This is a genomic window from Nostoc sp. S13 (assembly GCF_029379315.1).
Taxonomy (GTDB): Bacteria; Cyanobacteriota; Cyanobacteriia; order Cyanobacteriales; family Nostocaceae; genus Nostoc.
Genome location: NZ_JAQYWQ010000038.1, coordinates 1 through 51,631 on the forward strand (window position 1 = coordinate 1; position 51,631 = coordinate 51,631).

Annotated in this window: 38 protein-coding genes, 2 pseudogenes, 1 CRISPR repeat array and 1 riboswitch; of the genes and pseudogenes, 15 read left to right on the top strand and 25 right to left on the bottom strand. The window is 41.2% G+C overall.

Annotated features, from left to right (window positions below):
- Nucleotides 1-318: 318 nt before the first annotated feature.
- Entirely contained in the window at nucleotides 319-1,299 is a 981-nt protein-coding gene (hemB, locus tag PUQ00_RS14115) for a porphobilinogen synthase (protein ID WP_300417389.1), read from the bottom strand.
- A gap of 348 nt (nucleotides 1,300-1,647) precedes the next feature.
- A complete protein-coding gene (locus PUQ00_RS14120) occupies nucleotides 1,648-2,007 on the bottom strand; it encodes a DUF4870 domain-containing protein (protein WP_300417391.1) in 360 nt (119 codons plus the stop codon).
- A 124-nt stretch (nucleotides 2,008-2,131) separates the two neighbouring features.
- On the opposite strand from PUQ00_RS14120, the gene prfC reads away from it, so the two are divergent.
- The 7 genes from prfC to PUQ00_RS14155 all read left to right on the top strand — a co-directional run bounded on the left by prfC (nucleotide 2,132) and on the right by PUQ00_RS14155 (nucleotide 12,133).
- Nucleotides 2,132-3,760, top strand: a complete 1,629-nt coding sequence (gene prfC / locus PUQ00_RS14125; protein WP_300417393.1) for a peptide chain release factor 3 — start codon at nucleotides 2,132-2,134, stop codon at nucleotides 3,758-3,760.
- 204 nt (nucleotides 3,761-3,964) lie between these two features.
- Entirely contained in the window at nucleotides 3,965-6,244 is a 2,280-nt protein-coding gene (locus PUQ00_RS14130) for a M48 family metalloprotease (RefSeq protein ID WP_300417396.1), read from the top strand.
- 764 nt (nucleotides 6,245-7,008) lie between these two features.
- Nucleotides 7,009-7,515: an RNA-binding protein gene (locus PUQ00_RS14135; RefSeq protein ID WP_300417399.1), complete on the top strand. Its 507-nt coding sequence runs from the start codon at nucleotides 7,009-7,011 to the stop codon at nucleotides 7,513-7,515.
- Between the two features lie 569 nt (nucleotides 7,516-8,084).
- Nucleotides 8,085-8,525 (top strand): SufE family protein, encoded by a 441-nt coding sequence (locus PUQ00_RS14140; RefSeq protein ID WP_300417403.1) that lies wholly within the window; start codon nucleotides 8,085-8,087, stop codon nucleotides 8,523-8,525.
- A 100-nt stretch (nucleotides 8,526-8,625) separates the two neighbouring features.
- Nucleotides 8,626-9,540 carry an alpha/beta hydrolase gene (locus PUQ00_RS14145; RefSeq protein WP_300417406.1) on the top strand — a complete coding sequence of 305 codons (915 nt, stop codon included), beginning with the start codon at nucleotides 8,626-8,628 and terminating at the stop codon, nucleotides 9,538-9,540.
- Nucleotides 9,541-10,013: 473 nt separating this feature from the next.
- Nucleotides 10,014-10,985 (top strand): GTP-binding protein, encoded by a 972-nt coding sequence (locus tag PUQ00_RS14150; RefSeq protein WP_300417409.1) that lies wholly within the window; start codon nucleotides 10,014-10,016, stop codon nucleotides 10,983-10,985.
- Nucleotides 10,986-11,068: 83 nt separating this feature from the next.
- The gene (locus PUQ00_RS14155; protein ID WP_300417412.1) at nucleotides 11,069-12,133 is read left to right on the top strand and encodes a WD40 repeat domain-containing protein; all 1,065 of its coding nucleotides are present in this window, start codon (nucleotides 11,069-11,071) and stop codon (nucleotides 12,131-12,133) included.
- Nucleotides 12,134-12,270: 137 nt separating this feature from the next.
- Here the strand turns inward: PUQ00_RS14155 and PUQ00_RS14160 are convergent, their stop codons facing one another.
- Nucleotides 12,271-12,480 carry a hypothetical protein gene (locus tag PUQ00_RS14160; protein ID WP_300417415.1) on the bottom strand — a complete coding sequence of 70 codons (210 nt, stop codon included), beginning with the start codon at nucleotides 12,478-12,480 and terminating at the stop codon, nucleotides 12,271-12,273.
- A gap of 111 nt (nucleotides 12,481-12,591) precedes the next feature.
- Here PUQ00_RS14160 and PUQ00_RS14165 point away from each other — a divergent pair, with 111 nt between their 5' ends.
- Complete coding sequence (locus tag PUQ00_RS14165) at nucleotides 12,592-14,196, top strand: NAD(P)H-quinone oxidoreductase subunit N (protein ID WP_300417418.1); 1,605 nt, start codon at nucleotides 12,592-12,594, stop codon at nucleotides 14,194-14,196.
- 234 nt (nucleotides 14,197-14,430) lie between these two features.
- Here PUQ00_RS14165 and PUQ00_RS14170 read toward each other — a convergent pair whose 3' ends face one another.
- The 5 genes from PUQ00_RS14170 to PUQ00_RS14190 all read right to left on the bottom strand — a co-directional run bounded on the left by PUQ00_RS14170 (nucleotide 14,431) and on the right by PUQ00_RS14190 (nucleotide 20,589).
- Nucleotides 14,431-15,789 carry an ATP-binding protein gene (locus PUQ00_RS14170; RefSeq protein ID WP_300417420.1) on the bottom strand — a complete coding sequence of 453 codons (1,359 nt, stop codon included), beginning with the start codon at nucleotides 15,787-15,789 and terminating at the stop codon, nucleotides 14,431-14,433.
- Between the two features lie 83 nt (nucleotides 15,790-15,872).
- Nucleotides 15,873-16,415: a methanogen output domain 1-containing protein gene (locus PUQ00_RS14175; protein WP_300417423.1), complete on the bottom strand. Its 543-nt coding sequence runs from the start codon at nucleotides 16,413-16,415 to the stop codon at nucleotides 15,873-15,875.
- 606 nt (nucleotides 16,416-17,021) lie between these two features.
- Complete coding sequence (locus tag PUQ00_RS14180) at nucleotides 17,022-18,065, bottom strand: ATP-binding protein (RefSeq protein WP_300417426.1); 1,044 nt, start codon at nucleotides 18,063-18,065, stop codon at nucleotides 17,022-17,024.
- A gap of 6 nt (nucleotides 18,066-18,071) precedes the next feature.
- Nucleotides 18,072-19,223 (bottom strand): FIST N-terminal domain-containing protein, encoded by a 1,152-nt coding sequence (locus PUQ00_RS14185; protein WP_300417429.1) that lies wholly within the window; start codon nucleotides 19,221-19,223, stop codon nucleotides 18,072-18,074.
- A gap of 46 nt (nucleotides 19,224-19,269) precedes the next feature.
- The gene (locus PUQ00_RS14190; RefSeq protein WP_300417432.1) at nucleotides 19,270-20,589 is read right to left on the bottom strand and encodes a response regulator; all 1,320 of its coding nucleotides are present in this window, start codon (nucleotides 20,587-20,589) and stop codon (nucleotides 19,270-19,272) included.
- 856 nt (nucleotides 20,590-21,445) lie between these two features.
- On the opposite strand from PUQ00_RS14190, the pseudogene PUQ00_RS14195 reads away from it, so the two are divergent.
- A pseudogene (locus PUQ00_RS14195) lies at nucleotides 21,446-22,033 on the top strand (Uma2 family endonuclease).
- A 214-nt stretch (nucleotides 22,034-22,247) separates the two neighbouring features.
- Entirely contained in the window at nucleotides 22,248-22,730 is a 483-nt protein-coding gene (locus PUQ00_RS14200; RefSeq protein ID WP_300417435.1) for a cupin domain-containing protein, read from the top strand.
- Nucleotides 22,731-22,986: 256 nt separating this feature from the next.
- On the opposite strand, the gene PUQ00_RS14205 is transcribed toward PUQ00_RS14200, so the two are convergent.
- The 3 genes from PUQ00_RS14205 to PUQ00_RS14215 all read right to left on the bottom strand — a co-directional run bounded on the left by PUQ00_RS14205 (nucleotide 22,987) and on the right by PUQ00_RS14215 (nucleotide 27,715).
- Nucleotides 22,987-24,315 carry an ATP-binding protein gene (locus PUQ00_RS14205; protein WP_300417438.1) on the bottom strand — a complete coding sequence of 443 codons (1,329 nt, stop codon included), beginning with the start codon at nucleotides 24,313-24,315 and terminating at the stop codon, nucleotides 22,987-22,989.
- Nucleotides 24,316-24,720: 405 nt separating this feature from the next.
- Nucleotides 24,721-26,010: a tellurite resistance TerB C-terminal domain-containing protein gene (locus PUQ00_RS14210; protein ID WP_300417440.1), complete on the bottom strand. Its 1,290-nt coding sequence runs from the start codon at nucleotides 26,008-26,010 to the stop codon at nucleotides 24,721-24,723.
- 370 nt (nucleotides 26,011-26,380) lie between these two features.
- The gene (locus tag PUQ00_RS14215) at nucleotides 26,381-27,715 is read right to left on the bottom strand and encodes an ATP-binding protein (protein ID WP_300417442.1); all 1,335 of its coding nucleotides are present in this window, start codon (nucleotides 27,713-27,715) and stop codon (nucleotides 26,381-26,383) included.
- A gap of 101 nt (nucleotides 27,716-27,816) precedes the next feature.
- Between PUQ00_RS14215 and PUQ00_RS14220 the strand changes: the two genes are divergently transcribed.
- Nucleotides 27,817-28,134 (top strand): TMEM14 family protein, encoded by a 318-nt coding sequence (locus tag PUQ00_RS14220; RefSeq protein ID WP_300417445.1) that lies wholly within the window; start codon nucleotides 27,817-27,819, stop codon nucleotides 28,132-28,134.
- Between the two features lie 84 nt (nucleotides 28,135-28,218).
- Here PUQ00_RS14220 and PUQ00_RS14225 read toward each other — a convergent pair whose 3' ends face one another.
- On the bottom strand, nucleotides 28,219-29,079 hold the full coding sequence (locus tag PUQ00_RS14225; RefSeq protein WP_300417447.1) for a fructosamine kinase family protein: 861 nt from the start codon (nucleotides 29,077-29,079) through the stop codon (nucleotides 28,219-28,221).
- 21 nt (nucleotides 29,080-29,100) lie between these two features.
- Here PUQ00_RS14225 and PUQ00_RS14230 point away from each other — a divergent pair, with 21 nt between their 5' ends.
- The gene (locus PUQ00_RS14230; RefSeq protein ID WP_300417450.1) at nucleotides 29,101-29,238 is read left to right on the top strand and encodes a hypothetical protein; all 138 of its coding nucleotides are present in this window, start codon (nucleotides 29,101-29,103) and stop codon (nucleotides 29,236-29,238) included.
- On the opposite strand, the gene PUQ00_RS14235 is transcribed toward PUQ00_RS14230, so the two are convergent.
- From PUQ00_RS14235 to PUQ00_RS14250, 4 genes are all read right to left on the bottom strand, one after another.
- Nucleotides 29,211-30,509 carry a pitrilysin family protein gene (locus PUQ00_RS14235; protein WP_300417453.1) on the bottom strand — a complete coding sequence of 433 codons (1,299 nt, stop codon included), beginning with the start codon at nucleotides 30,507-30,509 and terminating at the stop codon, nucleotides 29,211-29,213. The two genes, PUQ00_RS14230 and PUQ00_RS14235, sit on opposite strands and share 28 nt — an antisense overlap.
- Nucleotides 30,510-30,769: 260 nt before the next feature.
- Nucleotides 30,770-31,192: a hypothetical protein gene (locus PUQ00_RS14240; RefSeq protein ID WP_300417456.1), complete on the bottom strand. Its 423-nt coding sequence runs from the start codon at nucleotides 31,190-31,192 to the stop codon at nucleotides 30,770-30,772.
- A 123-nt stretch (nucleotides 31,193-31,315) separates the two neighbouring features.
- Nucleotides 31,316-32,185, bottom strand: coding sequence for a zinc metalloprotease HtpX (locus PUQ00_RS14245; protein ID WP_300417458.1), 870 nt, complete (start codon nucleotides 32,183-32,185; stop codon nucleotides 31,316-31,318).
- Between the two features lie 280 nt (nucleotides 32,186-32,465).
- Nucleotides 32,466-32,594 carry a hypothetical protein gene (locus tag PUQ00_RS14250; RefSeq protein ID WP_300417461.1) on the bottom strand — a complete coding sequence of 43 codons (129 nt, stop codon included), beginning with the start codon at nucleotides 32,592-32,594 and terminating at the stop codon, nucleotides 32,466-32,468.
- 97 nt (nucleotides 32,595-32,691) lie between these two features.
- Nucleotides 32,692-32,778: riboswitch (Fluoride riboswitch) on the top strand.
- A gap of 95 nt (nucleotides 32,779-32,873) precedes the next feature.
- Here PUQ00_RS14250 and PUQ00_RS14255 point away from each other — a divergent pair.
- Nucleotides 32,874-34,214 carry a voltage-gated chloride channel family protein gene (locus PUQ00_RS14255; RefSeq protein WP_300417464.1) on the top strand — a complete coding sequence of 447 codons (1,341 nt, stop codon included), beginning with the start codon at nucleotides 32,874-32,876 and terminating at the stop codon, nucleotides 34,212-34,214.
- A 343-nt stretch (nucleotides 34,215-34,557) separates the two neighbouring features.
- The gene (locus PUQ00_RS14260; protein WP_300417467.1) at nucleotides 34,558-34,854 is read left to right on the top strand and encodes a hypothetical protein; all 297 of its coding nucleotides are present in this window, start codon (nucleotides 34,558-34,560) and stop codon (nucleotides 34,852-34,854) included.
- A 78-nt stretch (nucleotides 34,855-34,932) separates the two neighbouring features.
- Here the strand turns inward: PUQ00_RS14260 and PUQ00_RS14265 are convergent, their stop codons facing one another.
- The 6 genes from PUQ00_RS14265 to PUQ00_RS14290 all read right to left on the bottom strand — a co-directional run bounded on the left by PUQ00_RS14265 (nucleotide 34,933) and on the right by PUQ00_RS14290 (nucleotide 44,474).
- On the bottom strand, nucleotides 34,933-36,633 hold the full coding sequence (locus tag PUQ00_RS14265; protein ID WP_300417470.1) for an AIPR family protein: 1,701 nt from the start codon (nucleotides 36,631-36,633) through the stop codon (nucleotides 34,933-34,935).
- 166 nt (nucleotides 36,634-36,799) lie between these two features.
- Complete coding sequence (locus PUQ00_RS14270) at nucleotides 36,800-37,438, bottom strand: Uma2 family endonuclease (RefSeq protein WP_300417473.1); 639 nt, start codon at nucleotides 37,436-37,438, stop codon at nucleotides 36,800-36,802.
- A 122-nt stretch (nucleotides 37,439-37,560) separates the two neighbouring features.
- Nucleotides 37,561-38,796, bottom strand: a complete 1,236-nt coding sequence (locus PUQ00_RS14275; protein WP_300417476.1) for an LL-diaminopimelate aminotransferase — start codon at nucleotides 38,794-38,796, stop codon at nucleotides 37,561-37,563.
- Between the two features lie 137 nt (nucleotides 38,797-38,933).
- Nucleotides 38,934-40,292, bottom strand: a complete 1,359-nt coding sequence (locus tag PUQ00_RS14280; protein ID WP_300417479.1) for an NAD(P)/FAD-dependent oxidoreductase — start codon at nucleotides 40,290-40,292, stop codon at nucleotides 38,934-38,936.
- Nucleotides 40,293-40,761: 469 nt separating this feature from the next.
- On the bottom strand, nucleotides 40,762-42,324 hold the full coding sequence (locus PUQ00_RS14285) for an ammonium transporter (RefSeq protein ID WP_300417482.1): 1,563 nt from the start codon (nucleotides 42,322-42,324) through the stop codon (nucleotides 40,762-40,764).
- Nucleotides 42,325-43,547: 1,223 nt separating this feature from the next.
- Nucleotides 43,548-44,474, bottom strand: a complete 927-nt coding sequence (locus PUQ00_RS14290; protein WP_300417485.1) for a DUF4349 domain-containing protein — start codon at nucleotides 44,472-44,474, stop codon at nucleotides 43,548-43,550.
- 275 nt (nucleotides 44,475-44,749) lie between these two features.
- Between PUQ00_RS14290 and ilvC the strand changes: the two genes are divergently transcribed.
- Complete coding sequence (gene ilvC, locus PUQ00_RS14295) at nucleotides 44,750-45,745, top strand: ketol-acid reductoisomerase (protein ID WP_300417488.1); 996 nt, start codon at nucleotides 44,750-44,752, stop codon at nucleotides 45,743-45,745.
- 786 nt (nucleotides 45,746-46,531) lie between these two features.
- Here the strand turns inward: ilvC and ovoA are convergent.
- The 3 genes and pseudogenes from ovoA to PUQ00_RS14310 all read right to left on the bottom strand — a co-directional run bounded on the left by ovoA (nucleotide 46,532) and on the right by PUQ00_RS14310 (nucleotide 51,549).
- Complete coding sequence (gene ovoA / locus PUQ00_RS14300; RefSeq protein WP_300417490.1) at nucleotides 46,532-47,881, bottom strand: 5-histidylcysteine sulfoxide synthase; 1,350 nt, start codon at nucleotides 47,879-47,881, stop codon at nucleotides 46,532-46,534.
- Nucleotides 47,882-48,100: 219 nt separating this feature from the next.
- Nucleotides 48,101-48,366: direct repeats of the CRISPR family, unit length 36 nt; unit sequence GTTTCCATCCCCGTTAGGGGAAGTGGTTATGGAAAG.
- Between the two features lie 379 nt (nucleotides 48,367-48,745).
- Complete coding sequence (locus PUQ00_RS14305) at nucleotides 48,746-50,902, bottom strand: polyribonucleotide nucleotidyltransferase (RefSeq protein ID WP_300417493.1); 2,157 nt, start codon at nucleotides 50,900-50,902, stop codon at nucleotides 48,746-48,748.
- A 102-nt stretch (nucleotides 50,903-51,004) separates the two neighbouring features.
- Nucleotides 51,005-51,549, bottom strand: a pseudogene (locus PUQ00_RS14310) (N-acetyltransferase).
- Nucleotides 51,550-51,631 lie beyond the last annotated feature (82 nt).

A 51,631-nucleotide genomic window follows, 5' to 3' on the forward strand; every position in this document is an offset into this window, starting at 1 on the left:
CTGGATGATTTAGCTTATTTACTACTTGCTTATTCCGGAAAGTGACAGAAGAGGGATATTATTCGTCAGTCAGGATTACCTCGTGTTTTATTTGAAGTTACTTAAACCGAAAAAGTCTTTTTAGCTTTATACTGAACTTGCGTAGGCTAGCAAAAACCGCAAGCATCGCAATAGCCAAAATACAAAGAATCTCACGCCCAAACACCAAAACACAACTTTGCGTCTTTGCACCCACCGAAGTTCTGAGCGCCGGAAGTCGGCGCTTAGACTTCTGTCTGCGTGAGATTTCCCACTAAATTATTATTTAATAAGCCTAGCCTACTTTAACCATCGCGCCGCATCTTTGGCATGGTAGGTCAAAATCAAGTCTGCACCAGCCCGTTTAAACCCAGTTAAAGTTTCCAAAACCACGCGCTCCTCATCAATCCAACCATTGAGAGCCGCAGCTTTCACCATCGCATACTCACCAGAAACATTGTAAGCTGCAACTGGTAAGTTACTAGCTTCCTTCACACGCCAGATAATGTCCATGTATGCCAAAGCTGGCTTAACCATGAGCATATCAGCACCTTCAGCAATATCCAGTTCAACTTCTTTAATTGCTTCCTTGGCGTTACCTGGATCCATTTGGTAAGTTCTTCTGTCGCCAAATTGCGGTGTCGAGTCTGCTGCATCCCGAAATGGCCCATAATAACCGGAAGCATACTTAGCAGCATAAGACAAAATCGGCGTATCTTGGAATCCTGCTTCATCCAAACCCATGCGAATTGCCTGCACAAAGCCATCCATCATTCCCGAAGGCGCGATGATATCAGCACCAGCTTTTGCTTGAGAAACTGCTGTTTTCTTCAGCAATTCCAGTGTTGGGTCATTTAAAACTCGTCCCGTCAAATCACCAACTTGTAGATAACCACAATGACCGTGACTGGTGTACTCACACAAACAAGTATCAGCAATTACAATCAAATCTGGTACTGCTGCTTTTACCGCAGTCGCAGCTTTTTGGACAATACCGCAATCATGCCAAGCGCCAGTGGCATCCACATCTTTATCCGCCGGAATCCCAAATAAAATAATCGAAGGAATTCCTAAGTCGTAAACTTCTTTTGCTTCTTCGACAATTTTATCTACCGAAAGTTGGTAGACTCCGGGCATCGATTTCACCTCATTAGCGATTCCCTCACCTGGTACGGCAAATAATGGGTAGATTAAATCGCTTGTTGTCAAAACAGTTTCACGAATCATCCGGCGCAGTTGGGGATGGGTACGCAGACGACGGGGGCGATGTATAGGAAACATAAAATTTTATGAAGAAAAACAACGCAAATAGACACAATACAAAGCGTCACAAAAGCAGGCTAAAATTTTCCTGCCGTCGGACAGACTACAAACAGTGCTTAACTGTCCTTTGCCCTACTCTTAATCAAGTTGTGGGGCAATTTTGTATTCTACAGCTTGGTTGCACCTATCCGACGGACTGGAAAAAAAACAACATAGAAAGCAATTCAAAATTCACTCATTCAAAATTCAAAATGGTAAGACCGTCTGTTGACAAAATCCTGGCAATTGATTGTGTACAAACTCAAGGCTCAACAGCTTAATAACAAATAACTGACAATGCCAATGCTCAATCCTCATAAATTTGGACTAAAAAACTCGGAAAATATAGGGATAACGGAAGGGTATATCAGGATTGTTAAAAACTCCGATCAGCGCCCAAATCGTTAATCCCCAGTGCAATAGATATCCCAGTCCAGCTAGTGGGCCCAACAATAATAGTGGTAGCACCAACCAACCGAATAGAAAAAATAGTGCTGCCAGAATTCCTCCATAAAGCCAGACATTAAAGTGGAAATTGATCGATTCTCTGGCGTTTTCTTTAACAACAGGATCATCAGATACGAGCAGGATGGCAATAGGTATACCTATAGATACCAACGTTGTGCTAAAAAAAATGGCTCCATGCGACAAGGCAGATAGAAGCTTTCGCTTGTCTGTGTCGTACATTCCTTCCTCCTATTTAGTCAGATTGTTGATTATATTACGACCCTATCACGAGCATCGTTGTCTTAAGATTAAAAGACTTGCTAGAGTCAAAAAAAATTAAGTTAGCTAACAAACAAATACACTTATGTCTACTGAACTTGAGTCTGAACTTCTTCAAGCGGTTGAACTTCGCCGCAACTTTGCGATTATATCTCACCCCGATGCGGGTAAAACGACACTAACAGAAAAACTACTCCTGTACGGAGGTGCAATTCACGAAGCTGGGGCGGTTAAGGCGCGACGGGCACAGCGTAAGGCTACCTCTGACTGGATGGCGATGGAACAACAACGGGGTATTTCTATTACCTCCACAGTGTTGCAATTTGAATACCGGAACTGTCAAATAAATTTATTAGACACCCCCGGACACCAAGATTTCAGTGAAGATACTTATCGAACTCTCGCCGCCGCCGATAATGCCGTGATGCTGATTGATGCGGCAAAAGGTTTGGAACCCCAAACCCGCAAATTGTTTGAAGTGTGTAAGTTGCGGGGTATCCCGATCTTTACATTTGTCAACAAGCTCGATCGCCCAGGAAGGGAACCTCTAGAACTATTGGATGAAATTGAGCAAGAACTGGGATTGCAAACCTATGCGGTAAACTGGCCAATTGGTATGGGCGATCGCTTTAAAGGTGTTTTTGATCGGCACAAGCAACAAATTCACTTGTTTGAACGCAGCGCCCACGGTAGCCGAGAAGCCCGTGATACCATAGTGGAATTAGGTGATCCGAAAATAGAAGAGCAGCTAGAACAAGAACTCTATTACCAACTGAAAAATGATTTAGAACTCTTAGAAGGAGTTGGGCCAGAGCTAGATTTGCAGTTGGTACACCAAGGCAAAATGACACCTGTGTTCTTTGGTAGCGCCATGACTAACTTTGGTGTAGAGTTATTCCTCAAATACTTCCTTGACTATGCCCTCAAACCCGGTTCTCACTACAGCAGTGTTGGCGAAGTTGCCCCTACATACCCGGAGTTTTCGGGGTTTGTTTTCAAACTGCAAGCGAACATGGACCCAAAACACCGCGATCGCGTCGCATTTATCCGGGTCTGCACTGGTAAGTTTGAAAAAGATATGATGGTGAATCACGCCCGCATCGGTAAACTCATTCGTCTGTCTCGCCCGCAAAAACTCTTTGCCCAAGAGCGGGAATCGATTGATGTGGCTTATCCTGGCGATGTGATCGGTTTGAACAATCCCGGTGTTTTTGCGATCGGGGATACAATTTACACGGGACAAAAGCTCGAATATGAGGGGATTCCGTATTTCTCGCCGGAACTGTTTGCGACTCTCAGGAATCCCAACCCCTCGAAGTCTAAACAATTCCAAAAAGGCGTTGCGGAATTGCGAGAAGAAGGTGCTGTGCAAATTATGTATTCAACTGATGAAGCCAAGCGCGATCCAATTTTGGCGGCGGTGGGTCAGTTGCAATTCGAAGTAGTACAGTTTCGCTTACAAAATGAGTATGGTGTAGAAACCCTACTAGAGGTATTGCCCTACAGTGTCGCCCGTTGGGTTGAGGGTGGTTGGGAAGCATTAGAACAGGTGGGACGAATATTCAATACCACTACAGTTAAAGACAGCATGGGACGACCAGTGTTGCTATTCCGCAATGAATGGAATTGTCAACAGTTATTGGGCGACCATCCAGAGTTAAAATTAAGCGCGATTGCTCCAGTATTTTCTAGTCAACAACCAGTGGAGGAATGAAGAAGAATACAGAATTCAGAATCCAGAATTCAGAATTAGTCCTACAGAAGACCCAACTGAATTCTGACGACTGACGGCTTTATTTAATCTTGATCATTCACTTGACAAGCAAAACTTGAGCACGGTTGATTTCCACGGCATCCGAGGTTCGCGCTTTTGCACAAACGTGGATCACCTAGAAGAGATTGGAGTGCCAGAATTTGTATGCCTTCACATGCCAAATCGTCTTTGGAGGCTGGTTTAGTTGCCCTCAAGCAGGGAAATTACCAAACAGCGATCGCTCAACTAGAACCGATTGCTAGCAGCCAAAGCAATGCGACTGTTAGCTTACAAGCCCAGGTTGGTTTAGTGATGGCTTATGCTCGCAGTGGCGAAGTTCCCAAAGCGATCGCTATTTCCCAGAATCTCATTGAGAGTAACAATCCGCAAGTTCAAGAGTGGGCAACACGCGCTCTCGAACACCTGACAAAACGTAAAAAACCTGATCAAGAATCAAAAAATGTCGAAACTGGATTTGTTGCCTTTGATAATTCAATCCCAGATTCAACCCCAGATTCAACCCCAGATTCAACCCCGGAAACTCCGACATTCGAGGAAAAGCCAAATGATCAAGTAATAGAAACCAAGAGCGACGACACCTCGGCGATGGTGCCACTAGTTAGACTCAAAGCGACAGTAGCGACACCACTACCACCTGCTGCTACGCCCCTAAGCGGCTTCATGGGTTCTGTTACCCGCACCCAAGCCAAATTATTCGGCGTTATTTATTGGCGGCAGGCACAACGCGCCAGAGCATGGCAACCCCTACGTAAACCGAAATTAATTCCTTTGCGGCTACTGTCAGCAGGAACATTCATCGCCCTGTTTTGGGTGATGCGGGAAATCCTGAAATTAGCAATGGGATTTATCAACCAGACTTTAGTCAAACTACCCTATTTAGAGCCGTTGCAGCTTTTATACCGCGACCCGACTAAATTATTGCTAATAGTCTTGGTGATTTTGATCGGAGTATCACCTTGGTTGCTGGATCTACTACTAGCAAAGTTGTATGGTCAGCAAGAATTTCCCAAAGATGTATTGAATACTCATAGCCGCGAAGCCGTCCGGGTGTTACAACGTTGCTGTCAACAACGGCACTGGCCGTTACCCAAACTGCGGATTTTGCCAATGGGTGCACCAATTATCCTGACCTATGGTAGTTTACCACGTAATGCCAGGATTGTTGTGAGTCGAGGGCTATTAGAACAACTAGCAGATGATGAAATCGCCATTATCTACGCTACACAGCTAGGGCATATTGCTCACTGGGATTTTGCTGTGATGTCTTTGTTGCTGCTGGTGACACTACCAATTCATCAGCTATATCAGCAAGTATCGGAGTTGGGAGACAAAATATCAGGGAAAATTTGGCGATCGCCGGTGACAATTCTGGCTAGTCTAATTTATGGAGTTTGGTGTTTGCTGACTGGGACTGGATTGTGGTTGTCGCGGTTGCGGCTTTATTATAGCGATCGCGTCGCATCCGAAATTACTGGTAATCCCAATGCGCTGATTCGTGCCTTACTTAAAATTGCTATCGGCATTGCAGCTGATATTCAAAAACAAGAACACACCAGTTGGCAACTGGAAAGCTTAAATCTCCTGACACCAGTCAGCCACGAACAAAGCCTTTCTTTGGGTACTATTGCGAGTAATTTATCTTTTGAATCCTTTTTGAAGTGGGATACTGTCAATCCCTATCGCCGATGGTTTACGATTAATAATAGCCATCCTTTAATAGGCGATCGCATCGAACGCCTCTGCCAAATAGCCCGTCACTGGCATCTAGACACCGAGCTGCATTTTGCAAGCGAACCATCAAAGGTTAAGCGTCAGTCTTTCTTATTACAAATCGCTCCCTGGCTGGGAATTCCTCTAGGGATTCTATTTGCAGCTTTGGTCTGGCTAACGTGGCAACTAGCATTCGCACTCAAGTTTTTAAATCTAAAGTGGATATATGAAGATTGGTCTTTCATTACAGGCTGCCTTCTGATTGGCTTTAGCATCGGTACAGTGATGCGGATTAATCCTTTCTTCCCCGATATAAAACCTGCCACAGTACAAACTGACGACTACCTACCCACCCTGTTATCTGATCCTTCTGCCTTACCAATTGACAGCATCAGCGTGCGTATTGTGGGTAAATTATTAGGTCGTCAAGGCACTAGCAACTCCCTAGCGCAAGATTTAATCTTACAATCGAGTGCGGGTTTGGTGAAATTACATCACATTTCTTGGCTAGGACAGTCAGTCAATCACCAGGATCTGATCGGTCGGCAAATTATCGTCACAGGTTGGTTCCGCCGAGGAGCAACACCTTGGATCGATATCCAAACCCTAGAAACTCAAAGTGGTAAAACCATTCATAGCCCTCATCCCATTTGGTCTATTTTTTTAGCAGTTGCAGCACAGGCTTGGGGCGCATACGTTTTTCTGACTGGTTAGTTATTAGGCATTGGGCATTGGGCATTAGCAAAGGACTAAGTACAACATTTCATTAATTCATAGCGAATTCTCTGTGTGCCTCTGCGCTTCCCTCTGCGCCCCTTTGCGTTAAAATTTCAACCCTCAATTTGCCACGATTTTACGCAAAGCTGTACTAAGGACAAAGGACAAATTGGAATGTAAATAAAAGTTGCAGGTTTTCTTTATAAATGTTACATTTGTTTACACAAACAACAGCAGCCGACGTAACTCAGCATCACAGCTTAGTTGTCAATTCGGATGCTTTTTCCCCATCTCCATACCTTTTCTCCTCCCAACACAGCAGCAAATTAACCAGCCACTGGCTGGTTTTTGTTTCAAAATATGCTCCCTTGCATAAAAAAATGTGTTTTATGTTACGATGCCTTCATACTAATGTCGGAAATGTATGCGCTAAACTAGCTACGTAGAAAATACCGTGGTAATGTAAAGAATGGTATTTGATTCTGCGAAAAAGGGCATGGAAGAAAGCGTGTACTTTAGCAGGCACTAGGCTATTAAATTTACAATTCTTAGAATTAAGGTGTTATTAGCTCACAATAGTGTGAGCCTTTGGATTAAACAAGCTTGATCCCGACGAAAAACTGTATTGTTGTATAGGTTGATAGTTTCGAGCAAAAAAATTGGTTAATGGCAGTCTTGGTCAATAGCATCTATTTAAAAGCCAAAGCTAAATGATTGTTTTCTCGCCTTGCCATATTCATTCAACTCTGGAGGTATAGTTCATGTCCGTTCGCCTATATATAGGTAATTTGCCTAAAGATGAAATAGATCGTCAAGATCTGCAAGCAGTTTTTGCAGCAGAAGGTGATGCTGTAACTACTAAATTAATTAAAGACCGCAAAACTGGCAAATGCCGTGGTTTTGGTTTTCTTACAGTCAACAATGACGAACAAGCTGACGAAATCATTGAAAAATATAATGGTCAGATGTTCAAAGACACTCCCATTAAGCTAGAGAAGGCATTACCTCGTACAAAGGGTGATGAGGGTGAGGAGCAAGCTCCTAAACCAGTTACTCTTGCTAGTAGTACCCCTATTCCTAGCCCTAACAGAGAAGGTAGCCGTCGTGAGAAAAGCTCTAAGAAGCCTCGTCGTGGTAGCAGTGGTGGCGGTGGTTCTCGTGAAAGCAGCCCTACGACTACCGATTCAGACGCTATTCGTCCTGATCCTCGCTGGGCTTCGGAATTAGAAAAGCTGAAGCAGATGTTAGCTACACAAACTACGAATTAATCCCTAAAGGAGAGAAATTAAAAATTAAAAATCAGAATTTTTTTTTGATTTTTAATTTTTAATTGTTGATTATTATCTAGCTGCTTAGTGAAAATTTACTTGCAGCTAATTTTTTAAGTGCGTAGGCGCAACCTGCACTTCTCTACGAGACACTGCGCGTAGCTTGCTTCGAGTTCGCGTAGCGTCCCGTAGGGAAGTGGTACGACAGGCTCAGTAACCACCGTAGTATCGCATAGTCAAATCAAACGACACATAAATTTCACTCATTCTCCATACTTACGTAATAGCAATAAGTCTATACTGATACAACAGTAACTTCTATAGAGTTGCTGTTAAAGCCTGCTTATAAAAAAATTAAGTTTTTATGATTAGGCGGATTAAAAAACCTGACCGATGTGAATGCGATGCCTACGGCGGGCTGCGCCTACACAGTAATTATCTAGATTTGATAAGATATAGTCAAGATATGGTTGTTATAGCTAGCTCCATATGCGAAGGTGAACGGTCGGCGCAATCGCTCGAAAGATAATCTACACTCAAGGTGATACCGATCATTTGCAGCTTCTGTTATGTCCTCAACTCTAGATTCTTTGCCACCTGCGCTCGCTAAAATTGTCCAGCGCTTTCAACGCGCTTCCGAACCGAAGCGACGCTACGAACAGCTAATCTGGTATGCTCAGAAGCTCAATGAGTTCCCAGAATCTGAAAAATTACCCGAAAATAAAGTTCCTGGTTGCGTGTCTCAAGTTTATATCACCGCAGCCTTGGATGATGGTAAGGTTGTGTTTCAGGGCGATTCCGATTCCCAGTTAACTAAAGGATTAGTGGGGCTTTTGGTTGAAGGATTGGATGGACTAACGCCAACTGAAATTGTCCAACTTACTCCAGATTTTATTCAAGCAACAGGTTTAAATGTTAGTCTGACACCTTCCCGTGCTAATGGATTTTATAACATTTTTAAAACCATGCAAAAAAAAGCATTGGAATGTAAGTTAGATTTGCCTAGCTAAATAGATAACTGCAAATAAATATCAAGAGTTAAGAGTTTTGAATTCCTAAGTCCTAACTCTTAACTCCTAACTCCTCACTCTTAATAATAAATTTAGTCTCATGCCAACAAATTTATTATCTACCTCGGCTGCTATTGGCTTTGGTGGAGTAGTTCAAGAATATCTCTGGAATTGGGAAAATCAGCAATTGCGCGTTGTTTATGAAACCCTTGGTAAAGGTTCACCGCTATTGCTACTACCAGCTTTCAGCACTGTTTCGACGCGTTTAGAAATGGGCGAACTTGCCAAGTTACTAGCTCCCCATTTTCAAGTTGTAGCCTTAGACTGGCCTGGATTTGGACAATCTTCTCGCCCTAGTTTGAATTATCGACCCCAAATATATCAGCAATTTCTGGAAGATTTTGTCAAAGCTATTTTTAATACTCCAATTACTGTGGTGGCGGCTGGCCATGCTGCTAGTTACGTTTTACAATTAGCTGGGAAACAACCTGCTGTTTTATCACGAATTGTGTTGTTAGCTCCTACTTGGCGTGGCCCTTTGCCGACAATGGGGGCAAGTCAGCAAATAGCTGGCATTGTGAGAGAATTGGTGCGATCGCCTATACTTGGTCAAGCTCTTTACAAACTCAACACTACCCAATCTTTCTTAAGTTTTATGTACCGCCGTCATGTCTTTACTGACGCGGCTAAAATTACACCCAGTTTCATTGAGAAGAAATGGCACATTACTCAACAACCAGGAGCGCGATTTGCATCTGCTGCCTTTGTAACTGGTAATCTTGATGCTGTACACAAACAATCTGATTTTCTGGAACTCGTGCAATCTTTAACCGTACCGCTCATGGTAGTAATTGGGGAATCTAGCCCCCCAAAATCACGAGAAGAAATGAACGCGTTAGTAGCTTTACCAGGAGTGAGAAGCGTTGTCGTTCCTGGTTCTCTGGGACTGCATGAAGAATACCCAGCAGTTGTTTTAGAAGCAGTTGAAAATTTTTTGTTATTTTCAGAAAATTAAATTCTCACCCCAAGACGCAAAGAATCATTTTCCACCTTGGTGCGAAATTAAGATGATAGAACTAGCCCTTTTAAAGTAGGTAAAAATATTGGTCAATAAATTCCTTTAAACCGAGAGGCGCAGAGGACACAGAGAGACAAGAGAGAAGGAAATGCGGTTACTCGCACTTTTTTTCTCTCTCCGCTCTCTGCTCCTCTGCGGTTCGTTAAAAAAATGACTTTGACAAATAGTGCTAGCCTTAACCCAACCGTATTGACCGCAGGCTGGGTCAGCTTATACGCAATATTCCTATCAGGCTACGCCAACTTGTAAATATTTATTACTTATTACAGATGCATAACAATAAAATGTTTGGTGATTAAATTATGTGATGATTTTGCTGAGATCCAAAATAACAGCAAGTTCGCACAAAAATATAAAAAGATTTATGATATGTGATAATGATTATCTATATGACAAGAGGAATTTAGAGTATGGTGGCTGACGTAATCAACAATTCAGTTCCCGTTACTGTTCTTACAGGCTATTTGGGAGCAGGTAAAACGACTCTACTAAATCACATCCTCACCTACGAACACGGCAAAAAAGTTGCTGTAATTGTCAATGAATTTGGGGAAGTGGGTATTGATAATCAATTGATTATCGATGCAGATGAAGAAATATTTGAAATGAACAATGGCTGTATCTGTTGTACAGTGCGCGGCGATTTAATTCGGATTATTGGCAATTTGATGAAACGGCGCGATAAATTTGACCATTTAGTAATTGAAACGACTGGATTAGCCGATCCTGCACCAGTAATTCAGACATTTTTTGTTGATGAAGATTTGCAAAGCCAACTTTCTCTAGATGCTGTGGTGACAGTCGTAGATGCCAAGCATATCTCGCAGCACTGGGATGCAGACGAAGCCCAAGAACAGATTGCCTTTGCGGATGTAATTTTACTTAATAAAACAGATTTGGTAGCGCCAGAAGAGTTGGATGAATTAGAAAAACGGATTCGGGCGATGAATGCGATCGCCAAAATCTACCGTACCGAAAATTCTGAACTAGGAATGGATGCTTTATTAGGTGTAAAAGCCTTTGATTTAGACCGTGCATTAGAAATTGATCCAAATTTCTTAGGCGAAGATGCTCATGTACACGATGAAACTGTTTTTTCTGTGGCTTTAGTAGAAGCAGGTGCAGTCGATGGAGAAAAATTAAACGCTTGGATTTCCGAATTACTGCGTACCCAAGGCCCAGATATCTTTCGGATGAAAGGCATTTTAAATATTGCTGGAGAAAATAATCGATTTGTGTTTCAAGGAGTGCATATGATATTTGATGGCAAACCCGATCGCCCCTGGAAACCAAGTGAAACTCCCAAAAACGAACTAGTCTTCATCGGTCGTAACCTTAATGCAGCCCAACTCAAGCAAGATTTTCTCGCCTGTCTAGCTTAATTTAGGGAGTGGGGAGTATTTACCAATTCCCATTCTCTATTCCCCATTCCTCATTCCCCATTCCCCATTCCCCATTCAAAGATATGAACTCCACAAGCAGCAAATCTAAGGAATTTGAACAACACTATTCGGGGACACTTTCAGATTATGTAACTGCGATCGCTTGGTCGCCACAAGGTAAAACTTTAGCAGCAACTTCCGCCGCCGGGGAAGTAGTTTTGTGGAATGATGGCGAACTCACAACTTTGCAAACTGGTAACGGTAAATCAGTAGACTGTCTGGCCTTTTCGCCAGATGGGAAATTTTTAGCCGTTGGCGGACAAGATGGACAGGTGAAAATTTGGCAGAATACTGAATTAATCGCCACGTTGGAAAATGCCCCCGCATGGGTTGACAAGCTAGCTTGGAATTACACTAGTAACCAACTGGCTTTTAGTTTAGGGCGTTACGTCCAAGTCTGGGATGCAGATACTCATGAAATTGTCGTGACGCTGAATTTCGACAACTCATCAGTATTGGGTATAGATTGGCGCATTGACGGACAGTACTTAGCCATTAGTGGTTATAAAGGAGTCAAGATTTGGCATAGTCAAAACTGGGATGAAGACCCATACATCTTAGATATGACTACTGTCAGTTTAGCTATGGCTTGGTCGCCCGATGGCAAATTCCTGGCTTCTGGCAATATGGATCGTAGTGTCACCGTTTTAGAATGGAACAACCCCGACCCTTGGGTGATGCGTGGCTTCCCTGGTAAAATTCGCCAATTGGCATGGTCAGAAGCTACCACGAAAGTGGGTGCGCCAATACTGGCATCTTCTAGCGTTGAAGGTATTGTGGTCTGGGAAAAGCTAGAGGATGATTCCTTAGGTTGGGAAGCACGAGTCTTAACTAATCATGTGGATGTGATCAATGCGATCGCCTTTGCACCCAAAAGCTTCCTTCTCGCTTCTGCTGCTGCTGACGGCTGGTTATGTTTGTGGAACCAAGCCAAGGAAGTATCCCAAATTATCACAGGTGTTTCAGGAGGTTTTTCTACCCTAGCTTGGCATCCCCAAGGCAAGTTCCTGGCCGCAGGTGGTGAGCAGGGCGAATTAGTTGTTTGGTCAAAAGTTTTGCGGGGTCAAGGATTCGGGCGCGTTACATAAAAGTTAAAAGGGCGGTTAGAAACCGCACGCCAGTGGCCTCTCCCAAAGGGAGACGCTACGCGAACAACGGGGGGAAAATACGCACAGCGCTGGCTCGTCTACACGAGGCTTTACCCACCTGCGTGGGTTTCAAACTCTCAATTTTTCCTTAGTCCGCGGAGGCGGACGAGAGTTTGTGTAGCCGCAAATTCAATTCGCCCTGGCTTCTTAGCGATCGCACTAGCTGCGGTATCATCATGATATTCGCTAAGGGTCACGCTTAAAAAACGAGGTAGGAAAGCTGTTAAGTGAATCCCTAGATACTGAGAAAGCTGCTGGTAAGCTAGTGAAGTTAATGCAATCGCCATCTATATCCAAGCTCTTAAGCTCTTGTTAAAAGAGCTAGTATCTTAATTAGAAAACTTGCTAGAGTGAACAGAGTTAGCCTTAATGTCTAATCGCCAAAACCTATACATCTCATGGATTTTGCTAATATTGCATCCCAGCTAAACGCTGGAACGATTTTACCAGAGGGGATTGTTATTCTCACCCTCTTGGGGGTTTTGATTGTTGATTTGATTTTGGGGCGTACATCCGCACGCTGGATTGGATATCTAGCGATCGCAGGTTTATTTGCTTCGATTGTCGCCCTATATTTTCAATGGGATGCTCCTAATCCCATCGGTTTTACCGGCAGCTTTAACGGTGATGACCTAAGTATCATCTTTCGCGGGATTATTGCCTTGTCTGCGGTTGTCACTATACTGATGTCAATTCGCTATGTTGAGCAGAGCGGCACCGCTTTAGCCGAATTCATCGCCATTTTGCTGAGTGCTACTTTAGGAGGGATGTTTTTATCCGGGGCTAGTGAGTTGGTGATGATTTTCATCTCCCTAGAAACCCTGAGTATCTCCTCTTATTTATTGACAGGTTATACCAAGCGTGACCCCCGCTCCAATGAAGCGGCGCTGAAATACTTGTTAATTGGAGCTTCCAGCACGGCAATATTTTTGTACGGTGTATCACTGCTGTATGGATTATCTGGAGGACAAACTGAACTAAGTGCGATCGCTAATGGCATTGCCACAGCTAAAGTCGGTCAATCTTTAGGTTTAGTGATTGCCCTGGTTTTTGCGATCGCCGGTATTGGCTTCAAAATCTCCGCTGCACCCTTCCACCAGTGGACACCAGACGTTTACGAAGGCGCTCCCACCCCAGTAATCGCCTTTTTATCAGTCGGTTCCAAAGCGGCTGGGTTTGCCCTAGCTATCCGCTTGCTGACAACAGCCTTCCCCCTTGTTGCTGACGAGTGGAGGTTTGTCTTCACTGCTCTGGCCGTTCTCAGCATGATCTTGGGTAACGTAGTCGCCCTAGCGCAAACCAGCATGAAACGGATGCTAGCTTATTCATCCATTGCCCAAGCTGGCTTTGTGATGATTGGCTTGATTGCTAGTACACAAGCAGGGTATGCCAGTATGATATTTTACCTACTGGTTTACCTATTCATGAACCTGTGCGGTTTTACCTGCATCATTCTTTTCTCACTGCGGACGGGAACCGACCAGATTTCCGAATACTCTGGCTTATATCAAAAAGACCCACTCCTAACACTGGGGTTGAGTATCTCCCTACTTTCCTTGGGTGGTATTCCACCATTCGCGGGGTTTTTCGGCAAGATTTACTTATTCTGGGCTGGTTGGCAAGCAGGACTTTATTGGTTAGTCTTGCTGGGCTTAGTTACCAGCGTCGTCTCCATCTACTACTACATTCGCGTAGTTAAGATGATGGTAGTTAAAGAACCCCATGAAATGTCCGACGCGGTGAAGAATTATCCACAAGTGCGTTGGGATTTGCCTGGGCTGAGACCTTTGCAAGTCGGATTGGTGGTAACATTAATTGCCACTTCCATCGCAGGGATTTTGTCAAATCCACTGTTTACATTGGCTAACAATTCCATCTCCCATACACCAATTTTGCAAGCAACAATCAACAATAGTGTAAAAGCACAAAATCTCCTGCTTTTGCCAAAGTTAGATTCGGTTAGTCAGTCTCAACCTTCAGTTGATTCTACTGCGAAGATTTAATAACCCGAATCTCAACCAAACTTTGTACTCAAAGACACGCCTGTTTGCTAATAAGCAAACAGGCGTTTATTATATAATTATAGATAATCGTTATCTTTATTTTTGGCAAAAGCACTCAATTAAGCTAAACCACATCTAGTTTACATATCTAAAATTTATATAACTCTTGTGGGGTGGGCATCTTGCCCGCCCTAATTATGCAAGTTAAATGTGTAACAGCTTAGTAATTAAATTTTATGAGACAGAGTTAACAGGTATCTTAATTACAAACTCTGCACCTTTTCTTGGAACAGAAAAACAGTTAAGTTGTCCTTTATGTTTTTCAACTATAATCTGATAGCTTATATATAGCCCTAGTCCAGTACCTTTGCCCACAGTTTTAGTAGTGAAAAACGGATCAAATAGCTTTGAGCGAACTTGTTCATTTATCCCCAAACCATTATCAGCAATACTAATCATTATCCATTTTTCATCGATTAGCTCAGTTTTAATTTGAATTTGGGGATTATTCTTTGTCAATTTTTGATTGTCATTGTTCGCCGAGTCCTCCAGTGCATCGATCGCATTAGCAAGAATATTCATAAACACTTGGTTGAGTTGTCCAGGGTAGCAAGTTACATTCGGTAGTTGACTATATTTTTTGATGACTTTGATTTCTGGGTACTCATGCCTAGCTTGCAGGCGATGCTCCAAAATCATTAAAGTACTATCAATTCCTTCATGGACATTAACTTGCTTAACTTCTGCTTCATCAAGTCTGGAAAAGTTACGTAGTGATTTAACAATTTCCTGAATGCGTTCTGTTCCCACTTTCATTGAATGGAAGAGTTTAGTTATATCTGGAATCAGAAAATCCAAGTCTATTTCTTCTATTTGCTCTTGGATTTCTGGAGGAGGATTTGAATAAAATTGTTGATAAATTTGTACCAAATTCAGCAAATCCTGAGTGTATTGATGGGCGTGGTGAAGGTTCCCATAAATAAAACTCACGGGGTTATTAATTTCATGGGCAATACCAGCAACCATCTGACCTAAACTAGACATTTTCTCAGCTTGGATTAGCTGAGTTTGCATAAGTTGTAGTTCCTTTAGTGTTTCTTGTAAAGCATTTGTACGTTCCTCAACCCGAATTTCTAGCTCTTGATTCGCTTTCTTGAGTGCTGACTCCGCCTGTTTACGTCTCTGAACTTCTTTTGCTAACTCATCGATTTTTTCGTTCAGGAGAATGAAATTACTGCTGGCTAAAGTTCTATTTTCCAAGCGTAAGAGAATTAAAGCTGAAGATTTAGGAGACCAAGGTTGAATAACGGCTCCTTGACTACGACATACTAATGTTTGTCCATCATTCTTTCGTAAAGTTAAGGAGCCAATAATCATTGCCCTGCTACTTGAACAAGCTTGCAGGTACTTGACAATATCGTTAGCAGACTCAGTTACAAATTCAAAGAGCATTTTTCCCCGCAGTTCCTGGCGGCGTAACCCCAACATATCTGTTACTGGTTTATTAGTAGCCAACAAATGACCCTCTCCACTCACCAAGAGTAAAGGTTCTGGTAAAACTCTGGCAAATTCAAGAAATTGTTCAGGAGTCATGGGGCTTCCAATTTCAGGGTTTGACCTAATTTACATATCTGCACTCAAGCTTGTATCCTGGGGTTGGTTTAGTGCTGAAGGGTTTAGGCAGATTCTACTCCCCTAAAGTATTCTCTACCTTCTGCATCTTCTGCATCTTCTGTAATTTTTAAGTAGACAATAACTCTACATCCAGGATTACCCTGTTCTATGGTCTGTTGTAATTCTACTTTGGCATACCCCAGGTTACTAGCTGCGATCGTCCCAAAAACGTTTGAAGTCATCATGCACATGGCAGGGCGATTAAGTACTTTGTCGCCAAATGGGCAGGCGCGGTTGCCAAAGACTATTTTTTCATTATTTTGCTCAATTACATAAAAATCGCCCTGGATTCGTCTTTTTAAATCAACCAACACATCAGCTACCTGTTTACGAGAAAGGTTTGAGACTTCCAGGGCAGATTTGTAATCTTGGTTGAGCTGCGTACCCATCCTTTCACCAACTACACTAATAAATCCAGAAGCTTCTTCTAAGCCAACTACGTCCTGCAAGGTGCCAGATAATTCTCTAATTAATGTACGTAAAAATATATCCCGTTCTAAAGAAAGCTTAAGGGTAGTTACTGAGCGGTTAAGTGCATTGGTCATAAATTTTGAGGACACAATCTTGGAACTACAGTTTTAGAGTTCCCCAAAATGTCTCTAAAGTAACTGCTTAATATATTTCTTCAGAAAATTTGATGCTGGCTTTTGTTTCTTAATCAATGGTATTGGTCATCACAAATTCTCAACCTTGTCGTTGCGATAGTTCCTGATTTTGCAAAATCTCTTCTAGCTTACGTCCCCATTATTACCCAATAGGCTTGGGTTAAGGCTTGATCCTCCCTAACCGTCCTTAAAAAGGAGGGAATTAGAGCAAGCCTTAAAAAGGGGAGCCAGTACGGTCTTCTCCTTTGGCGCTAGCCTCTCCCTTTGGGAGAAGGGGAGATGCCAAGGGTGAATGAACGACTGGCATAGGTTGGGGGGATCTTCCTGGACAAAATATCACTAACCGAAGCGTATCGTATTATCACTCTACGCATAAATCTGCTTGATCACAATCATGATAAAAGTTTTCTGTTTTCTATAAATAAATTTTGTTGCTTTGAAACCGTGATTAATTACGAATTATTCAGTCACTATGCTATGACTTGCTACCACATTGAACATTTATTTTTCTTAATATTAATTTGAATAATTGATATATTTGCTACTTTAATAAATTGGAATGCTAATTATAAACTCGGAACCTTTTCCTAATACAGAATTTACTTCTAGAGTCCCTTTATGTTTTTCGACAATTATTTGATAGGCAATTGATAATCCTAATCCTGTTCCTTTTCCCACAGGTTTAGTTGTGAATAAATGGTCAAACATTTTTTGCTGAACATCAGCCGATATTCCCACACCATTATCTTGAATCCGAATCAATGCGTGACTGGTATCTTCAATTAGGGCAGTATGAATTGTAATTTGATTGGGATTCGCCTTAATTTGATCAAAACTCAGTTTAGAGTTAGACTCCTCTAAAGCATCAATGGCATTTGCCAATAGATTCATAAATACTTGATTCAATTGTCCTGGGAAGCATTTTACTAGAGAAAATTCTCCGTAATATTGAACTAATTCAATAGCAGGACGAATCTTATTAGCTTTCAAACGATGCTTGAGAATGAGGAGAGTGCTGTTAATACCTTCATGAACATTAAACAGAACTTTTTGTTCTGTATCTGCCCTAGAGAAAATTCGCAAGCTGTTGCTAATGTTGGAAATGCGATCTGTGCCTTCTTTCATTGAGGAAATGAGTTTAGGTAGATCCTCGCGCACATATTCCAGTTCAATCGCTTTGATTGTTTCTTGAATTTCCTCAGATGCTTTAGGATAGGTTTGCTGATAAAGGTCGATGAGATGTAACAAATTCTCAATATACTCTTGAGCCGGAGTCAGATTACCTGCTATAAACCCAACTGGGTTGTTAATTTCATGAGCTACATCTGCGACAAGACTTCCCAAACTAGACATCTTATTCTGCATTATCTGAAGATTAAAAAGCATCGTTTCTAGCTCATTGCTTCTTTCTTCTAACTTGTTTTGATATTCCTTTAATTCATCAATTACTTTCTTAAGCAAATATTCTTTTTTTTTATTGATATCTTCCAGCTTTACCCGGTCTGATTCAGAACGTTCCAATTTCTTTTGGATAATTCTATTAGCTTTTTTTAGTTCCTTAATTTCTTGTTGATAATCCGCGATTTCCATCAGCTTTTACCGACTCCCCAAAATTAAAGTTACAAAAGTTTCATTGTGAAATTGGGTCTGGCTAATTCGATCTATAGGAGCAATCTCTCCATAAGAATAAAATCCACAAGCAGGAAAATAGTTAGTTAGACAAAGTTTTGTATTCTGGTACTCTTCTTGCGCCCTCATACCAAGTATTTGCCGACGAGCTACACATGAAAAAAACAAAACAGCACTTGGTTCTGCACCTGGATAATTATCTAACGCATTCATGAATGAAGCTTTGGAAGCTGCCAGAATATCTTCATAACTTGCTTCTGAAATTTGAATAATTGCTTGATGGGGAATATCTCCAAAAAAGGTTATGCTACCAGATTCTTGATTGTAAGCAATAGGTGCTCTTATATAAAAATTGTCTCCCTTCTGAGCAAACACTGCTAGTGGATATTCCATTGAAGGAGGAAGCAAACCTAGATAATGATGATAAAAATCTAAAGCTGGCTTACCATCTATTTCATAGACTATGTTCTTATCTACCTTAGTCACTTTGCTTATTTGACCGATGGGATGCCAACCACTTGCAACAGCGTGGGAAAACAATATTGTGCCGGAAAAAAGCAAAATTGGTACAGAATCACTTAATACTTCTGTTTTAAAAAATTGATATGTATTTTCATATCTTGACTGATCGGCTGCCAAACCACCGAATATCGGCACATGTTGCCCAAGAGCTAGCTTTAAGCCATTCAATATAGACACACCACTAGTTGTGAGGCTCTCTGGATGAGTTAAACATAGCCTTGGAGCTGCGGTACTTTTTACTTTGGCTTGCTCCACAGCTTGTTTAGTTGCAGTTATTGGATCGCTTGAAACTTTGCGTCCAACTCCTGCATGAATTTCAACTTCGTCTGAGCAAAACAACATCAAGGTGATTGAGTCCTGCTGAAACTCTAAGATTGAAGAAATTTCTCCATCTGTTGTTCCACCAATCAACTCAATCTTCGGAAAAGCCTGATGAATTTGCTGCAAAATAAGAGAGTGTTCAAAATCAATTGCAGCAAATAGAATCCCAGCTTTTGGTATATCTCCTGCAAGAGAACTGGTACATTGCTGAAGAACTTCTTCAACTGCTGATAGAGAATCTGGATCGTTACTGTGACCTACTACTGCCTTGAACATACATTTTTTTATCTATTATGTTTATGAACGCAACTTACTATGATTATTAAATGGGAAGCTTAATGATAAAGTCTGAACCTTGTCCTAGTGCTGAATTTACCTCCAGAGTTCCTCCATGTTTTTCGACAACAATTTGATAGGCAATTGATAATCCTAATCCTGTGCCTTGACCCACAGCCTTGGTGGTGAATAAATAGTCAAAGATTTTTTGCTGGACATCAGCCGACATTCCCACGCCATTATCTTTAATCCGAATCAAGATATGATTTTGATCTTCAGTAAGAGTAGTTTGAATCAAAAGTTGATTGGGATTTGCTTCAATTTCAGTATAGGTGCGTCCTACATTAGACTCCTCTAAAGCATCAATAGCATTAGCTAACAAATTCATAAATACCTGATTTAGTTGTCCGATAAAACATTCTAATTCTGGCAAATTATCATAATCTCTAATTACTTGAATTTCGGGTCGAGACTGAGATGCTTTTAAGCGGTGTTTAAGGATCATGATTGTGCTGTCAATGCCATCATGAATGTTGCAATAAACTTTGCGATCGCTATCTGATCGAGAAAAAGTTCTTAGACTGGTACTAATATTACGAATGCGCTGAACACCATCTTGCATTGAGGAAATTAAATTAGGTAGATCGGAAAGCACATACTTCAAATCTATCGCTACAATTTTCTCTTGAATTTCTGGAACAGGATTAGGATAATGCTGCTGATAGAGATCAATGAGTTTAATCATCTCTTTGAAATATATTGAAGCATGTCCAAGATTTCCATAAATGAAACCAACTGGATTATTAATTTCATGAGCAACTCCTGCTACTAATTGACCAAGGGCAGACATTTTTTCTGTCTGTACAAGCTGAAGTTGAGATTCTTGTAGGTCTTTTAATGCCCTTGACAACGCTGCTGTCCTTTCTGCAACTCGTTTTTCTAAAGTTTTTGTGAGATTTCGTAATTGAAGATGGGTTTTAATTCTAGCTAATAATTCTTCTTCATGAAAAGGTTTGGTGATGTAATCAACTGCACCTATACTTAGACCCTTTACCTTGCTATCCGTATCAGAATTTGCCGTCATAAAAATTACGGGAATATCACAAGTAGCTGAATTTTGCTTCAGCCTTTTACAGGTTTCAAACCCATCTATTCCTGGCATCATTACATCTAGCAAAATCAAATCAGGAAGTCTAGATTGAACCTGCGTAAGTGCCCGTTCTCCATCATTTTGTGTAGTAACTTCAAAGCCGACATTAGTTAATATCTCAAAGACAAATTCTAAATTTGTAGTAGTATCATCTACTACTAAAATTAAATTATCCTCTGGTACATAAAGCGTTTTTATATCTGGCTTGTAATTCATGTATTTAAATTAATCTTACTCCTTGTTACTTATTCACTATTGCCGATGCGATCGCAGCTAAGTCACCTCTATTTTATTGGCACACTGACTGATAAGTTTCTAGTCTGACAATCCTATAGTTCCCAAAAACTCTGACAACAGCAACATTCTCACACCTAATCGACCACGGAGGCGATCGCTATCAGATGGAAATTAACCACCAATCTTCACTTTCATGAGAGTTTACTATCCTCTTTTAATAAGGCGATCGCTCTAAAATTAGTTATTATTACGCTTGTCTTTTTATAAAAGGAATGCTATCAAAGAACAATATTGTTGATACAATAGGTTAATTTTTTAAGTTCGTCAACAGCATTTATCATGAATAGACACAGAGTTAGCTATTTTTATTAAAAAAATATAATTCCATATAATTACGGTTATTTTTTATGAAAAAATATTGCTGACTAGCTAGATACCTTTTGATACATTCATATACGTTTACATACTACTGATAGTGGTGTAAATATAATTTACGCACACTTTAGAAAACCTTGTATTATTGTGAATTTTTCAAAAAACCTTGTTAAAGACTCAGATGATTTTGTTAGCTATCTTATTGAACACTCTAAACTCTTTGGATTAGTCAAATACATGCGTAAGCGTCACCGAGAGATTGACGCTTACAAAGAGCAAATTTGGGCTTTATCTTCTGAAATTGACACCAATAAGCATTGCTGTACCCCTACCGGGTAGTGTATTTACCTAAAAATTGCTGTAAGTTATTGCGATGCCTGCGGCGGTAAACAACGCAGTCAGTTTAATTTCTGTTACTGTACAAGTAAAAGTAGAATCAGTGCCATTGGAAGGATGTCTCATGAATGCTGTGACACCTAAGCGATTTACGATCGCTGAATACCATCGATTGATTGAACTCGGATTTCTGACAGAAGCCAATCATATTGAATTAATTCGAGGTGAACTGATTCAAATGACAGCAAAGCGAACACCTCATACTGTTTGTAGTTCTATCCTGTGCCGTCAATTGGATCGGCTTTTAGGTGATTAAACAGTCATCCGTGGACAAGATCTCATCACCCTTCCTGATCAAAGTGAGCCTGAGCCGGATGTCGTGATTGCACGAGGAAGAGATGAAGACTATCTCGCTCATCATCCCTATCCTGAAGATATTTTGTTGGTTATTGAAATTTCGGATAAAACCCTAGATTACGACCAAACAACTAAACTGTCATTGTATGCCGAAGCCGGAATTTCTGATTACTGGATTGTGAATTTGCCAGCTCGTCAACTTGAGCGTCATAGCCAGCCATATCAAAATGCTCAAAATAAGTTTAACTATCTCAGCAAGCAGATTTCTCTATCTAACCAATCAGTGGCGATTCCTGGATTTGAAGATGCGTTATTGGACTTAAATAGATTGTTTCCAGATAGTCCAGGTGAATAATTTTGTTGGTGCGATCGCTTGTCTACTAAAGTTAGTTAAGCTACTTATGCTTTTGCCATCGCTCAGATAAGTATTGTTATACCTAAAAATACCTCCCTAATACTTGTTGCTGACTCAAAAAATTATTTGAATAGCACGGGTAAATTAAGTAATTAGACAAACTAAACACAAAATGATTTAATTAAAGGTATTGCCCAAACAAACAACTTTTAATATGAGAAAACTGTCTCTAATTCTCCCCTTAGCTATCCTAGCTTTTGGCAGTGTAGTTGTTAAAAGCCAAGAAATTTCCTCACCCAATACTTACACTCAATCTCTTACCCGTGAAGTTTTAGCGAGTGGTTATCCTACTCCAGATAAAAAGCAGATTCTTGAGCTTGTACGCTATACCATCGCACCAAGAAAAAAACTACCTACTCATACTCATCCTGGAATGCAGATTGGACGAGTAGAGGCGGGAACTTTAACTTTTACTGTTGTGAAAGGAGAAGCTAAAGTAACGAAAGCTAACGGCACAGAATTGATTCTTCAAAAAGGGAAAACTATACAGCTTACAGTTGGAGATTCTTTAGTTGAATCTGTCGGAATAGTTCATTATGCAGAAAACCAAACAAACAAACCGATTATTCTGTTGTCTGCTTCTCTATTTAATGCTAATCAACCAAAAGCTATTTTAATCAATCCTGAAAACAGATGAATTTGATCAGAGATTTCGACTTATATCAAAGTTTACTAATTGGTATTTTAAATTACATCACACAGATGACGATATGAGTCGCCATTATCAGCAAAGTACCATCGAGTTGCCATTTAATCGTGTTAACCCTCTCAAGTGAAATGTGGAAGAGGTTAACAACTTTGTAAAGTGTCATAGAAAACTGAAAATTTAAATAATATTCTAAAGAAGGTTTTTCAATCTACTTGTTCTTCTGGCTAAGTGTCTTCATTATTAATTACAAACTAAATTCCGCTGCGCCATCCTCATCCACATCTGCATCCTTAGCAATACCAGTAGCTTTAAATTTAGAGCCATGAATTAATTCAGTAAACGCAATTTCTGAATTTTGGTAAAGAATATTCAGCACACTCATAAAATCTCGCACAATTTCCCCTGGTGTAAGTAATGCTTCTGCACCCAAGCGATTAATAATTTCTTGGACAAACTCCTTCAACTCACGATTTGTCAAAGTCTGTTCATACCCAAAATTGAGTGCATGAATCTCAGCTAAACGTTGCAAAAGCGTCAATATTTCCGCTTCACTCAACGGATTTAGCCGAATCACTGGCCCTAAGTATTCCTGAACATTAGCTTGTGCAACAAAACGACTTTCTTTTGTGCGTCTTTGCCAAGCTTGGTCTGCAAAAAGTCCCCGTTTGGGGTCTTCTAAAAACTTAGTTGTTCCACCAACGACAATACCAAGATGTTCTGCTTTGCACTGCATGGTGTCGTTAAACATTGCCAGGAGTCGATTATAATTCTTTTCCCGCGTGACTGTAGTAGATATTTGATATAAATGTACGGCTTCATCAACTAAAATTAACAGTCCTTTATAGCCAATTTCAGCTACAAATTTCGCAAATAGTTTTATATAGTCATACCAACTATCATCATCAATAATGACCCGCACTCCTAAAGCTGCTTTCGCCTCAACTTTAGTAGTAAATTCTCCACGCAACCAGCGCATCGCGGCATTTTTTAAATTATCATCATCCAATCGGTAGCCACGCCAATAAGCGATAATCACACTACCAAAATCAAAACCGTGAACTAAGTCTTCAATATACTGAACTACTTCCCTAATTTTCGATTCAACTTGGTCATCAAAACCATCGTCATTCGGACGCATTTCAGTTTCTTTAACCACTTCTTGTTGAATTTTATTAATCCATCCTTCTAAAATAGAGACTAAAGCACCACCATCAGGACGAGTTTTTGTCGCTAGGTGACTCATTAATTCTCGATAGGTAGCGACACCTTCATTGTTGCTTCCAGCCAATCGGCGTTCAGGAGATAAATCAGCATCAGCTACTACAAAACCTTGCTCCATAGCTCGGTTGCGAATTAGTTGCAGTAAAAAACTTTTCCCGGAACCGTAGTTACCAATTATGAAGCGAAATGCTGCTACACCTTCTGCAATGTCATCGAGATTTTGTAATAGGCTTTTGAGTTCTTTTTCTCGACCTACTGCTATATATTCAACTCCCACTCTTGGTACTACCCCTGCACCAAGGGAATTGATTAAAGCAGTGGAGATTTTTTTCGAGATTTTGAGCTTTGCCATGTATTACACTTCACTTTATTTTAAACGCATAAGCACACAGTAAAAATACCCCTAGCCTTGGCGAATAGAATTCGCAGCTATACAGACAAAACCCACCTCCGTGGGTTTCAAATTCTTAGAGTCGGTGCCAGCGGACTTCCCTGCCAGATGCTGTTCGCGTTCGTTTGTGTAGCCGCGATTTCTAATCGCCTGGTATATTTCCACTCATTGAGATGCTCGCGTAGGTAAGGTACATATGGGAGCATCTCAATGAGTGTAAAAAGCCTTGTAAAACCTTACCCCAACCCTCTCCGTGGGTTCGGAGAGGGAGCAAGAATCTTGTTTCTCATCTGGTATATTTGCTTTCACTGAGATGCTCCCGGTACATATTCACGTTACTACTAATCTGATGACGGCAATAATAATTTAATTTGACGCAGCATGTCTAGCCATAAGGTCTTCATAGATTGCGATTATTTTTTTCACATGCGTCATATGCTCCTGATAAACTTCTGGACTTTCCGAATCGGAATTAATTATTAATTCACCAATAATATCATTTGCCCGTTCATTTATAGAATCGATTAATAGATTCGGCATGGTGATGTTTGCTTCGGCAAGTTTTTTAATAGCAGCCTTGGGATTATTGTCTTCGACTATAGCTTTTAATACTTGTAACTCATATCCTGGTAAATTTTCTAGAAAAATAGTCCATTCTTCGGGTATATTATCCGATGTATCAACTTCCGAAGTGTCTATGATTGCTGAAGATTCAATCATTTCAGAGAAAGGAAACAATTCAATATCATCTTCTTGCGAATTATCAGATAAAGGTTGTGGATTAAATGTTTCTATTTGTTGGAGTAATTCCCATACTTGATTTTGCAATGAGTCTCGTTCTTCTTGCAATAATGAAACTTGCCCTTGCATCTGTTGCAACTCGGCTTTTTGTTCTGCTAGTTGGGTTTCTGAAGAATTCAGGATAGCTTGGATATTTTCTATTTCGGTTTTTTTCGCTATAAGTAGTTGATTTTTTTGGGTTGTCTCAACTTCTAGATCTTGAATTGCAATTCGCAGCTCGTATAGTCTTTCTTCTAATTGGGGTTTGAGTCTGCCTAAAAGGGTTAAATTACTTTCAACTTCTTCTTTCTCCTTTTGGAGTTCGGAAATTTGACTTTGTAACTGGGTGATTTCAGCACGAGATACATTACAATTGGACTCTAGACGGCGCTTCTCTGCTGTGAGAACAGAAAAAGCATTGTTCAATTCTGCTTGATTTTTCTGCAACTCATTAATTTCAGTTTTTAGGCTACTAATTTCGATTTCTAACTGCTTTTTTTGTCCGGCAAATGTTCTTAATTCTCGATGTAGACTATCTCTTTGGTTACGGCTTTCTGTTACTTGATTTTGCACTTGTTGCGACTCAGTATATAATAAATTATGATGTTCTTCAATTTGATTGATTTCTCTGACAACACGGGCCTTCAATCCCTCCATATCTTTAATTCGCTTGCGGAGAGAACCTAAAACAAACATTTCATAATTTCGGCGTCGCTTATCTACGAATAATGCTGTTGCATAGATAGTAACGGCAGTAATTACACCTGTGAGAAAGGCTTTATTAAAATCCCAGTTTGGTACAAGGCTAAGACCAAAACTCACACTAAAGGCAACTATGCCTAAGATTAATCGATTGCTGATCATTACTGATTGCATATTGCTGGTTTTTAGCGTAGTTAAATTATCAGAATAAGTAGCTCTCATACTAATTCGTAATTCGTAATTCGTAATGACGCTCTCTACGTTCGCGCAGCGTGTCGAAGACAGACGCTAAAAGCGTAGTTTGCTTCTCTGTAAGAGTACGCGGACTCGCTAACGCTGCGCTAACGTAATTCGCAATTAGAACACACAGAGAACAATACTTACTAAAAGATGGCTGCAATCTGTTGTTCTGTTTTGTGAAAAAAGACGTTTTTCCCAAATTTGCTGTCATAGGAGTTCTGAAATCTCTAGTTTGAGTTACTAGTGCATAATATTGTTCTGCAAATAACAAAGAAGTGGAATCATCAATGAATTAATTTTAGTGCTAGGTGTTAGATGTATTGTTATTTGCATGAAGAAGTGTTAAATCTGCTTTTAAAAAATCAACAAACTGCCGTGCTGTGCGTCCAGAACGACCATTGTGGCGAGTTGCCCATTGTAATGCTTGAAATTCCAAATCTTCTTGGGTAATATTAATTTCAGCTTGTGCCGCTAGATGCTGTACAATCTTTAAATAAGTTTTCTGATTGGCTGGTTCAAAGGTCAAGGTTAAACCAAAGCGATCGCTAAACGAAAGCTTCTCCTGCATCGTATCCCAGGCATGGATTTCTTCGTTATCCTTGGGTGCAGGTCTATCTACGAAAAACTCCCGAATCAGGTGACGGCGATTGGAAGTAGCGTAAACAACTACATTTTGAGGCCGCGCGGTTAAATTACCTTCTAAAACTACCTTGAGGGCTTTAAAGGCATCATCATCTTCTTCAAAAGAAAGGTCATCGACAAAGATGATAAATTTTTGTGACACCCCCCGTAAATGTTCCACAATTTTTGGTAACTCTTTTAAATCAGATTTTGCAACTTCCAACAAGCGAAGGCTGTGATTGCTATATTCATTCAACAAAGATTTCACTAAAGAAGATTTGCCAGAACCGCGACTACCGTAAAGTAATACATGCAGTGCCATCTCTCCTGATAATAAAAACTCTGTATTTTTTAGCAAAGCATCTCTTTGAGACTCGTAACCTACAAGCGCACTCAGCTTAATTGGGTCAGAATACCGGATACCGATAAACTGGCCAGCTTGCCAGCGTAAAGCGCGATATTCTGCAAATAAACCAGAGCCATATTGCCGATAATAAGCTGCGAACTCTTTTACAGCATCACCCCAATTATCTAACTCTTGTAGATATGTCGCGAACTTTGTCTCCACTCCTACGAATTCTTGCTCTTTATACCACACTACTGGTGAAATCGGCATATGAGCTACACCTTGTACCCACTCGCTCAAAGAAGCGCTGCTACATTCATAGAGACTTTGCAATATTTGTAAATCATGCTGAACTGCTACTACTAAAGCTGGGGGCAAATCTTCAAATTCTCGTACTTGGGCCAGCTTTGTAAAAGGATTCTCCGAGAAGAGAATTTGAGTAATTAAATAGTCTTCCCAGTTTTGATTTCTAGCAGCCAAAGCGTGGAAGTAACTGCCGTAGGCTTGGAGACAACCCCGTGCATCAGACTCAGTGTAACGTATAGCTTGCAACAGTTCCAGAAATGCCATCGCCACTTCGCCTTGCAGAACAGACTGGTACAGTAGAAGTGAGGCTGCTTGGCGCTGGAGATATTGAACCTTTGTATATGAGGAAGTACTTGCCATTGGCATCGCTTAATTATCCATCAATTAACTGTGTGGTATAGCTAAATAGCTATGGTAAATTGTCTGCTGACCTGGCAGTAAAGTCAAAATCTACATAGGTTTTAACAATGAATTTAGGTATAGTTGCTGCTTTTGCTTACGGCATATTAGCGATTTTTGGTGGCATTATTGGCTACATTCAGGCTAGAAGTAGGGTTTCACTCTTAAGTGGTACTATTAGCGGTTTGTTACTAATAATTGCCGCTTATTTTCAACTACAAGGGCAAACCTGGGGTTCGATTTTATCGGTGTTAGTTACTAGTGTTTTAGTAGTTTTTTTTGTATTTAGACTTGCTAAAACACGTAAGTTTATGCCTGCGGGATTAATGACGATTTTGGGTATGCTGGCATTGGCGGTGATGGTGAATCAACTGGTGGCGAATTGAGGGTTGAAATTTAAACGCAGAGGAACGCAGAGGGAAGCGCAAAGGTACGCAAAGAATTCGCTATAAATTAATGAAATGCTGTACTTAGCGCAAAATCTGGTCAATCATCCGGTTTGCCTGGGAAGCATAGCCGCCGCCAAATAAATTGAAGTGATTCAAAATGTGATACAGGTTATAGAGCGTTTTTCTTTGCTCATAGCCTGGATCTAAAGGAAAGACTTCGTTATAAGTTTTATAAAACGCTGCGGGGAACCCACCAAACAATTCTGTCATGGCAATATCAACTTCGCGATCGCCAAAATAAGTTGCTGGATCAAAAATCACGGGTTCTCCTGAGTTAGTACACCCAGCATTTCCGCCCCATAAGTCGCCATGTACTAAGGAAGGTTGCACCTGGTGCGCCAATAGTTCAGGGATAGCTACGAGTAATTTTTCTGAAGAAGGGAAATTTCCTCCCCGTCGCCTTGCCAACTGAAATTGATAACCCAAGCGATGTTTAATATAAAATTCTGCCCAGTCTGCTGTCCAAGTATTGATTTGGGGCGTGGAACCAATAGTATTGTTAATTTTCCAACCAAAACCTTCGCTGCTGCTAGCTTTATGCATCGCCGCCAACTTGCGCCCCATCTCTTCCCACGAATTGCTGTTACCGCTACCAAGTTCTAACCATTCCAGCACGATGTAGCTAGAATTTTCAGCGACACCCCAACAAATAGTTTTTGGGACACGAATACTAGCTGTTGCTAGCATTTCCTTTAAACTTATTGCCTCAGCCTCAAACATCGCAACTTGGGATGCTTGGTTAATCTTGACGAAGTAGGTTATTTGAGCATTGGAAACAGCATAACCTTGGTTGATGCACCCGCCACCAACCGATCGCCGTTGCTGACTTTGAAATTTTTCGCCTGTCACCTGGGTAATTTGAGCATCGATTTGAGTCCACATGATTAATTTTGGGAGTAGGGAGTGGGGAGTGGGGATGAGGGAGCAGGGGGAGCAGGGGAGGCAGGGGAGGCAGGGGAAGAAGAATTATTGATTAATGCCCAATGCCCAATGCCCAATGCCCCATTTTTAATTTACGGCTTGACGACGACTACACCATAAGCATTTGGGTAAAGATATTCTTTGGCAGCTTGCATCAAGTCAGTTGCATCTTGGCTCTGAATAATCGCCGGGTAGTTAAAGGCAGGTTCCAAATCTCCCACCAAAGACTGATAGTAACCATACAAGTTAGCGCGATCGCTTGGTGTTTCATTACCAAAAATAAATCTGTTCGCTACTCGCCGCCCCACGCGAGCAATTTCTGATTCTGTTACCAACTCGGTTTGGACTTGACCAATGTGTTGAGCGATCGCATCCTCTACTTGTGTTAAATTTTCCACTGCACATTTAGCTGAAATATAAAATATCCCTTGCAGCTGATTGCTCATGTTGCTCACAGAAATTGAAGAAACCAATCCCCGTTCTTCTCGTAAATCCCTCACCAGTCTTGATGTCCGTCCGTGTCCCAAAATTCCTGCTAAAACATCCAGTCCATAAGTGCGATCTAACTGCGTCATTCCTGGAACTCGCCAAACCATCACTAACCTTGCTTGCTGGAGACTTTCATCTATAAATTCTCGACGGACAATTTCTGTAAATGGTGACTCAGTGGGGAGTGGGGAGTGGGGAGTGGGGAGTGGGGAGTGTGTAGAGACGCGATTAATCGCGTCTGTACTGGCTTTTGTAAATCCTTCAGCAACGGTTGCAATTAATTCTTCCACAGGCAAATTGCCCACAGCTACAGCAGTAATTGACTGAGGTTGATACCAATTAGCATGAAAATCCCGCATCTGCTGGGATTTAAGTTCGGCAATCACCGATTCTGGCCCTAATACCGCACGGCGATAAGGTAACTCATCAAACGCTGTCTCCATCGCCCGTCGAAATGTCCGGCGCTGGGGATTATCCTCTGAACGCCTAATTTCTTCTAAAACTACTAATCGCTCACGTTCAAAAGCATCATCAGGAATACTAGCATTAGATACTACATCTATTTGTAGTGGAGCAAGCTCTGCAAAATCTTTAGGCGCAGTAGTTATATAGTAATGTGTATAATCTTGGCTAGTAGCGGCATTGGTAACAGCACCGCGCTCTTCAATTCGACGTTCAAATTCGCCGCTAGCCAGTCGCTCTGTTCCTTTAAAAATCATATGCTCTAAAAAGTGAGCCATGCCGTTAATGGCATCAGATTCTACTGCTGAACCAACTTTAAGCCATAGGTTCAGGTTTACAGCTTCAACTGGCATCTGCTCGGCGATGATTGTCAAACCATTAGGCAACTGATGCAGGGTTGGGGTATTAAGACGAGGAAATTTCGGCAGGGTTGAAGTCATTGCTACTTGTGCGAGGAGCTATGTTACTCCTTTATCTTATCCGTCACCGAAAATCATAGAGCGCAAGCCCCTGTTTTCAAGTAGCGATCGCTAGTTTACCCAGTGCGTCAATGTTGCTTGAAGAGTGTAGCAATATACTGTCAGTAGACCGAAAAGTTCTGCGATCGCCGTGCGGGGGTTCCAAGAGTTCAGGCGACTGACGTGCGGTTAGAAACCACCCTTTTTACCGGATATTAGTCTCTAGATCGCATCACCCTATGTTAACGAGAGTAAGGGTTATTGAAGGTTTCCCAAGCAGCGATCGCCGCCTTTTGCAGGCGAAAGCTGAAGTCTACGACATCTTTCATCATTAAGTGCCAGTTTCTCTCAGCCTCGTCCTGAATTATCGCCCAAGCATCTTCTAAGCGATCGTGTTCCACCAGTTTCCTTCCTTCAATTAATTCCCGTGCTTGTCGCACAGCTTTCAAATAGGTTTCACGGGTGAGAGTACCTGCTGACTCAGCTTGAGCGCGTCTTTTTAGCGCCTCAATCAGGGCTTTGGTTTCGCGCTTCACCTCATCACTTTCGCCAACCATTTCGGTTTCTACTAATTCGTTGGTTGCAGAACTAATTTCTACAATTACTATCGATTCGGTAGATTCAATTAGTGTCGGTTCAAAGGATTTGATATTGTTAGCAGTCATAGTTAAAACATCCTTATTTGCAAAGCTTACTCTCGGATGAAAACTGCACCCTGTAGTGATAATCATTAGTCATTGTTAATTTTACAAAGGACAAATGACTAATGAAAAATGACAAATGACAAATTAATAAGCTTTTGTTGGCAATTGTTGCTCTAATTTAAGCAATGCTGCAACTCGCACTTCTGTAGCAGGGTGACTGGAAAACAAGTTACCCAGAAACTGCCCAGAGATGGAATTGATAATTAATAATGGCTCAAATGCTGGATTGGCATTTAAAGGCATCTGCTTTGCTGAAGTTTCTAATCGTTGTAGCGCTCTGGCTAAAGCGCGGGGATTACCAGTTAATCTCGCAGAACCGGCATCGGCCGAGAATTCTCGTGTGCGCGAAATTGCTAACTGAATAATCGTCGCAGCCACTGGCGCAAGCATTACTGTTAACAAAACACCCAAAGGATTTGCACCTTTGTTGTCATCTCGTGAACCACCGCCAAACCATAAGCTGTAACTCACCATTTGCGCTAGGAATGAGATCGCACCAGCAACAGTAGCAGCAACAGCTTGTGTGAGGGTGTCACGATTAATAATGTGGGTAAGTTCGTGGGCGATAACGCCTTCGAGTTCGTCCTCTGGCAATATATTCAAAATGCCTTCGGTGACAGCCACAGCAGCGTGTTCTGGATCGCGCCCTGTAGCGAAGGCGTTAGCACCTTGGCTAGGAACAATGTAAACTTTGGGCATGGGAATGTTAGCGCGATCGCTCAATCTCTGCACCATCCGATAAAGTCCTGGTGCTTCCCTTTCACTCACAGACTGGGCGCGGTATACAGCCAGCGCAATCTTATCTGATTGATACCAGGAAAACAGGTTTGTTACTGCTGCTAAAGCTATTCCTATGATCAAGCCACTATAACCGCCAATTACCCAGTAACTAATTGCGATTAAAAGACCACTTAGCGCAGCTAGTAAAGCAGCTGTTTTAAATTGATTTGTCATCTTTTCGCTCTCCTGCTAATGCTGTATAAATTTTTTAGAAAACAGCATTAGTTCAGCTATATTTTGATTGTATCCAGCTAAACTTAGATATATGGTACAGAAAACCTATCAGATAAGTACGGTTTTCCTACTGAAGTTAGAGAAATGTCAGCGAATTTAGATGAACTTACATGAATATAATTTATGTTTTTTGAATATTTTTCTATTAAATAATATTGATTTACAGCTATTGCAGAAAAACACCTCTATCTGTAGTAGTAAATAATTAAAAAGTTGGTAGCTACGTATAGAATATAAGTTTGATTTTAAGATTTTCTAAGGTTTTATCAATTGCCTCTTCACTAGCTTGATCAATAGTTTCAATTTTGCCAAATGCTGCTGCAAGTCTTCTCGCCGTGGTAGTACGCACACCGACTGCTGTAGGTAGAGTGCGCCCAATTTTTTAAGTTTGCGTCAATGTTAAAAGCAATACAAATGCAAAAATGCTATTGTTGAATTAATTAAATAGTATTTATGGCGATGGAGCTCGCCAAAACCGCCTTTCCAGTACGGGTTAAATTCATAACTGGAAGACTGATGGCTCCTACTTTCCTCGCTGACTGCGGGAGGGTAGGGCTTGGCTAAATGCATTACCTGACTCCCCTGTAGAAAGTTTAAGTCTACAAATCGCACCTCAAAGAGTCATGGTATGAAACACTTTCGTCAATTTGAACCATTTATTGCATTACCCCACCTGATTAAGTGGTTGCCTATTTCCTTTGTGGTTGGCATTCTTGCTGGAACAGCTTCTGCGGCTCTTTTAGCATCATTGGAATGGGCAACTAATTGGCGAGAATCGCATCGGTGGATCATCGCCTTGCTGCCGCTTGGTGGTTTCTTGAGTGGTTGGATTTATCATCAGTTCGGTCGGACTGTAGAAGCCGGAAATAACCTTTTACTTGAAGAAATTCATAATCCAAAAAATATTATTCCCTTCCGTATGGCTCCTCTTGTTTTGCTAGGAACAGACCTTACACATTTATTTGGAGGTTCAGCCGGTCGTGAAGGTACAGCATTGCAAATGGGTGCAACTTTTTCAGACCAGCTAACTAAAATATTACATTTTCAAGGAGCCAACCGACGAATTTTGTTAACCGCAGGTATCAGTGGAGGATTCGCTTCAGTTTTCGGTACTCCCTTAGCTGGAACAGTATTTGGTCTAGAAGTTTTAGCAATTGGTAAAATTAATTATGATGCCCTTTTTCCTTCTTTGATTGCTGCGATCGTTGGAAATCAAGTAACCTTGATATTGGGTTTGCATCATACAGCATACCAACATGCTCCGTCTATACCGACAATGACAATTTGGGGACTGATTTCGGCGATTATTGCAGGTGCAATCTTTGGAATAATTGCCCGACTTTTTGCTCAATTAACTCACAAAATTAGTCACTTCTTTAAAGCAAAGATATCTTATCCTCCAATGCGTCCTTTAATAGGCGGTGCAATAATAGCAGCAATTGTTGGATTGAGTGGAACAACCAAGTACATTGGGCTTGGTATCCCAACCATCGTTGATTCCTTCCACACTCAGCTACCTCCTTGGGATTTTGCAGCCAAATTGGGTATGACAGCTTTAACTCTAGGAGCAGGTTTTAAGGGTGGGGAAGTAACCCCTTTGTTTTTTATTGGTGCAACTTTAGGTAATGCTTTGTCGTTGCTTTTAGCATTACCTGCACCACTGTTAGCAGGAATGGGATTTGTGGGTGTGTTTGCAGGTGCAGCAAATACACCTTTGGCATCCACATTAATGGGGATTGAATTATTTGGTCTGGAATCGGGGCTATTTATTGCTATTGGCTGTGTAGTGAGCTACTTATTTTCAGGTCATTCAGGAATTTACTCTGCACAGCGTATTGGGTTGAGTAAATACTCTGCTGTATATTTAGAAGAAGGGGTAACTTTAGCTAATTATGGACAACCAAAAGTTGAGCCGAAAATTGATTTACCTGATGATGGCGAAGAAGGAGGAAATAATTCTCAGGAATAATTTTTTGATGGAATTCATGGATAATTAGGAAAGTGCTTAGTTTACCGCCGTAGGCATCGCATAGTTAGAGTAGTCATGTATGCGCGATCGCTATTGTATAAAGGAAAGTAGCTAGTCAATCAAAAGGAGAGCAGCAAATCGTACATAAATTTGCTGGGCAAAAGGTGTCTGAAATCCTGAAGTACAAGAAGGGTAGTATAAAACAGGCTCCACTCCCAGAAAAATCGCCCAGTTGGGATGAGTTTTGTGAAATGTTATGGGAAGAGATTGAAGCGGGAGCAGAAGTAAATCAACCGGGTTTTAAAGTTGTTCGCAAGTTATTAAGCGATAAGAGGTTTGACAAATGAAGAATCATGGATTTGGCAAACTAGTTACTTTTCTAAATCAATTGGAACAAGAGAAAATTAATTATACTTTAGCTCATCAGCGGGATGAAACGATTATGGTAAATGTGGCAGTGGCTGGGGAACGATGGGAAGTAGAATTTTTTGAGGATGGTTCGGTTGAGGTAGAACGATTTGTTAGTAGTGGAGAGATTAATGGGGAAGAGGTTTTTACTGAGTTATTTGCTATGTATTCAGAGCCAGAAACTAATTCTGCCAAACATATCCAAAACGCTAAGTTTACAACCACGATGTGAAGGCGATCGCACTGCATCTTACCAGAAAAATCGCACTATTAATTTCAAAGTACATAAAGTATTAATTGTCAGTTAACTTTAACCCAAAAAATCTTTGATTGTTCTCGAAAGAGTTATAGTTTTTGCAGATGCACGATCATAATTTTTATTCACTGCCTTATCAATAATTTCTGTAGTTCTCAAGAAAGCTTCTTTACATTTATTTTCGTCAGATAAAGTTTTTTCCATGTCTTCACAATATTTAATAAACTTATTTGAGTTTATAGGAGGCATATCCTTGCCTGAAACTTGAATTCTAAAAATATTAAGCATATGATATTTAAAAGGTTTATATTTTCCTTCTATCTGCCTTTTCCTAAAAAATGCTTCTAAACGAAATTTTGCATATGCACTGACGTAATATCCTATTGGATCATGAGCAGATAAAAATATCTTTTTTCTAGTTTCTTCTTGCAAGTTTGCACGATATCTACCTGCATTATGAGCTTGGTCAAGAAACATAGAAGCAAAGCATCTCATTTGAGATGGTATATCTACTATTCTGATTTTCTCAATGCCTTGAATTCCATTAAATTGTCTCGGTCTTCTTTCGTAGAATAACTGTTTCTCTTCTGGTATAGACTTATAATATTCCTCAAGTTTTTTTTGAAAATCAGTTAATGCTTCAAGCTCTTCAATCTTTACTGGTGTTTGCCTATTATTAGCTTTAATTATATTATTTTTTAATTTACTATCACGAGCTAAAGCAATTATTTTGATTGGTATATAAAGGGAATCATCAATTGATTTTTGATTGTAGTATAGAACGTGACTAGTTTGACATCCATTAACTATCTGATAATCTGTAATAGTCATCTTATCGCCAACAACATTAATATCTTCTGCAACAATAGTTATACCATTGTTATATAATACAAATGATTTATGATTATCAGATTTTATTGTTGCCTCTATTTCCTGATTAACTTCGTTATCAACATCAAAATCCCGAACATTGTCATAGAATAATCCTTTGATTATATTAGCAGATTCGTCAATGATCAATTTTAAATATTCACGCGCTGGTAAAATTCCAATATATGCCTCTCTTACATCTTCTATTTCAGGGAGCGCAGTACGTTTCTCAAACCTAATTTCTCTTGAAATTTTATTATTTGCTAATCGATATAAATTTTGAAGATTCTCAGCATCAATAGGATTAAATAATACGTTTTCAAATATTTGTATATCTTCAAGATTTCTCTTTAAAGATTCTATAGTTCCTTTAAGATGCTGATCGTCAAGCCATTTACCAGTTGTGACATAGTACAATTTACATATTGGATTTCTAGTTTTAAAAAGATTGCTTTTATTATATATGAGTTCCATGATCTCAGATTTATAGCTTACTTGCTCATTTTCAGGTAATCCAGAATTTTCAATAAAAAATTCTTTGGAACCTAATAAAAACTTGGCAATATCACCTGCATCAAAACTACTACTCGTCTTAGATTGAATTAAAATAAATTCAACGTCTAAATATTTATTTCGTTTTTCTAAATCTTCAAGTTCTTCTTTTGAGTTAATTAAATTACCGTTAACAATAATTGCAATCCCATCTAAGGCTTTATCAGCTCCACCTCCAACGTGAATATCTTCAAGTGTAAATGATTCATTGTATTCTTTAGAAACTATGCAATAATTAACAAAATGCTCAAAAAGCTCTGATTGTCCTAAGTCTTCAGGAAAAGACTGTTCTTGTTTAAAAGCATTTAACAAGCCAACTGTGATCCTGTCCATAATTTTTTTTGTTATCTAAATATAAACAAATTATACCGAGTCTAAGTAAAAAAATAGGTTTTCAGTGTGATTGCTAACACAAATATACAAACTATCTCTTGAAGTTGGTATCTCCCTAACTATTTCCCGAAATGCGATCGCACCTTTTACTACCTATTTTTATTTACTAAATTATTGCTTCCAATTCTTCCAAAGCTTGAAAACTTCCTACTTGCCAACTACGTTCCACAGCAGCAGGGATAATCTGAGTAATAGCTATATCTGCAAAATTAGGACTAGTATTAGATTTTATGTATTTCCCATCTCTCAGCAAATAAATAGAAAGGCTCCCGCTATCGTAAAGCCACAGTTCTGGGACTCCAATAGCTTCATAAGCATCAAGAGTAGTTTTTGATGTGACATCAGTCTCAATCGCTAAATCTGGCGGCGGATCATCAGCTTGCAAGCGACGATGACCAATCATTTGTTGATAATTCTGAATATAAAAGCAAGCATCAGGTTCAACTCCTGCGACACCTTGCCGTTTAAAGGTGGTGGAACCAAAAGGTTGGTATCTGATATCTTTAGCCTTCAGCAATATTTTGACAATATCAGAAATTAAATCTTTCGGTATTTCATGTTCTGGTAAAGGAGCCATAATTTCTAAAGCACCCTGGCTGTAGGCAATTCGTGTAGTTCTTTTTTCTCCCAATTCTTGTAAAATCGATTCAAATTCTTCCCAGCTAACATCTGGAATGGTCACGGTACTACCAGGTGCTAACTGCATTTGGCTAACAGGTTTGAAAACGGGGATAGCAGCAGTCATAACCAGAATATAAGTAAGCTGAGTTTAAATAATTATCTATCAGGTTGCGGTGGATAATATAGCCCACCGTAACCTTTAGACTAATAGATTGAGTTTAACAAAAGCGACTCAAACCCAGCGCCTTACATTTTAAACTTCTCGGTAATCCGCTTCATCGCCTCTTCCACATTTTCCCGACTATTAAACGCTGAGATGCGGAAGTAACCTTCACCCGCAGCACCAAAGCCAGAACCAGGTGTCCCCACAACGTTAACAGTTTGCAGCAACTTATCAAAGAATTCCCAACTCGATAAACCATTAGGCGTTTTCACCCAGACATAAGGTGCATTCACGCCACCATAAACTAATAATCCGGCGGTTGTGAGTTTCTCGCGGATAATTTTGGCGTTTTCTAAATAGAAATTAACCAATCCTTTGATTTGTACCTGTCCTTCTTCAGAGTAAACCGCTTCGGCTCCTCGTTGGACGATGTAAGAAACGCCATTAAATTTGGTAGACTGGCGACGATTCCAGAGTTTCCACAGTTCTACATCGGAACCATCGGCAGCTTTTGCTGTGAGTGTTTTCGGTACCACAGTTAACGCGCAACGGGTTCCTGTAAAACCTGCATTCTTGGAGAAAGACCGAAACTCGATCGCAACTTCCCTAGCACCTTCAATTTCATAAATTGAGTGAGGAATCGACGGATCGGTAATGTAAGCTTCGTAGGCTGCATCAAAGAAAATAATCGAGTTATTAGCTTTGGCATACTCCACCCATGCTTTGAGATATTCTTTAGTAGCAGTTGCGCCAGTGGGGTTATTGGGAAAGCAGAGATAAATTAAATCGACTTTCTTTGAGGGAATCTCGGCGGTGAAGTTGTTATCAGCCGTAATTGGTAGATAAACTAAACCCTCAAACTCGCCTTTATCGTTGGCATCCCCAGTATTTCCCACCATAACGTTCGTGTCTACATACACGGGATAAACTGGGTCAGTAACGGCAATGATGTTGTCATGTCCAAAGATTTCCAAAATGTTACCTGTGTCGCATTTGGAACCGTCGGAGATAAAGATTTCTGAAGCATCGATCGCGGCTCCCCGTGCTTGGAAATCTTGAGTAGCAATTTTCTCTCGTAACCAGGCGTAGCCTTGCTCTGGGCCGTAGCCTTTGAAGGTATTGCGATCGCCCATTTCTTCCACAGCTTTAATCATAGCTGTGCGGCAAGCCTCCGGCAGAGGTTCAGTAACATCGCCAATGCCCAGCCGGATGACCTTAGCATCAGGATTCGCTTCTCCAAAGGCATTCACCCGCCGAGCAATTTCTGGAAACAGATAACCCGCTTTCAGTTTCAGGTAGTTGTCGTTAATAGTTGCCATATCTAGATTATGAAAAACGCCCTCAAACAGCTTACTGCTAATTTATGAGGGCGGGGAGTAAGAATTTTAGATTTTAGATTTTAGATTTTAGATTGAAATTTAATCCAAAATCCAAAATTGAATTGCCCAATGCCCAACTACACATTTACCGGTAGTTTATTATCGGTTGATGTGTAACTGCTGCGATCGCCAATTCCGAACTGCGTGAGTGATTCTTGCCCTGTAATCAATCTTGCTCCACGATTACGGGTGAAATAGTTCCATGCCCACTTAATCATCACTACTAATTTATTGTCAAATTCAATTAAGAAGTAGATGTGAATCAACAGCCAAAACAGCCATGCAAAGAAACCTTTCAGCTTGATAAAACCCAAATCTACCACAGCAGAATTGTGCCCAATCATCGCTAAACTACCGTGATCAACATAAGAAAAGGGTGGCAAGCTGTCACCTCTAAGCCGATGCTGGACTAGTTCTGCTACATATTCACCTTGTTGCTTCGCTACAGGTGCAACACCAGGTAGCGGTTTGCCATTTTGATGAGAAAAATTTGCTAAGTCGCCAATTACAAAAATATTGGGATATCCCTTAATACTTAAGTTAGATTCAACGATAATCCGTCCTGCGCGATCGCACTCAGTACCTGTGCGTTCTGCTAGCACTTTTCCCATTGCTGAAGCTTTCACACCTGCTGCCCATAATACCGTTTTTGAGGCAATTTCTTTAACTTCATCACCTTGTTTGAGGGTAACAAGATCATTTTCAATATTCGTTACCAATGTTTTTGTCTGAACAAGTACCCCCAACTGCGTTAGAGATGCTTCTGCTTCTTGTGATAACTCTGGTGCAAAGGGTGGTAGAATGCGATCCAAACCTTCTAATAGCAAAATCTTCGCTTCTGATGTGTCGATGTTGCGGAAATCTTCTTTGAGAGTTTGATTTGCCAATTCTGCGATCGCGCCCGCTAATTCTACACCAGTGGGGCCACCACCGATAATTACAAAAGTTAACCAAGCACGGCGTTTTTCTGGATCTGTTTCTTTTTCTGCGGCTTCAAAGGCCGTAAAGATCCGGCGACGCATTTCTATGGCATCTTCTACTGTTTTCAAGCCTGGAGCGAATTCTTCCCAGTTGTCTTTGCCAAAGTAGGAATGCTTGGCTCCTGTGGCAACAATTAACGTATCGTAAGCTATTGTTTCGTCGCCCACAATCACTTTTTGTGTTTCTGGATCAATATTATTCACCTCTCCCAGCAATACTTTCGTATTCTTGCTCTTGTTGAGTACAGAACGCAACGGTGAAGAAATATCCGCAGGAGATAGCGCACCTGTGGCGACTTGGTATAGGAGGGGTTGAAATAAATGAAAGTTGCGTTTATCAATCAGAGTAACGTTTACTGCCGCCTTGGCGAGTGTTTTGGCCGCATAAAGTCCACCAAAACCACCGCCAACAATTACTACTTGATGAGGTGGATTATTGTCAAGTGGATTTACCATAAGAAATATTATCCTGTATTTTGAGTATTGTAACTATTCTTAACAAATTATTATCAAATTTGTCATCATATATTTTGTATTACTTTTTACATTTGAAGAATGATTAAAGTTTGAACCTCACACGACTTGAAGTTGCGTGATGGAAAGCTTCAACGATCTCCGGCTGAATAGAAGACACGCCCTAGCGATCGCAATCTGGGACAAACGCTATAACCCTTATTCTTCCGTTCTGTCTTTTTTCTAACCACCTAGAAAATGGGCGAACCGGAAGTTACTGTGCAAAGATTGGGCATCGTCAAGTTTGGCGATCGCTAATCAGGTGCTAATTCCCCCAATTATGCAGGGAGATCATCGGAAAATGGCGATTACCCGACTTTTTGTCCATAAAAAAGCCCCACCGACTGATGGGGATAAAGACTGATAGATTTTTGGCACTTTTCTCTGTTTAGGGTGTGCTTGGCTTTACTCTCTATTTATTCACTTCTTCTAATGGAGAGCTGCCAGAGTTCGCTGATGTACTAATGACATATTCAGGGTAGGCTGGTATGCCATGCTCGTGTAAATCCAAACCTTCCAATTCGCCTTCTTTCGACACACGCAGTGTCCCGGTCAAATTTACCAAATACATCAACCCCATTGCCACGGCGAATGTAGACACAGTAATAATTAGGTTGCCGATAACTTGTGCGCTCAACACCTGTATCCCCCCACCATAAAGCAGACCTCTTAACGGTGCAGAGACATCAGGTAAGATGGGACCACTTGCGCCGAATTCACCAGTGGCAAACAAGCCGAGCGACCACGTTCCCCAGATCCCGCAAAAACCATGTACAGGAACTGCACCGATGGGGTCGTCAATACGAAGCCATTCCAAGAGGTCTATTCCTAGAATTACAACTACGCCAGCTACTGCCCCAATAATGATAGAACCTGTTGGATTAACCCAATAGCACGGGCAAGTGATCGCAACCAAACCCGCCAAGAAACCGTTGACGGTGAAACTCAAATCCCACTTTTTCGTTTTCGGATATCCAAAAAATAGTGCCGACAGACCACCTGCACATGCTGCCAAGGTAGTATTGGCGGCAACCCGTCCAGTCCCCACAAAGTCCATCGCCGAGAGTGTCGAGCCAGGGTTGAAACCATACCAGCCGAACCACAGAATCAGACCGCCGGAAGCAGCAATTACAAGGTCATGCGGTAACATTGGCCCGCCACCGTCGCGCTTGAACCGACGACCCAAACGCGGCCCAAGTGCGATCGCACCCGCTAGGGCAATGAATCCTCCAATGGTGTGAACAACTGTAGAGCCTGCAAAGTCATGGAAGCCAGTTCCCAAGAAGGGCAGGAAACCATCTTTGCTGCCCATCGTTACCAGAAAACCGTCTGGCCCCCAAGCCCAGTGTCCGATAATTGGGTAGATGAATCCAGAAACGCCAAAGCTGTAGAGAAGATCGCCAATAAACCCTGTCCGCCCAATCATCGCCCCAGAGGTAATCGTCGAGCAGGTGTCTGCAAAAGCAAACTGAAACAGCCAAAATGCCAGGAACGCCACACCTGAACTTTCATAAGTCGCGGGCGCATTTTGCAAGAAAAACCAATTCAGTCCAATCAAGCCGTTACCATGACTGAACATGAAGGCAAAGCCCCAGGCATAGAACAATAAACCGCAAAGACAGGTGTCAACGATGCACTCCATCAAGACATTGACGGTTTCACGAGAGCGACAGAAACCTGCTTCCAGCATCGTAAAACCTACCTGCATTGCAAATACTAGGAAGGCCGCTAGCAGCGTCCAGAGGGTATTAATCGGGTTAACGATGTCATTGCCTTTGAGTACTGGATCGGCTGCCAGAGCTGGTGTTTCCATCAAATTGGGGATGAAGGCAAATACCATGAACAGCATCATGATAGCCATTGCCTTGCCCAGCAGTAGTAAGTAACCATAGCGCCTCCACTCCGGATCACGTAAACGCTGTCCCAATCGTGCCAACTTGTTAACTTGCTGACTTTGCCCAACAGTAAGAGGCATTTTCTTCTTTGTGGGGAATGGCTGATGCTTAAAGAGGAAAAAGCCTTTCTTGACTGGGGTAGATCCCGCCTTCACGAAAAAGACAATAAAGCTTGTTACCAAATAGCCAAATATGTTGAGGCAATTTAAGCTATTTTTTCCCAAAGAACTACAAGCCTTAAATAAGATAGTTTTTAGCCCACTTCTCTTGTTACCCACTAAGTAAAACCTCCGTCAAGGTAAGTATTTTTAAACAACCAAAACCTCAATTGTCAGTCAAGCTGTTGAAGAAGAATCTGAAGGTATTTATGTCAAATAAACTTGAGCAGGATTGTCTCAAAACCGACAGCCCATCACGTTACGATAGTTAGGGCGGCATCAACAACATTAACGAAGTTTTTCTGTAAGTCTTAAACCACATTTTTCTAATATCAAAAACCCTGATATTGTGAGAAATCTGAATGTTCACTTACAGGAATAAACTAATAAATTTGACTAATTGTTTATTTCTTCCTGATAAAAAACTGTATTAAATAATACAGTTTTTTGTCAGGAGGTCAGATGAAGTTACTCTCGCCACATCAGATATAACAACTGTATTCCCTACAGTATCAGTGTTTACCGATATTAAGATAGAAACATTCAGAATGTTATTAATTTTATATACGACAAGTCAATAAGTTGTTACTTTTTGTATTCACAGCCTGATCAATCTCGTCACACTTTCGTCATGATTTTGTCATATCTTCGTCAATCTGATATGTAAGTATTACCAAAAATATGTTTATTCATTTTTCTCAGATGGAATTACCTGCCTTTTACTTATAGCTGGTTCCCATTCAGATGCCGTACAACATTACATCACAAGGTGTAGGGGCATCTCACGTAAATGAGAACCGCTATATCTTTAAATCCTCCTCATCACCTCACCACGTATTCCAGAGGCTTTATTGATTTCCTTGACTCATTAAGCGTTTATGTTTTTTACATAAGAGATGATGCTTTCTGGATGTAAGTCAACCTCTTAAATGTGTTGAATACCGTTCGGTTTTAAGATAATGTTACTGAAATATGGAGCGCCTAGTCATGACTCTTATATCACGAGTATGCGACTTGCAGAAATCAAAACTACAGGATAAACACAACTTTTCAAGATAGAGGCGCAGACAATAAAAGTTGGAAATATTTGAATCCCTCTTTGCATGTGTAAATTTATTAAAGGTAGATGTAGAATTTATACAAGTTCACTCAGAAATAGTTGGTTCTGGTGTTTGTGTCAAACGTGGTGAATGAGTTCGCCGCCAACGTGTAAAGCTATAGACAAGAGCAGCAAAAATTAACAAATAGGGACTGTAAACAATTAACCAAATACCCAGCTTGAGTAAGCCAACGGAAAATGCACTCAAAGAGTGGGTAGAGTTATTCCACGTTTCCTGAACTTGTAAACCAAAGGCAGGTTGTGGACTGGTGCTAGAAACTGCTGCTTCTAGGTTCAGCGTAATAGTGGAATAAGCAACTTGATTTTGTAAGCTTTTGAGTTGAGCATTAATTTGTTCTATTGTTTGGCGGATATTACTCAATTCTTGGGCAACACTAAGCACATCTCTAATCGAACCCGCCCGATCCATAATTTTTTGCAAATTGACTTCAGTTTTCTGCAAATTAGTTAATCTAGCTTGGAAATCCACCAGGCGATCGCCCACATCTTCAGCAGTGATATTGCGACTCTCGACAGTGCCCAATTTAGCTAGTTGTTCTAAGGTAGATTCCAGCCGGTTCTCTGGTATCCGCAATTGTATTGTTGCTGTGTAACGCAGGTTGTCGTTTTTGGGTTGTTGTTCTTGCAACCCGATCAAATCCCCTTGCTGTTTATTGATAATTTGCGAAACAGCATCAATAGTCCGATCTACAGAGTTGACAGTCAAAGACATTGCTGCCTTTTTGATCAGTTGGGGACGAGAACGGGCTATTGGTGCAGCTTCCGTATTTTGGGAAATACTGCTTTCATTAGCAGGTGTCATTGCTTTATTTGCCCTGCCATCGGCTGCAATTTGAGGTAAAGCCTGATTTGCTGACTGATGGGAAGAGGCGCAACTAGTAAAAATCACCCCTCCTAATAACGCACTCACAAATAAAGCAGATGTGCGCGGTAATTTAACCGAAGTGTACATAATCTGCCCTCAGATGGATGAAGTTAACACCAGTATTACTGAACTAAAACTCAAAGCCTGTATTGTTGCGATTTATGTAACAGGGTTAGTCATTAGTCATTAGTCATTTGTCATTAGTCATTTGTCATTTGTCATTAGTAATTCTCACTTGCTCTCTCCATCTCCTGAGTTCAAAGGGATAAATTTAATGGCTCATAGTTCATCTGTGGCTACTCAATTTGAGGTACAATCAAAATTCTGCAAATTGACGATGCTTGCTGACAGGAGATGCTTCTATGGCCCGGATGTACTATGACGAAGATGCCAATTTAGACCTTTTGGCTGGAAAAACTATTGCTATTATCGGCTATGGTTCCCAAGGTCATGCCCACGCTCTCAATTTAAAAGATAGTGGTTTGAATGTGATTGTGGGATTATATCCGGGTAGTAAGTCAGTAGCAAAAGCTGAAGCAGCTGGGGTAACTGTGAAAAATGTTGCAGATGCTGCCAATGCTGCTGACTTCATCATGATTTTGTTACCTGATGAAGTCCAAAAAACGATTTACAAAAACGAGATTGAACCAAATCTACAAGAAGGGAATGTGTTAGCCTTTGCCCACGGTTTCAATATTCACTTTGGGCAAATTGTCCCACCGGCTAACGTAGATGTGGTGATGATAGCACCCAAAGGGCCGGGGCATATAGTACGGCGGACTTATGAACAGGGTGAAGGTGTACCAGCGCTATTTGCAGTTTATCAGGATGCCAGTGGTCAGGCACGCGATCGCGCGATGGCATACGCTAAAGGTATTGGTGGTAGCCGCGCTGGTGTTCTCGAAACTACTTTCCGCGAAGAAACCGAAACTGATTTATTTGGCGAACAAGCAGTATTGTGCGGTGGTTTGAGTGCTTTAATCAAAGCCGGATTTGAAACTTTGGTAGAAGCTGGTTATCAACCAGAATTGGCTTATTTTGAATGTCTGCATGAAGTCAAGCTGATTGTTGACTTGGTTGTGGAAGGTGGTTTAGCCAAAATGCGCGACAGCATTTCTAATACTGCTGAATATGGCGATTATACCCGTGGCCCGCGAATTGTTACCGAACAAACCAAAGCTGAAATGCAAAAGATTCTCAGCGAAATTCAATCTGGACAATTTGCACGGGAATTTGTTCTGGAAAACCAAGCTGGTAAACCAGGATTTACCGCCTTGCGTCGCAAAGAAGCTGAACACAAAATTGAGGAAGTTGGCAAAGATTTACGCGCTATGTTTAGCTGGTTGAAAAAAGCATAATGATTCAAAGATAGAGACTGGAGTTTCTGAGACTGTAATTCCAGAATTTTTTGGAAAATATAACTGGAGAAAGGGAAAGTCTATAAAGTCATCGTAACCATGCACGATACTCCAGCGCGAAGCTCTAAGGTGAGTAATTAGTAAATTGGATTAGTATCTTTTTGCACCTACTCATAGGAGGAATTAATTCTATATCTAAAGACTGTTTTTATCAGACAAAAAAGCAAATAAGCTGTTAATAGCAACATAACCGATGGGCAGTTGCAATAATTTTTGCATTGCTCATCTTTCCACAACTGTCTTCATCGTGCCCAATAACCTTTAACAGGTTGTCGATGATAGCACAGATCGTAATTATTTCGTTTAGCATCTTCCCCTCTTTTTTTCTCATAGGAGGGGATTTTATTATTTGATTAACCATGCACGATACCCCAGCGTCAAGCTCTGGGGTAAGTAATATCAAGTCTGGATAATTAGTTATCATTCCCACTACATTGGGGAGGGAACTAGATTTCCGGTTTCCCACCTTTGCAAGGGGGGTAATTCAACTTGTGTATGCCCCTCCCCGCAAGCGAGGAGGGGAGACAAAGCGTAGTTTTGGCTCTTTGGGGTTCTTGAGGTTTAGTAAGTAATCAAACGGACATAATATAACTAGCAACTTGGGTTATTTAGAAAATAATGAACATAATTTCATGTTTCATTCTCAGTAATCTCCTTTAAAATGTCTTGAGTTTATTTTGCGATCGCTATATTCAATATTCAATGTATTCAGTTCATTCATACAGCTTACAAATCTTGAGCAATTCTAAAACCAGCGTGTTGATAAAAATAAGGACGAAACCAGTTGCGATAGGTTGGTAATGCCATTGAACCATTAGTAGCCCAAGAACCGCCAAGCATCATCTGATGTTTGCCATCAAAAAACGGTGCTGCTTGATCTTCGTAAAGCGGATGAGGTTGAAATCCTGGTAAGGCGTTGAAAGTGTCCCCCAGCCATTCCCAGACATTTCCTCTAAGATCATAAAGCACAGAAGCACTATTAGCTGGTTTGAACATTCCCACAGGACTGGGGGAAATAAATTGTAAGTTGAGATTATAGTTAGTTAATAAGTGGTTATCCTCAGAGGTAAGTAAGGCTTGATTCCATTCGGCTTCACTCATCAAGCGGATTTCTGAGCCTTGAGAGCGACAAAATGCGATCGCTTCGTAGTAGTTGACTTCCACAGGCCAATCTAGGGGTAAGTCTATTTCGTCGAATGTGGCTCGATAACGGTATCCATCCTGGAACGGTATCCAGAATTTGGGATGTTGAACGTTGTAGAGTTGCTTCCAATTCCCAGATTCACTATTCCAGTAGTCGGAATTTTTGTAACCACCAGCTTGAACAAATTTCAGATATTCACCATTAGTGATTAGATATTGACTAGCTAAAAACGGTTTCACTTCAACTGTGCGATCGCCATATTCGCTATCCCAACCATAGGTAAGATCATCATTGGGTTTTCCTAGTTTCACCACACCACCTGGAACCCGGCGCATTTCATTCTTGGGAATGTTCCCCTTGCTAGGTGCATAATTCCAGCCTTGGGGACGTTTAAGGCGATTAACAGGCAATTGACGCACCAGCATCGAAGAGGTTTCAAAATGAATGCGACTATGTTCTATTCCCATCAGCAAAGCCCAGAAGGGATGCTGTTGATGAATCGGGAAATCCAGGTAAGTATTTTGAATCACCTTTGTGATTGCCTCTCGTGCCTTGTGCCGATATTGCCAAACTTTTTCGACATCAGGCCACCTAACCTCTTGTATAGCTGCGTCCAGTTCTGTCGGTGTTTCTGGATCAACTCCGATTTCAAATAGGGTTTCGTATTGGGAATTAATTCGAGCTTTGATTAAACCAACCGCAATTAACTTGTTGATGAAAAAAACAGCTGAGTGACCAAGATAAAAAATTAGACGGTTTCTTAAAGGATCAGGGTTAAGATAAAAAGTTTCTTCCCCAACCAAACTTTTCATGAGTGTTTCTTCAAGTTCCCAAGCATTCTCAAAGTAGTTGAGCAGGCTTTGTGGACTGCAATCATTGAGTGTGGGAACTTGAACTGATGTCAGTTTATTTATCGTTGAAACTAAAGCCATGATATTTTTGACAGGAGATTAATTGCACAAATTACATAAATTATGACTGATTACAAGAAAAAGTGTTTTTGATCACATTTTTTCTGTGTCGCCATGATCGGGCAATTTGCTCAATTTGTAAGTAGACAAAGAATGTATTTTAAAATACTTAAACTACTGATTGCGAGAATAATATAAATAATGAATTAGCGTTGAATTAGTTGTTTTAACTGAGTTTCAGATGATATCCCCGTTAGGGGAAGTGGTTATGGAAAGGTTTTTCTGACTGTTTATTTATACGGAGTTTCATCATGGGTTTCCATCCCCGTTAGGGGAAGTGGTTATGGAAAGAACTCTAATGGAAAAGCTGGAAACAATAAAACTTGCTCAGAAATGTTTCCATCCCCTTTAGGGGAAGTGGTTATGGAAAGTGGAGGAACTGCGGCTCCCGACAATGCTCCCGACAAGTTGTTTCCATCCCCGTTAGGGGAAGTGGTTATGGAAAGAGTTCACTTCTGGAAGCCTTACTAGGAGCGGGTTTTAGACCCCCTAATCGACGCATCTCTTGATTGGGACAAAAAATCGGAAAAAATTCGTCAATTTTGTAGCCTGAAAGCTTTCCTACACAAGGCATCGACGCATGTCAACGAAGTTATGCGGTTTTCAAGGTTCGGGCGGCATGCGTCGATGAACTTCAACACACTGAATAAAAAGTTATATATATTACCTAAAACCTGTCAAGTATTTAATAAATAAATTAACAATTGTGAGCGGGGTAAGTTTATCTGGAGCAGTTCGGCAAATAATTAGAGAAGCATACGGCGATGCCTTCACAGTAGGCATCGCGGATTTTAGATTTTATCTAATCTAAAATCCCAAATCGAGTTACCGATTCACCGCCGCAGCTTCCCGTGCTGCTGCTGCTTGATCTGGGTGGATACCCAAGCGTGTGAGATTAATCCGACCTTTGTTGTCAATTTCGCGCACTTTGATAATCACTTCATCGCCCACTGCTACTTCATCCTCAACTTTGCCAACGCGGTAATCAGCAAGTTGTGAGATATGGATCATACCTTCTTTTCCAGGCAGAAATTCCACAAATGCACCTATCGGTATAATCCGAGTGATGCGTCCGGCATAGACATCCCCTTCGTTCAGCTTGCGGGTCATGCCTTGGATGATGTTTTTAGCTCTCTTGGCCTTGTTCTCATCCACAGCCGAAATTGTCACCGTGCCATCATCTTCGATGTCAATTTTAGCACCAGTTTCCTCTGTGATTCCCTTAATAGTCTTGCCTCCAGGCCCAATGACCAAACCAATCATGTCTGAATCAATTTTGATTGTTAACAGACGTGGGGCATAGGGTGAGGTTTCAGTACGCGGCGTGTCAATGCAGGCGAGCATTTTCTCCAGAATGTGCAACCGGGCTGATTTGGCTTGGTGGACGGCTTGGGAAATAACGTCCAACGACAGACCGGAGATTTTCATATCCATTTGCAAGGCGGTAATCCCGACATCCGTCCCAGCAACTTTGAAGTCCATATCGCCCAAAAAGTCTTCAATGCCCTGAATGTCGGTCAGGACTCGCACTTCGTCTCCTTCCTTAATCAGACCCATTGCCGCGCCACTGACGGGTTTGAGAATTGGTACACCAGCATCCATTAGGGCTAGAGTGGAACCGCAGACTGAACCCATTGAGGTGGAACCGTTGGAGGAAAGTACTTCCGATACGATGCGAATCACGTAGGGAAATTGTTCTTTTGACGGTAGTACAGGTAGTAGCGCTCGCTCTGCCAATGCCCCGTGACCAATTTCGCGCCTTCCTGGGGCCCGCATTGGCTTGGTTTCCCCGACTGAGAAAGGCGGGAAGTTGTAATGATGCAGATAACGCTTGTGTTGATCTAGCTGCATGTCATCGTTGAGGTTTTGGGCATCTCCCGGTGTACCCAGAGTACAAGTGGATAATACCTGAGTTAGTTCCCGGTTAAATAAACCGCTACCGTGGACTCGCTTTGGTAAGACATCAACTAAACAAGAAACACGACGCACTTCATCGAGTTTACGGCCATCAACACGAACGTTATCTTCGATGATTTGCCGCCGCATGAAGTATTTGGTAATATCTTTAAAAGTGTTACCAAGTGCCTTGTTATTTGCAGTTGCGGCAACTCGAATTGGGTCTTCTTGTGGCAGTTCGGTAATTGTCGTGGCAATTTCATCCTTGACGACATCTAAAGCTGCATCGCGTTCGGGTTTGGTGAAATGAAATTGAGACAGGATTTTCTTAATCTGGCTGCTAGCGCGATCGCGGATATAATTTTCTAGCGTTTGGTCTACTTGTGGTGGTGCTTCTTGCACTATTATCAGACCAAGTTCTGCTACTAAATCTTGTTGCGCTTTGATTAAGTCGCGCACTGCTTCATAACCAAAGTCAATTGCCTCGATAATATCTCGCTCTGGCAACTGATTGGCTCCCGCCTCCACCATAATTACGCCATGCGGTGAACCTGCTACGACTAGATCCAAGTCTCCAGCTTCAATTTCTGCATAGGTGGGGTTAATAATGAAATCATCTCCCACTAAACCAACGCGCACTGCTGCCATTGGGCCATTAAAAGGAATCTGGGCAATCAAGGTAGCGATCGAAGCACCTGTAACTGCTAGCACATCAGGTGGTACTAACTCGTCCATCGACAGCGTTAAGGCAATAATTTGCAGATCATCCCGTAGCCATGAGGGGAACAGGGGACGCATGGGACGGTCTATAAGACGGCTGGTGAGAATTGTTTTTTCTGGTGGGCGACCTTCCCGCCGCATAATCCCGCCGGGAATCCTACCTGCGGCATATAGCCTTTCTTCATAATCTACTGTAAGTGGAAGAAAATCAATGCCTTCTCTGGCTTGCGATCGCGTAGCCGTCACTAAAACGGATGTATCCCCTGATTCTATCAAAACCGACCCACCAGCCTGGGGAGCTAGTAAGCCTACTTTCAGTCGAATATCCCTTCCATCGAAGGATATTGACTTATCAACTTCTGCCATTCAGTTTTTTTTCCTTCTCTTTCGCTATTCTCTTTCTGTGGCAATCCTAACATTTATGCCCTATGGCTGACTTCTAATACATACAAAGATAAGACTTGTAGTTCAACCCAAAGGGCGATACATCATTAGCGCGTCTACCACTTGTTCCTCCCCTAGCTTGGCTGCACCTGGAATCCGCCCAATAATCTCAAATCCTAACGACTGCCAAAGTGTAATTGAAGGTATATTAGTTTCAAAGACCAAATTGAATATTACTGCTTCATAACCAAGGCTTGCTGCGATCAAAAGCATCGCCTCTCCCATGAACCGCCCTATCCCTGACCGCGTAATCCAGGTTGTACAATAAAACCAGCGTTGCAAATATGTCTACACCGACCGAGAAAGTTTGGTTTTAAATAAAACGCCCCTAATATTTCTTTTGGTTTGTGTGTAGCATTCTCAAGAGATGTCTTGACAACAAAGGCATCCTTACTCAACCAGTAAGCTGAAAATTATGCCTGAGATAGAGGTTGCTTTTGAGGATAAGTTTTACCTTCAACAATTACAACATTAAGTAATGCTCTTACAACCTCCTGTTCTTGAGGATGCATATAATCTAGTTCCACTAATAACCCATTTTTTAAAACTTTAATTATGGGAAAAATCATTATTATTGAAGAAGAATTCAGAATTCTGAATTCAGGAGTCAGAATCAAGACGCTCTCTGCGAGACGCTGCGCGAACGCGGAC

What these genes read in the sequence shown, in the direction of transcription:
- PUQ00_RS14220 (WP_300417445.1), top strand. Translation starts at nt 27,817, where the DNA reads ATGAATTTAGGTATAGTTGCTGCTTTTGCTTACGGCATATTAGCGATT.
- PUQ00_RS14290 (WP_300417485.1), bottom strand. Translation starts at nt 44,474, where the DNA reads ATGTACACTTCGGTTAAATTACCGCGCACATCTGCTTTATTTGTGAGT.
- PUQ00_RS14150 (WP_300417409.1), top strand. Translation starts at nt 10,014, where the DNA reads ATGGTGGCTGACGTAATCAACAATTCAGTTCCCGTTACTGTTCTTACA.
- PUQ00_RS14135 (WP_300417399.1), top strand. Translation starts at nt 7,009, where the DNA reads ATGTCCGTTCGCCTATATATAGGTAATTTGCCTAAAGATGAAATAGAT.
- PUQ00_RS14285 (WP_300417482.1), bottom strand. Translation starts at nt 42,324, where the DNA reads ATGCCTCTTACTGTTGGGCAAAGTCAGCAAGTTAACAAGTTGGCACGA.
- PUQ00_RS14275 (WP_300417476.1), bottom strand. Translation starts at nt 38,796, where the DNA reads ATGGCAACTATTAACGACAACTACCTGAAACTGAAAGCGGGTTATCTG.
- PUQ00_RS14170 (WP_300417420.1), bottom strand. Translation starts at nt 15,789, where the DNA reads ATGACTCCTGAACAATTTCTTGAATTTGCCAGAGTTTTACCAGAACCT.
- PUQ00_RS14155 (WP_300417412.1), top strand. Translation starts at nt 11,069, where the DNA reads ATGAACTCCACAAGCAGCAAATCTAAGGAATTTGAACAACACTATTCG.
- PUQ00_RS14165 (WP_300417418.1), top strand. Translation starts at nt 12,592, where the DNA reads ATGGATTTTGCTAATATTGCATCCCAGCTAAACGCTGGAACGATTTTA.
- ovoA (WP_300417490.1), bottom strand. Translation starts at nt 47,881, where the DNA reads ATGGCTTTAGTTTCAACGATAAATAAACTGACATCAGTTCAAGTTCCC.
- PUQ00_RS14305 (WP_300417493.1), bottom strand. Translation starts at nt 50,902, where the DNA reads ATGGCAGAAGTTGATAAGTCAATATCCTTCGATGGAAGGGATATTCGA.
- PUQ00_RS14130 (WP_300417396.1), top strand. Translation starts at nt 3,965, where the DNA reads ATGCCTTCACATGCCAAATCGTCTTTGGAGGCTGGTTTAGTTGCCCTC.
- PUQ00_RS14280 (WP_300417479.1), bottom strand. Translation starts at nt 40,292, where the DNA reads ATGGTAAATCCACTTGACAATAATCCACCTCATCAAGTAGTAATTGTT.
- PUQ00_RS14245 (WP_300417458.1), bottom strand. Translation starts at nt 32,185, where the DNA reads ATGACAAATCAATTTAAAACAGCTGCTTTACTAGCTGCGCTAAGTGGT.
- PUQ00_RS14210 (WP_300417440.1), bottom strand. Translation starts at nt 26,010, where the DNA reads ATGCAATCAGTAATGATCAGCAATCGATTAATCTTAGGCATAGTTGCC.
- PUQ00_RS14180 (WP_300417426.1), bottom strand. Translation starts at nt 18,065, where the DNA reads ATGGAAATCGCGGATTATCAACAAGAAATTAAGGAACTAAAAAAAGCT.
- PUQ00_RS14235 (WP_300417453.1), bottom strand. Translation starts at nt 30,509, where the DNA reads ATGACTTCAACCCTGCCGAAATTTCCTCGTCTTAATACCCCAACCCTG.
- PUQ00_RS14200 (WP_300417435.1), top strand. Translation starts at nt 22,248, where the DNA reads ATGAGAAAACTGTCTCTAATTCTCCCCTTAGCTATCCTAGCTTTTGGC.
- PUQ00_RS14190 (WP_300417432.1), bottom strand. Translation starts at nt 20,589, where the DNA reads ATGAATTACAAGCCAGATATAAAAACGCTTTATGTACCAGAGGATAAT.
- PUQ00_RS14145 (WP_300417406.1), top strand. Translation starts at nt 8,626, where the DNA reads ATGCCAACAAATTTATTATCTACCTCGGCTGCTATTGGCTTTGGTGGA.
- PUQ00_RS14205 (WP_300417438.1), bottom strand. Translation starts at nt 24,315, where the DNA reads ATGGCAAAGCTCAAAATCTCGAAAAAAATCTCCACTGCTTTAATCAAT.
- ilvC (WP_300417488.1), top strand. Translation starts at nt 44,750, where the DNA reads ATGGCCCGGATGTACTATGACGAAGATGCCAATTTAGACCTTTTGGCT.
- PUQ00_RS14255 (WP_300417464.1), top strand. Translation starts at nt 32,874, where the DNA reads ATGAAACACTTTCGTCAATTTGAACCATTTATTGCATTACCCCACCTG.
- PUQ00_RS14140 (WP_300417403.1), top strand. Translation starts at nt 8,085, where the DNA reads ATGTCCTCAACTCTAGATTCTTTGCCACCTGCGCTCGCTAAAATTGTC.
- hemB (WP_300417389.1), bottom strand. Translation starts at nt 1,299, where the DNA reads ATGTTTCCTATACATCGCCCCCGTCGTCTGCGTACCCATCCCCAACTG.
- PUQ00_RS14160 (WP_300417415.1), bottom strand. Translation starts at nt 12,480, where the DNA reads ATGGCGATTGCATTAACTTCACTAGCTTACCAGCAGCTTTCTCAGTAT.
- PUQ00_RS14225 (WP_300417447.1), bottom strand. Translation starts at nt 29,079, where the DNA reads ATGTGGACTCAAATCGATGCTCAAATTACCCAGGTGACAGGCGAAAAA.
- prfC (WP_300417393.1), top strand. Translation starts at nt 2,132, where the DNA reads ATGTCTACTGAACTTGAGTCTGAACTTCTTCAAGCGGTTGAACTTCGC.
- PUQ00_RS14120 (WP_300417391.1), bottom strand. Translation starts at nt 2,007, where the DNA reads ATGTACGACACAGACAAGCGAAAGCTTCTATCTGCCTTGTCGCATGGA.
- PUQ00_RS14185 (WP_300417429.1), bottom strand. Translation starts at nt 19,223, where the DNA reads ATGTTCAAGGCAGTAGTAGGTCACAGTAACGATCCAGATTCTCTATCA.
- PUQ00_RS14175 (WP_300417423.1), bottom strand. Translation starts at nt 16,415, where the DNA reads ATGACCAATGCACTTAACCGCTCAGTAACTACCCTTAAGCTTTCTTTA.
- PUQ00_RS14265 (WP_300417470.1), bottom strand. Translation starts at nt 36,633, where the DNA reads ATGGACAGGATCACAGTTGGCTTGTTAAATGCTTTTAAACAAGAACAG.
- PUQ00_RS14270 (WP_300417473.1), bottom strand. Translation starts at nt 37,438, where the DNA reads ATGACTGCTGCTATCCCCGTTTTCAAACCTGTTAGCCAAATGCAGTTA.
- PUQ00_RS14215 (WP_300417442.1), bottom strand. Translation starts at nt 27,715, where the DNA reads ATGCCAATGGCAAGTACTTCCTCATATACAAAGGTTCAATATCTCCAG.
- PUQ00_RS14260 (WP_300417467.1), top strand. Translation starts at nt 34,558, where the DNA reads ATGAAGAATCATGGATTTGGCAAACTAGTTACTTTTCTAAATCAATTG.
- PUQ00_RS14240 (WP_300417456.1), bottom strand. Translation starts at nt 31,192, where the DNA reads ATGACTGCTAACAATATCAAATCCTTTGAACCGACACTAATTGAATCT.